The 57,400-nt window shown below is 72.3% G+C and carries 47 protein-coding genes and 1 pseudogene (1 of these 48 cut by a window edge); 26 read left to right on the top strand and 22 right to left on the bottom strand.

Annotated elements, in window-relative coordinates:
* The 7 genes from ACQKQD_RS22075 to ACQKQD_RS22045 form a co-directional block, all read right to left on the bottom strand.
* Window positions 1-374: the 5' portion of an MFS transporter gene (locus tag ACQKQD_RS22075; protein ID WP_427509563.1), read on the bottom strand. It extends 871 nt beyond the left edge of the window; 374 of the gene's 1,245 nt are visible here — the first part of the coding sequence; the start codon lies at window positions 372-374; its stop codon lies off the left edge, out of view.
* 131 nt (window positions 375-505) lie between these two features.
* The gene (locus tag ACQKQD_RS22070; protein WP_427509562.1) at window positions 506-1,432 is read right to left on the bottom strand and encodes a LysR substrate-binding domain-containing protein; all 927 of its coding nucleotides are present in this window, start codon (window positions 1,430-1,432) and stop codon (window positions 506-508) included.
* A 110-nt stretch (window positions 1,433-1,542) separates the two neighbouring features.
* Window positions 1,543-4,518 carry a hypothetical protein gene (locus tag ACQKQD_RS22065; protein ID WP_427509561.1) on the bottom strand — a complete coding sequence of 992 codons (2,976 nt, stop codon included), beginning with the start codon at window positions 4,516-4,518 and terminating at the stop codon, window positions 1,543-1,545.
* Window positions 4,503-6,416, bottom strand: coding sequence for a hypothetical protein (locus tag ACQKQD_RS22060; protein WP_427509560.1), 1,914 nt, complete (start codon window positions 6,414-6,416; stop codon window positions 4,503-4,505). Before ACQKQD_RS22060 ends, ACQKQD_RS22065 begins: the two co-directional genes overlap by 16 nt.
* Window positions 6,413-6,805, bottom strand: coding sequence for a hypothetical protein (locus ACQKQD_RS22055; protein WP_427509559.1), 393 nt, complete (start codon window positions 6,803-6,805; stop codon window positions 6,413-6,415). Before ACQKQD_RS22055 ends, ACQKQD_RS22060 begins: the two co-directional genes overlap by 4 nt.
* A 56-nt stretch (window positions 6,806-6,861) precedes the next feature.
* The gene (locus ACQKQD_RS22050) at window positions 6,862-7,998 is read right to left on the bottom strand and encodes an AAA family ATPase (protein ID WP_427509656.1); all 1,137 of its coding nucleotides are present in this window, start codon (window positions 7,996-7,998) and stop codon (window positions 6,862-6,864) included.
* Window positions 7,999-8,397: 399 nt separating this feature from the next.
* Window positions 8,398-8,802, bottom strand: coding sequence for a DUF983 domain-containing protein (locus ACQKQD_RS22045; RefSeq protein ID WP_085986796.1), 405 nt, complete (start codon window positions 8,800-8,802; stop codon window positions 8,398-8,400).
* 205 nt (window positions 8,803-9,007) lie between these two features.
* Here ACQKQD_RS22045 and ACQKQD_RS22040 point away from each other — a divergent pair, with 205 nt between their 5' ends.
* Both ACQKQD_RS22040 and ACQKQD_RS22035 read left to right on the top strand, forming a co-directional pair.
* Entirely contained in the window at window positions 9,008-10,399 is a 1,392-nt protein-coding gene (locus ACQKQD_RS22040) for a PLP-dependent aminotransferase family protein (RefSeq protein ID WP_427509558.1), read from the top strand.
* 54 nt (window positions 10,400-10,453) lie between these two features.
* Window positions 10,454-10,963 (top strand): c-type cytochrome, encoded by a 510-nt coding sequence (locus ACQKQD_RS22035; protein ID WP_427509557.1) that lies wholly within the window; start codon window positions 10,454-10,456, stop codon window positions 10,961-10,963.
* Between the two features lie 316 nt (window positions 10,964-11,279).
* Here the strand turns inward: ACQKQD_RS22035 and ACQKQD_RS22030 are convergent, their stop codons facing one another.
* Window positions 11,280-13,034 (bottom strand): ATP-binding response regulator, encoded by a 1,755-nt coding sequence (locus ACQKQD_RS22030; protein WP_091680607.1) that lies wholly within the window; start codon window positions 13,032-13,034, stop codon window positions 11,280-11,282.
* 134 nt (window positions 13,035-13,168) lie between these two features.
* Between ACQKQD_RS22030 and ACQKQD_RS22025 the strand changes: the two genes are divergently transcribed.
* The 5 genes from ACQKQD_RS22025 (at window position 13,169) to ACQKQD_RS22005 (ending at window position 18,778) form a co-directional block, all read left to right on the top strand.
* Window positions 13,169-13,930 carry a response regulator gene (locus ACQKQD_RS22025; protein ID WP_427509556.1) on the top strand — a complete coding sequence of 254 codons (762 nt, stop codon included), beginning with the start codon at window positions 13,169-13,171 and terminating at the stop codon, window positions 13,928-13,930.
* Window positions 13,931-14,071: 141 nt separating this feature from the next.
* A complete protein-coding gene (locus ACQKQD_RS22020; RefSeq protein WP_091680610.1) occupies window positions 14,072-14,341 on the top strand; it encodes a hypothetical protein in 270 nt (89 codons plus the stop codon).
* Between the two features lie 15 nt (window positions 14,342-14,356).
* Entirely contained in the window at window positions 14,357-14,572 is a 216-nt protein-coding gene (locus ACQKQD_RS22015) for a hypothetical protein (protein ID WP_056533316.1), read from the top strand.
* A gap of 244 nt (window positions 14,573-14,816) precedes the next feature.
* Window positions 14,817-17,144 carry an ATP-binding protein gene (locus ACQKQD_RS22010; RefSeq protein ID WP_427509555.1) on the top strand — a complete coding sequence of 776 codons (2,328 nt, stop codon included), beginning with the start codon at window positions 14,817-14,819 and terminating at the stop codon, window positions 17,142-17,144.
* Window positions 17,141-18,778 carry an ABC transporter substrate-binding protein gene (locus tag ACQKQD_RS22005; RefSeq protein WP_091680615.1) on the top strand — a complete coding sequence of 546 codons (1,638 nt, stop codon included), beginning with the start codon at window positions 17,141-17,143 and terminating at the stop codon, window positions 18,776-18,778. Before ACQKQD_RS22010 ends, ACQKQD_RS22005 begins: the two co-directional genes overlap by 4 nt.
* 130 nt (window positions 18,779-18,908) lie before the next feature.
* Here the strand turns inward: ACQKQD_RS22005 and ugpB are convergent, their stop codons facing one another.
* Entirely contained in the window at window positions 18,909-20,294 is a 1,386-nt protein-coding gene (gene ugpB / locus ACQKQD_RS22000; RefSeq protein ID WP_091978127.1) for a sn-glycerol-3-phosphate ABC transporter substrate-binding protein UgpB, read from the bottom strand.
* Complete coding sequence (locus ACQKQD_RS21995) at window positions 20,291-22,636, bottom strand: ATP-binding protein (RefSeq protein ID WP_427509554.1); 2,346 nt, start codon at window positions 22,634-22,636, stop codon at window positions 20,291-20,293. The genes ugpB and ACQKQD_RS21995 overlap by 4 nt, the downstream gene beginning before the upstream one ends.
* Before the next feature lie 209 nt (window positions 22,637-22,845).
* Here ACQKQD_RS21995 and ACQKQD_RS21990 point away from each other — a divergent pair, with 209 nt between their 5' ends.
* The 3 genes from ACQKQD_RS21990 (at window position 22,846) to efeB (ending at window position 25,480) form a co-directional block, all read left to right on the top strand.
* On the top strand, window positions 22,846-23,031 hold the full coding sequence (locus ACQKQD_RS21990; protein WP_056533322.1) for a hypothetical protein: 186 nt from the start codon (window positions 22,846-22,848) through the stop codon (window positions 23,029-23,031).
* Window positions 23,032-23,272: 241 nt separating this feature from the next.
* On the top strand, window positions 23,273-24,160 hold the full coding sequence (efeO, locus tag ACQKQD_RS21985) for an iron uptake system protein EfeO (RefSeq protein WP_020093141.1): 888 nt from the start codon (window positions 23,273-23,275) through the stop codon (window positions 24,158-24,160).
* A gap of 78 nt (window positions 24,161-24,238) precedes the next feature.
* Window positions 24,239-25,480 (top strand): iron uptake transporter deferrochelatase/peroxidase subunit, encoded by a 1,242-nt coding sequence (efeB, locus tag ACQKQD_RS21980; RefSeq protein WP_427509553.1) that lies wholly within the window; start codon window positions 24,239-24,241, stop codon window positions 25,478-25,480.
* Between the two features lie 95 nt (window positions 25,481-25,575).
* On the opposite strand, the gene fixJ is transcribed toward efeB, so the two are convergent.
* From fixJ to ACQKQD_RS21965, 3 genes are all read right to left on the bottom strand, one after another.
* A complete protein-coding gene (fixJ, locus tag ACQKQD_RS21975) occupies window positions 25,576-26,193 on the bottom strand; it encodes a response regulator FixJ (RefSeq protein WP_091978125.1) in 618 nt (205 codons plus the stop codon).
* Complete coding sequence (locus ACQKQD_RS21970; protein WP_427509552.1) at window positions 26,183-27,736, bottom strand: PAS domain S-box protein; 1,554 nt, start codon at window positions 27,734-27,736, stop codon at window positions 26,183-26,185. The genes fixJ and ACQKQD_RS21970 overlap by 11 nt, the downstream gene beginning before the upstream one ends.
* 114 nt (window positions 27,737-27,850) lie before the next feature.
* Window positions 27,851-31,189 carry a PAS domain S-box protein gene (locus ACQKQD_RS21965; RefSeq protein ID WP_427509551.1) on the bottom strand — a complete coding sequence of 1,113 codons (3,339 nt, stop codon included), beginning with the start codon at window positions 31,187-31,189 and terminating at the stop codon, window positions 27,851-27,853.
* 218 nt (window positions 31,190-31,407) lie between these two features.
* Here ACQKQD_RS21965 and ACQKQD_RS21960 point away from each other — a divergent pair, with 218 nt between their 5' ends.
* The 3 genes from ACQKQD_RS21960 (at window position 31,408) to glpT (ending at window position 35,369) form a co-directional block, all read left to right on the top strand.
* Window positions 31,408-32,169 carry a DeoR/GlpR family DNA-binding transcription regulator gene (locus tag ACQKQD_RS21960; protein ID WP_427509550.1) on the top strand — a complete coding sequence of 254 codons (762 nt, stop codon included), beginning with the start codon at window positions 31,408-31,410 and terminating at the stop codon, window positions 32,167-32,169.
* 97 nt (window positions 32,170-32,266) lie between these two features.
* Window positions 32,267-33,772, top strand: coding sequence for a glycerol-3-phosphate dehydrogenase (gene glpD / locus ACQKQD_RS21955; protein WP_427509549.1), 1,506 nt, complete (start codon window positions 32,267-32,269; stop codon window positions 33,770-33,772).
* Between the two features lie 256 nt (window positions 33,773-34,028).
* Complete coding sequence (glpT, locus tag ACQKQD_RS21950) at window positions 34,029-35,369, top strand: glycerol-3-phosphate transporter (RefSeq protein ID WP_020093148.1); 1,341 nt, start codon at window positions 34,029-34,031, stop codon at window positions 35,367-35,369.
* A gap of 134 nt (window positions 35,370-35,503) precedes the next feature.
* On the opposite strand, the gene ACQKQD_RS21945 is transcribed toward glpT, so the two are convergent.
* From ACQKQD_RS21945 to ACQKQD_RS21910, 8 genes are all read right to left on the bottom strand, one after another.
* Window positions 35,504-36,787: a TRAP transporter large permease gene (locus tag ACQKQD_RS21945; protein WP_427509548.1), complete on the bottom strand. Its 1,284-nt coding sequence runs from the start codon at window positions 36,785-36,787 to the stop codon at window positions 35,504-35,506.
* Entirely contained in the window at window positions 36,784-37,371 is a 588-nt protein-coding gene (locus tag ACQKQD_RS21940) for a TRAP transporter small permease (RefSeq protein WP_020093150.1), read from the bottom strand. Before ACQKQD_RS21940 ends, ACQKQD_RS21945 begins: the two co-directional genes overlap by 4 nt.
* A gap of 25 nt (window positions 37,372-37,396) precedes the next feature.
* Window positions 37,397-38,398, bottom strand: a complete 1,002-nt coding sequence (locus tag ACQKQD_RS21935) for a TRAP transporter substrate-binding protein (protein ID WP_427509547.1) — start codon at window positions 38,396-38,398, stop codon at window positions 37,397-37,399.
* A gap of 169 nt (window positions 38,399-38,567) precedes the next feature.
* Window positions 38,568-39,371 carry an enoyl-CoA hydratase/isomerase family protein gene (locus ACQKQD_RS21930; protein WP_042675316.1) on the bottom strand — a complete coding sequence of 268 codons (804 nt, stop codon included), beginning with the start codon at window positions 39,369-39,371 and terminating at the stop codon, window positions 38,568-38,570.
* On the bottom strand, window positions 39,368-40,624 hold the full coding sequence (locus ACQKQD_RS21925; protein WP_427509546.1) for a CaiB/BaiF CoA transferase family protein: 1,257 nt from the start codon (window positions 40,622-40,624) through the stop codon (window positions 39,368-39,370). The genes ACQKQD_RS21930 and ACQKQD_RS21925 overlap by 4 nt, the downstream gene beginning before the upstream one ends.
* 14 nt (window positions 40,625-40,638) lie before the next feature.
* Entirely contained in the window at window positions 40,639-41,769 is a 1,131-nt protein-coding gene (locus ACQKQD_RS21920) for an acyl-CoA dehydrogenase family protein (RefSeq protein ID WP_427509545.1), read from the bottom strand.
* A gap of 5 nt (window positions 41,770-41,774) precedes the next feature.
* A complete protein-coding gene (locus tag ACQKQD_RS21915; protein WP_427509544.1) occupies window positions 41,775-42,926 on the bottom strand; it encodes an acyl-CoA dehydrogenase family protein in 1,152 nt (383 codons plus the stop codon).
* Between the two features lie 50 nt (window positions 42,927-42,976).
* Window positions 42,977-43,987: an ABC transporter substrate-binding protein gene (locus ACQKQD_RS21910; protein WP_244526951.1), complete on the bottom strand. Its 1,011-nt coding sequence runs from the start codon at window positions 43,985-43,987 to the stop codon at window positions 42,977-42,979.
* Window positions 43,988-44,394: 407 nt separating this feature from the next.
* Between ACQKQD_RS21910 and ACQKQD_RS21905 the strand changes: the two genes are divergently transcribed.
* The 13 genes from ACQKQD_RS21905 (at window position 44,395) to ACQKQD_RS21845 (ending at window position 57,218) form a co-directional block, all read left to right on the top strand.
* The gene (locus ACQKQD_RS21905; RefSeq protein ID WP_244492290.1) at window positions 44,395-45,147 is read left to right on the top strand and encodes an IclR family transcriptional regulator; all 753 of its coding nucleotides are present in this window, start codon (window positions 44,395-44,397) and stop codon (window positions 45,145-45,147) included.
* A gap of 146 nt (window positions 45,148-45,293) precedes the next feature.
* Window positions 45,294-46,532: an MFS transporter gene (locus ACQKQD_RS21900; RefSeq protein WP_020093158.1), complete on the top strand. Its 1,239-nt coding sequence runs from the start codon at window positions 45,294-45,296 to the stop codon at window positions 46,530-46,532.
* Between the two features lie 127 nt (window positions 46,533-46,659).
* Window positions 46,660-47,469: an N-acyl homoserine lactonase family protein gene (locus tag ACQKQD_RS21895; RefSeq protein WP_020093159.1), complete on the top strand. Its 810-nt coding sequence runs from the start codon at window positions 46,660-46,662 to the stop codon at window positions 47,467-47,469.
* 12 nt (window positions 47,470-47,481) lie between these two features.
* Window positions 47,482-47,808, top strand: a complete 327-nt coding sequence (locus ACQKQD_RS21890) for an NIPSNAP family protein (protein WP_020093160.1) — start codon at window positions 47,482-47,484, stop codon at window positions 47,806-47,808.
* A gap of 55 nt (window positions 47,809-47,863) precedes the next feature.
* Window positions 47,864-48,736 carry an NAD(P)-dependent oxidoreductase gene (locus ACQKQD_RS21885; RefSeq protein ID WP_427509543.1) on the top strand — a complete coding sequence of 291 codons (873 nt, stop codon included), beginning with the start codon at window positions 47,864-47,866 and terminating at the stop codon, window positions 48,734-48,736.
* Between the two features lie 4 nt (window positions 48,737-48,740).
* A complete protein-coding gene (locus ACQKQD_RS21880) occupies window positions 48,741-50,177 on the top strand; it encodes an aldehyde dehydrogenase family protein (protein WP_427509542.1) in 1,437 nt (478 codons plus the stop codon).
* A gap of 58 nt (window positions 50,178-50,235) precedes the next feature.
* A complete protein-coding gene (locus tag ACQKQD_RS21875) occupies window positions 50,236-50,637 on the top strand; it encodes a carboxymuconolactone decarboxylase family protein (protein ID WP_091928057.1) in 402 nt (133 codons plus the stop codon).
* A gap of 70 nt (window positions 50,638-50,707) precedes the next feature.
* On the top strand, window positions 50,708-52,084 hold the full coding sequence (locus ACQKQD_RS21870) for an MFS transporter (protein ID WP_427509541.1): 1,377 nt from the start codon (window positions 50,708-50,710) through the stop codon (window positions 52,082-52,084).
* 26 nt (window positions 52,085-52,110) lie between these two features.
* Window positions 52,111-53,016 carry an NAD(P)-dependent oxidoreductase gene (locus tag ACQKQD_RS21865; protein ID WP_427509540.1) on the top strand — a complete coding sequence of 302 codons (906 nt, stop codon included), beginning with the start codon at window positions 52,111-52,113 and terminating at the stop codon, window positions 53,014-53,016.
* Between the two features lie 9 nt (window positions 53,017-53,025).
* Window positions 53,026-53,415, top strand: coding sequence for a cupin domain-containing protein (locus ACQKQD_RS21860; protein ID WP_020093166.1), 390 nt, complete (start codon window positions 53,026-53,028; stop codon window positions 53,413-53,415).
* Window positions 53,412-54,176, top strand: a complete 765-nt coding sequence (locus ACQKQD_RS21855) for a carboxymuconolactone decarboxylase family protein (protein ID WP_042672624.1) — start codon at window positions 53,412-53,414, stop codon at window positions 54,174-54,176. The genes ACQKQD_RS21860 and ACQKQD_RS21855 overlap by 4 nt, the downstream gene beginning before the upstream one ends.
* An 85-nt stretch (window positions 54,177-54,261) precedes the next feature.
* The gene (locus ACQKQD_RS21850) at window positions 54,262-54,954 is read left to right on the top strand and encodes a GntR family transcriptional regulator (protein ID WP_042672622.1); all 693 of its coding nucleotides are present in this window, start codon (window positions 54,262-54,264) and stop codon (window positions 54,952-54,954) included.
* Window positions 54,955-55,178: 224 nt separating this feature from the next.
* On the top strand, window positions 55,179-57,218 hold the full coding sequence (locus ACQKQD_RS21845) for a molybdopterin-containing oxidoreductase family protein (RefSeq protein ID WP_427509539.1): 2,040 nt from the start codon (window positions 55,179-55,181) through the stop codon (window positions 57,216-57,218).
* Between the two features lie 47 nt (window positions 57,219-57,265).
* On the opposite strand, the pseudogene ACQKQD_RS21840 reads toward ACQKQD_RS21845, so the two are convergent.
* Window positions 57,266-57,400 (bottom strand): annotated as a pseudogene (locus ACQKQD_RS21840) (ferredoxin--NADP reductase); the annotation flags it as partial.

Below are 57,400 nucleotides of genomic sequence, written 5' to 3'. Positions count from 1 at the left end.
GTGCAGCTGATCCCGATCCCGACCAGCAGCCCCAGGCCGAGCAGCAGCGTCGGCGCCGTCGGCGCGAGCGCCGTCAGGACGAGGCCACCCGCGTAGACCAGTGCGCCGAGGGCGACGACCGGCGCGGCCCCGTAGCGGTCCGCCGCCGCGCCCGCGAAGGGCTGCGCGAAGCCCCAGACGAGGTTGTGCAGGGCGATGGCGAGGGCGGTCGTCGCCACCGGGATGCCGGTCTCGAGGGAGAAGGGCCCGAGGAACAGCCCGAAGGTCTGCCGGATGCCCATCGCGCCGCTCAGAACCAGGCCGGCCGCGACCGCCACCGGCACCACCGGCAACCCGCCCCGTCGCCCTGCGCGCGCGCGCGCGATCGTTGCCATCGCGGTCTCCGTTGGCTGTCGCCTTCGCGGAGACGCTCGCAGCCGGCGGCCGGCGCGACAAACGAGAAGATTTCCACGGGCAGTGAACGCCGCTCACGGGCGGGGCGCGCCGTCCCGGTCCGGTCGGGCCCTCAGGCGGTGCCGGTCGGGAAGCGCCGCTTCTGCTCGGCCGCGAACCGGCGCGCCTCTGCCAGCAGCCAGGTCCGGAACAGGTCGGGCTCCGGCCGGTCGTCGTCGCCCTCGGCGCTCACGAGCCAGTGGGAGGTCGCCGCCGGGACGGCGGGGCCGACCCCGACGAGCGTACCCTCCCGCAGCTCCCGGTCCATGAGCGCCCCCCGGCCGAGGGCGATGCCGAGGCTCGCGGCAGCGGCCTGGAGCGCCATCGCGAACGTGTCGACGTGCAGGGTGTCGGCCGAGGCCAGCTCCACCGCCCCCGACGCGTCGCTCCAGGCCTGCCAGTCCTCGGTCGCGGAGGTGACGTGGATCGTCGTCGCGCGCCGGAGGTCGAGGGCGCCGTCCGGACCGGTGACGGCCCCGCGCTGGGCCGGGCTGCAGACGGGGAGCAGCCAATCCTCGAACAGGCGGACGCTGCGGTGGCGCGGAGTCGGAACCCGGCCGAGACGGAGGGCGAAGTCGAAGCCGTCGATCGGGAAGCCGACCTGCCGGTGGGAGGTGTCGATCCGGATCGCGATCTGCGGGTGGCGGCTGCGAAAGGCCGGGAGCCGGGGCAGCAGCCACCGCGTCGCCAGGGTCGGTGCGCAGCTGATGGCCAGGGTCCTGCCCGACCGCGGCGTGGGCAGGCGGCGCGTGCCGATCAGGATGAGGGACAGCGCCTCGGACACGTAGGTCAGGTACTCGGCCCCCTCGCGCGTCAGCGCCAGCCGGCCCGGCTCCCGGACGAACAGCTTGACGCCCAGCGCCTTCTCGAGGCCGACGATCCCGTGGCTCACGGCGCTCGGCGTCAGGTTCAGTTCGGACGCCGCGCGGGCGAAGCTGAGATGGCGGCCGGCCGCTTCGAAGAGCCTGAGCGTGGAGAGGGGAGGCGTGCGGGGCCGCATGGGATCGTCGGGGTGAGCCTGCCGGTCGCCGGGGCAGCGACGTCGTCGTCCGACGGGGAAGCTAGCCCGGATGGTGTCGCGTGCCCAAGGCTGTGCGCGAGTTGGGCCGGTCAGATCAGGCGCAGGGTCACCTGTCCGGTGACGGTCTCGAACACGATCAGGCGACCGCGCTCGTCGAAGACGGCCGCGGCGTCGCCCTCGGGAGCGAAGCGCGCGCGCAGGCTCCCGCTGCCCTGCCACAGGACGGCCGGTCCGCGGATCCGGTTCGCGCCGGGCACGCCGGCCCAGAGCGTCCCCTCCTCGGTGGCGGTCGCGGCCCAGAGGCGGCCGTTCTCCGCCGCGACTAGGCGCGGCGGATCCGTGGGCTCCGCGCGCGCGGCGGCCTCGATCAACGCGCGCTCCTGCTCCCGGGAGGCCGTCGTGAAAGCGTGGGGATGCGCCCGCAGGTGCGGATGCGCGCCGGTCCCCTCGAGGGACCACGCGACGGCCTCGGTCAGGCCGAGCACGCCGACGCCGCGATCGGGCGGCGTCCAGAACCGGCACGTCACCGCCAGGGTGCGGGAGGACAGGCTCCACCACTCGATCAGGCCGTCGTGCCGGGCGTAGATCAGGGCGCTCGCGTCCGCGAAGGCGGCGAGCAGCAGCGGCCGGCCCGGTTCGGTCATGGGCAGGCGCCAATGGTGCGCCAGGGCGCCGTCGGAGCCGGGCGCGCCCCCCGCGCGACCGAGGAGCGAGGCGGTGTCCAGCCGGACGAGCGCCTCCCCGTCGAAGACGAGCCAGCCGGTCTCGTCCGCCTGACCATGCCAGTGCGTGATCGGCAGGGGACCGAGCGGCAGGAGCCGTCCGGTGCCGGCGTCGAAGAGCTGGACGTCGGGGCCGTCGAGCGTCTCGCGCAGAACGAGGGCCCGGTCGCCCGCGCCGAGACGCGCGAAGCCCGTCAGGCCATCCACCTGTCCCCGCCAGCGCTCGCGGCCGGCGCGGCCGAGGAGGCGCACGAGACCGGAACGGTAGCCCAGGAGCAGCCGCCCGCCCGACAGGAGCGCGGCATCGGCGATCTCGGCGAGCGCCGGGCCGTCCGGGACGACGAGCGGGCCGGTCACGCGGGAGGCGGCCGGTGCGGAGCGCGTCCTGAGCTGCCGGAGATGCTGGCGCAGGGCGACCTGTCCGCCGGCTTCCGCGAGGCGCCCGGCGAGCCGGGCGCGCTCCGCGTCGTGGCCGAGGATGCCGTCATCCGCGGCGAGGCGGCGCGCGAGGCCGCGGCAGAGGAGCGCGAAGGCGGGCGTCGGCGGCCGCACCGGACCGCCCTCGAACTGTGCGTCGAGCAGGAGCGCGGCCACCGCGCTCCGGCGCGCCGCCGCCTCGGCCCCGGTCGCGCTCACCAGGTCCGTGAAGGCGGCGTGCAGCCGGTCGCCGTCCCGTCCCTCCCAGGACAGGGCGCGCAGGGCCCGGGCGAGCGGCGCGGCCGGCACCGGCGTCTCGGCGCCGAGGGCTTGCCGGATCCAGCCGCGTCGCCGCTCGGCCAGAGCCGGCAGGCCGAAGGTGACCGCGGCGGCGCGATCCAGGGCGCCGATCCCGACGAGGCGCGCGGCCCAGGCCTCGGCCAGGACCGGTCGGAACGGATCGTCGGCCACGAGTTCCTTCCAGAGCTCCGCGTGGGCCTCGTGGCGGGCGGCGAGTGCCAGGGCCCGCTCGGTCTGTCCCGCCCGGAACCAGAGCGGGACGGTCGTCGCGGGCGGGAGGCGGCGCGCCTCGGCCAGACGGGCGGCGGTCTCCAGGCGCCCGGATTCCGCGAGGAGGCGCACCGCCTCGTGCGGGTTCCCGACCAGGCTGTCGAGCACGAAGGCCGCGCGATCCGTGTCGCCGCGTCCGGCCATCGCCACGGCCTGCGCGCGGTAGAGCGCCGCGAGCCGGATCTCGTCCGCGGGCGCGAGGCTCAGTCCGCTCGCCCGCTGCGGCCCGAGATCGAGGTCGAGGCTCCTGCGCAGCCCGGGCCCGGTCAGCGGCAGGTCGGCGAAGGCGCTCCCGCGCCGCGCCGCGCCGCCGAGACCGATCGCCCGGTACAGGGCCTCGTCGACGCGCCCCGCCGCGAACAGCCGCTCGACCTCGGTGAGCCGCCGGGCATAGAGGCGGCGAAGATGGACCGCGTAGGGCGAGCGCCACGCGAGCCACGCCGCCGCCCGGCGCCAGATGGGCGTGCGTCCGCTGCCGGTTCCGGCGGGCGGGCTGGCCGAGGGCGCGGCGCCCTCACGCGCGGCCCGCGCTCCGCGGCGCCGGAACGCGAACCACGCGAGGACGAGAAGGACCAGCACCGGCAGCGCGAGGCTGCCCCAGTGGGCTGCGGCGGACCCGTGCTCCGCCGTCGTCCGGACGTTCTCGGCGAAGCCGAGCACCATGGCGCCGACCATGATGGAGGCCAGCAGGACGACGTAGGCGGTCCAGAGGAGTCCCAACGCGCCGCCGATCAGGCGCCGGCCGCGGGTGACGAGATCGCCGAGGACGTGCTTCGTCCGGCGCCGCGGCCGCCGGGTCGCGGCGTCGCGGACCGGCGCGAGGGGATCCGCGTCGGCGACGAGGGCGGGGGCGCTGACGAGGCGGCGCGCCGGCGCCGCCGGTCGCAGGACCGGCAGGCGTTCGGCCGGATGTACCGCGATCGCGTCGAGATCCCACCAACCGGCGATGTCGAGACTGGCGAAGGCCGCCAGCGGCTCGGCGGCGAGGCGTCCCCCCGTCATGTGGACGACATGGTCCCGCAGGGCCGCGGCGACGGGCGGCTCCGGCTCGGCGAGGGGTACGGCGGTCAGGATCCCGGCACTGCGCACGACCGGCAGGACCGGTCCGAGGGCCGCGCAGTCCCGCGTGACGGGCGCGGCGAACAGCACGAGCACGCGATCGCCGCGTGCCCGCACCTCCGCGGCGTGCTCGAGCCAGGGAAGAAGCCGGGCGCGCCAGTCCGGCCCCGCGGAGCCGCGCGCCATCAGGATCCCGTCGAGGGGGATCGTGCCGGCATGCACCCAGCCGCGCGGGCGCAGGGCCGCGAGCGGCTCCCGGGCATCGGGGACCGGCGGCGGCCTCAGGCGCCCAGGCACGGGACGGTTTCCGCGAACGCGCCGAGATCTCTCAGGTGGGACCATCCGCGGTCGAGCTGGCCGAAGGCGAGCGCGTCGACGAAGCCCGCTGCGTCGCACCGCGCGGCCGCGATGCACGGGACGGCATCGGCATCGACGGCGACGCGCACCGCCTCGAGGGTCGCGTCCGGAAGCGTCAGGGGATCGCCCGCCGCCGCGCCGCCCGGGGTCCGGAACGTCAGGCGCGCCGATCCCGCCTCGTCGCGGTCGAGATGGAGGGCGAGGGGTCCCTCGACGGCCTGGGCGCGCACGCCGTCGTACGGGGGCACGATGCCGATGATCCGGCCCTGCGGCCCGAGGTGCGCGACCGCTCCGTCCGCGGCGTTCACCACGTGCCAGTACCCGCCCGCCTGCTCGATCCCCAGGGTGGGCTGCCCGCGCACCGCGCAGAGGGCGAGGCCGCCGCCCGGCCGCAGCGATCCGGCCCGGCCGGGGAACCGCGCCACGACCTTCCCGTCGGACGGCCGCCGCGCGATCACCCCGTCCGCGCGATCGCGCATCAGCAGACCGGCGGGCGTGACCGCGAGGGGAAGCTCGCCCGCGAGCGGCGCGTAGTCGATCAGCCGCGTCTCAGAGATCAGGAAGGCCGTGCCGTCGGCCGCCAGGAGCCAGGACCGGTTGCGGCGTTTCAGCATCCCGAGGGGCGGCAGAACCGCCTTCGGCAGGCGCCGGCACACCAGGGGATGGTCCCGCGGGATCCGCCGGTCGAGCGTCGCAGCGGCGCCCGAGCGGTCGAAGGTCCAGCTGCGGAGCGTCAGGCGCGCGTCGTCGGCGTAGACGTTGAGGCACGCGGCCCGGATCCGCGACCGGCCGACGGCGAGCCCCACGAGGCGCTCGTGGGGTGCGACCGGCAGGCGCAGCGCGCCGGAGGTGCCGGTGACGGGGACGATGAGGATGCCGTCGGGCCGCGCCACCAGGAGGTGCTCGCCGCAGGGCGCGAAGGCCAGCCCGCGGGGCGCCCAGTCCGGAGGCGCCGCGCTCCGGTCGGGCGCGGACCGCCGGGGCGGCGGGCGTCCGGGAGCTGGACGGGGCCGGAACGGGTCGCGCAACAGCGCCACCGCCTCGCGCTCCGGCGGGAGGTCGAGGCGCGCGGCGGCGACAGGGCCGGTGGCGTCGAGCACGGTGACGTCGGCGGCCACGGCGAGGCCGTCCGGCCCGAGACGCGGCCGCTCCTCGATGGTGATCCGCCGGCACGGTCGCGCCGCTTCGGGCAGGTCGGACCCGCCGATGAGCCAGAGGCTGGCGCCGGGCCGCCCGGCCGCGCGGGTCGCGACCGGCTCGGCCACGACCCGTTCGAGTTCGACCGCGTCGAGGGATGTGGCGGCACTCTCGCGGAGAAGGATCGCGGCGTCGGACCGCTTCAACGCGCCGAGCCAGCGCCGCTCCGGCGTGGCGGTCGAGGCCCAGAGCAGGCGCGCGCCGCGCCGCCGGGCGAGGCCGGCCAGGCAGAGCAGCGCCGCGAAGGCCACGAGGCGGGGGGCGCCGAGGAGTTCCGGCCCGGCATCGACCACGACCAGCACGGCGCCCGCATCCGCCGCCTGACGGTAGACCGGCTCCAGGGTCAGCAGGTCGCGCTCGGCCGCGCGCTGCAGGAAGGCGTCCGGATCCAGGTCGCGCCAGAGCCACTCCGAGGCGACGAGGCGCTCGATCCCGCCGCGGGTTCCGAGGCCCCCCAGCCCGTCGATCTCGCCCTGCGGTTGCCCGCCCGCGCCGTCGGCCCGCTCGACGAGGGGCCGCAGCGCCTCGACCAGCGCCGCGAGGATCCGCAGATCCGGTTCCGCCATGTCGGAGAAGAGCGTTGTCCACGGTGCCAGCGCCGGCGGAAGGGTCGTCCGCGGACCGGTCGACGCGGCGCTCACGCCGTCTCCCCCAGGCGGCCGGTATCGATGTCCGGCACGGCGCGCGAACCGGCGAGGTCGAGCAGGCGCAGGGTTTCGCCCTCGGGGACGAGCAGGGCCGGACCGCCCAGACCGTGCCGGTCGAGCAGGCGGCGCGCGACCTCGGCGCGCCAGGGCGCCGGCACGGCGAGGCGGCACCCGAAGGGCATGAGCAGCGGCCCGTCGGCCGCCAGCCACCCGAGCGGCGTCGCGCACCAGGGCAGCGCCGGCCGGCCCGAGCCCGTGTCGGGGGCGAACAGGACGGCCTCGCCGCCCGCCAGCGCCAGGCGCAGGGTGGCGTAGCGGCCGATCCGCGGGGCGATCCGCGCCAAGAGACCGGCCGCGTCGCTGCGGGTGAGGCGCAGACCCACCGGCAAGCCGCCGGCCGCCGGCATCAACCGCAGGGGAAGACGCGCCGGATCCGGGATCACGCCGGAGTCGCGCCCGCGACCGGTGCCCGGCAGCGCGTCAGCAGCGCGTCCCGCGCCGCGGCGAGGGCCGGCGGGCGCTCCTCCGCCCCGAAGGCGGCGTCGATCTGCACGAGGAAGGATTCGGCGCGGACCAGCCAGGCCTCGAAGGCGGGGGCGGTGCGGTCGTCCGGGGCGGAGGCGGCCAGAGCCTCCCCCTCCCTGGCGAGGTCCGCGGCCCGTGCGGCCGGACCGTAGCCCGCCGCCTTGGCGGCCGCGGGCAGGACGGGGCTCGCCGCGGCGCCGAGCTCGACGCGCAGCAGGTCGCGGGCCTCGTCCTGCGCGATCCGGTCCTGGACGAGGTGGATCACCGGCCACAGGTCGGCCTCCTCCGCGGCCGTCCGGCCCGCGATGAGCGCCGCCGCCGCGACGAGCGACTGGCCCCGCACCACGCGCCGGTCGCTCAGCCGCACGCCGCGGGCGCGCAGCTTGCGCACCACCTGCGCGTAGGCGGGCCGGACCGGCGCGAGGTCGATCCGCGCGGCGGCCTCGGCGAGGGCGTCGATCTCCGCGAGCGTCAGCGGCGCATCCCCGTCGCCGGGTTCGAGGGACGCGACCGGGTCGCCGGCGAGCAGGGCCTCCAGGTCGGTGTCGGCCAGGGGATCGACGAAGGCCGTGACGAGGAAGCGGTCGGCGAAGGCCGCGAGACCGGGATCCTCCGGCAGGGCGTTGCTGGCGCCGACGCAGCAGCGCAGCGGGACGGCGGTGTCGAAATGCCCCCGGCGGTAGCGGCGCTCGTTCAGCACGCCGAGAAGCGCGTTCAGGATCGCGGTGGAGCCGAGGAAGACCTCATCGAGGAAGGCGAACTCGGCCTCCGGCAGCATGCCGGAGATGTCCGGTCGCAGCTTGCCCGCGCGCAGGGCTTCAAGGTCCAGCGGGCCGAACAGTTCGGCCGGTTCCGTGAAGCGCCCGATCAGGTACTCGAAGCAGCGCGCCCCGGTCCCGGCGGCGCAGGCCCGCACCGCGGCCGACTTGCCGGTGCCGGGCGGTCCGATCAGCAGGAGATGCTCGCGCGCCACCAGCGCGAGGTGCACCAGCTCCACCACGTGGCGACGCCCGACCAGGCCGCGGGCCGCGCGGCCGATGGCGCGCTCCAGGCGTGCGATCGCGGTATCGATACCCCCCTCCCGTCAGGTTCGGCCCGCTCGCCGCGACAGGGCGATCGGTCGCGGTGCCGTCCCGCGCCGCGCCGTCGAGCCGGCGGCGGGCGCCTCACGGAGCCCGTCCCGTGACGTGAAGCGCGGCCGGACCGAAGACTTTCCTGCGCGGCCGCGCGTCCCGATCACCGGCATCCGCCGAGATGCCAAATCTGCCCGTGCACGCGTCCCACTATCGTCGCGCAGCCCCGGCGCCGGGACGATCAGGCGAAACATTCTGACCACGAGACATCCCGGAATACTCTGATTCCGCGAGGCTAGCCCGGCGGTCGACTTCCGGTCAACGTGCCGCGACCGCCGCTTGACCATCGCGGCGGCGCGCACGCACCGGCGACGCGGTCAGTCCCGCGACGTCGGACCGGAGACCGGCGCCTTCGGGACCGCGAGGCGTCCCTCTTCGGCCTTGTTGATGTACTGACTGGCGATGAAGAGCCCCTTCAGCGGCCGGATGATCGGCACGCAGGCCAGGAGGAGCAGCGGCAGCGTCACCACGGCGTGGACCCAGAGCGGCGGATCGTAGGTGAGTTCCAGCCAGATCCCGAAAGCGGTGACGGGGAACGCCATCGTCATCATGATGAAGAAGGCGGGCCCGTCCGCCGGATCGGCGAAGCCGTAGTCCAGCCCGCACGCCTCGCAGCGCGGCCGCAGAGTGATGAAGCCGTCGAACAGGCGTCCTGTCCCGCAGCGCGGGCAGCGGCAGCGCAGGCCGACGGACATCAGCGATTGGTCGGTGGTCCTCTGCATCATCGACGGTCCTGAGCAACAGGCCGGCGCCGATCCCTGATCGACCGGCCTTGCGCCTGCCGATTGTATGGCATATCAAGCCATACAATCGCGGTTGAGACTGAGCCATCCGACGGGTTTCCGGCGGATCGCGGCCAGTTCGGAACACTGAGCGCTCCGGCCGCACGCTCAATGTATGCATACAGTGGTGGGATTACAGGGGTCAATGATGGAATCCTGGAGCCCGACAATCGCCGGCGACACGGGGCCCAAGTACCTCGCCATCGTCCGGGCGTTGGCCGAGGACATCCGGGCCGGCCGGCTCTCGCCGGGAGCGCGCCTTCCGCCGCAGCGCGCCCTGGCGAAGCACCTTAACGTCGATCTCACGACGGTCACGCGCGCTTTCAACGAGGCGCGCCGAACGGGCCTGATCGACGCGACCGCGGGACGGGGCAGCTTCGTCCGGGCGTCCCGATCGCCGGCCGGGGAGATGCGCAGGCCCGATCCGTCCGGCAGCGTCGATTTCAGCATGAACATGCCGCCCCAGCCGGAGGTGGCGCGGCTGGCGGAGCGCCTGGAGGCGGGTCTGTCGCGGTTGGCCGGTTCGTCCACCTTCCTGGCCCGGATGCAGTACCAGGACAGTGCCGGGAACCTCGCCGACCGGGCGGCGGCAGCCCACTGGCTCGGTCAACGGCTCGGGGCGCTCCCGATGCAGCGCGTCCTCGTGGCCGGTGGTGCCCAGGTCGTGCTCGCCGCCGTGCTCGCTGCCGTCCTGAAGCCGGGCGACGCCCTCTGCGTCCCGGCGCTCACCTATCCCGGGCTGCGCATGGCCGCGGAGCGCCGCGGCGTCCGCCTCCTGCCTGTGGCCGGCGACGCGGAGGGGCTCGACCCGGACGCCCTGCTCGAGCGGTGCCGATCCGATCGGCCGCGGGCCCTGTACCTCGTGCCGACCCTCGACAACCCGACCACGGCGACCCTGCCGGCAATCCGGCGTCGGCGGATCGCCGAGATCGCCCGCACGCACGGCGTCGCCATCATCGAGGACGACGCGTACGGCGCCTTGCCCCACGACGCGCCGGCTCCCATCGCGTCCCAGGCGAGCGACATCACGTGGCACATCGCGACGCTGTCCAAATGCGCGAGTCCCGGCCTGCGCATCGCCTACGTCGCGGTCCCGGGGACGAACGAGGCGGTGCGGCTGGCGGCCGAACTGCGCGCCATCAACATGATGGCCTCGCCCCTCACGGCCGCGCTCGCCTCGCACTGGATCGCCGAAGGCGAGCTCGACGGCATCGTCGCGGCGATCCGGCAGGAGAACGAACTCAGGCAGGCGGTCGCGCGCGAGACGCTCCGGGACCTGGACGTCTGGGCGCATCCGTGCGGGCACCATCTGTGGCTCCGGCTGCCCGATCCCTGGCGTCGCGGCGAGTTCGGTGCCCACGCGCGCCAGCTCGGCGTGTCGGTCGTCCCGAGCGACGCCTTCGCGGTCGGGGCCGCCCCGGAAGCGATCCGCGTCTCCCTGGGCGCGGCGCCGGACGCCGAGACGCTCCGGTACGGCCTCAGCCTGCTCGCGACGCTGCTGGCGCACCCGCCCGGCGCGATCTCGACCGTTGTCTGAGCCGGCCGAGGCGGCGCGTGCCGGTCCGACCCCTCTGACCGCGAAGGGAACGCGATGCTCCAGTGTCTCAGGCGGACGCGCCCGCGGATCCCGCGTCGTCCCTCGCGCGTCTCGGCACTGGCGCTGGTACTGCTCGCGTCAGCCTGCTCGGACGACGGACGGGAGCGCCGCCACGCGCTGGGCGAGACCCCGACGTTCGACGACGTCATGCGGGTGGCCGACGCGGAGCGCGGCGGGCGGCTGTTCGGTCAGTGCGCCGCCTGCCACACGATCAGCCCGGAGGCGGGCGATCGGAACGGACCCGAACTCTACGGCGTGCTCGGCAAGCCGGTCGCCAGCAACAGCCGGCGCTACGGCTATACCGGGGCGCTCCGGGCGCTGGGCGGCGTCTGGACACCGGAGCGGATGGACCTCTGGCTCGCCGCCCCGGCGAAGCTGGCGCCCGGCACGCGCATGACCTTCCGCGGCCTTCCCGATCCCCTCGATCGGGGGGATCTCATCGCCTATCTCCGGACCCGGTCACCGGGGGACGGTGACGCAGAGGCGCACCCGTCGCGGCCTTGAGCGGCTCCCCGGCGGCATCGCGCGTCCTTCGCGACGCGATCGGAGCCGGGATCGTCCTGCCGGTCCGACGAAGCGCGCGGGCAGGGCGACGCCGTGCGCGTACTGGATCAGAGCCGGTGCGAGACCCGCGATCATCGACCAAGCGACGAGCCGGTCGGATCCGGACGCGGTTTCGTCATCCTGCGCGTCGCCATCGGCCGTCCCCTCGCGGTCGCGGCCGGTGATCGGCCGCCTCGGAGCGGCGTCGTGGTCAAGCTCCTCTGCCGCCGGATTGCGCGACGTCTCGCGTGGCGGCACGGACTGACCCGGCGATCCCTCAGATCAGCCCGACGGATTCTTCCGGGAAGCGGATCGCGAAGACCGCCCCCAGCCCGGGACCGGCGCTCTCCGCCGTGGCGCGGCCGCCGTGAAGCTCGGCGATCCGACGGACGATCGAGAGCCCGAGACCGGTCGAGTTCTCGCCGCCGGTGGGCTTGGCCGACAGGCGCTGGAACCGCCCGAACACGCGGGCCGAATCCTCCGGCGAGAGGCCGGGCCCGTGGTCGGCGACGGCGCAGATCAGTTCCGCGCCGCGCGGGCCCGGCTCGCGGCTGACCCGGACCGTGATCGCCCCGCCCACCGGGCTGTACTTGATGGCGTTCGAGACGAGGTTGTCGAGGGCCTCGCGCAGGCGCTCGGCGTCGCCGCAGAGGAACAGCTCGTCCGGGCCTTCGCAGACCAGGGTCTGGTCCTTCGCGTCGGCGAGCGGCCGGTCGGCCTCGCAGACCTCCCGGGCGAGGCCCGCGAGGTCGACCGGTTCCCGGCGCAGGCTGATGTCGAGGGCGTCGTTCATCGCGTCGGCCATGAGGCTGTCGATCATGGTCGTCAGCCCCTTGGCGCTGGTGCGCACGTGCTGCACCTGCGCCCGCATCTGCTCCCGGTCACCCTGCATGTCGATCAGGTCGGACAGCATCTCGGCGCGGCCGAGAATGACCGCCAGCGGGTTCTTCAGATCGTGCGCGATCGTGCCTAGGATCTCGGTCTTCAGGCTGTTGGCGCGCCGCAGGTCCGAGCGCTGCAGGTCCAGCCGGCGATTCGCCCGGATCAGCTCGGCGGTCCGCTCGACGACCCGCCGCTCGAGGTCGGCGTTGGTCAGCTGCAGCCGCTCGTAGAGGATGACGTTGTCGAAGGCGATCGACAGCCGGCTCGTGAACAGGGCGATGAGCGACCGGTCGGTCTCGGACAACTGGCGGTCGGCCTCGATCAGCGCGACGATCTCGCTGCCGCTCGCCGTGTGCAGATACAGGGTCGACCAGTGCTCGCCGAAGCTGTGCCGGCGCTCGGCAAAGGCGCGTTCGACGAGGGGTTGCACCCGCTCCTCCAGCGGCCAGCACGGCTCGCGGCCGGCGTAGTGGCCGTAACAGCCGGAGCCGGCCAGAACGCAGAAGCGCTCCTGCGGGGCGGCGGTCTCGCGCAGGACCAAGATGCCGGCGCAGGCGACGTTCAGGAGCGAGGCGACCTGGGTGAGGACACCCTCCGCCAAGCGCTGCATCGACTTGTGATCGAGGAGCATCGGCGCGGCGTCGATGATGATCTCGAGCCCGCGCCGGGTCTCGTCGAGGCGCTTGAGCTGCTGATGGGCGCGCAGGGCCGCGGTGAGGCTGGTGAACAGCTTGTCGGCGGTCAGCTCGGTCTTCGCCTTGTAGTCGTTGATGTCGTAGTCGACGATGATCCGCCGCTCCGGCGCCTGCCCGGGCTGGCCGGTCCTCAGGATGATGCGCACGGTCTCCTGCCGGAGCTCGCGCCGGATGTAGTCCACCAGCTCCAGCCCGGCATTGTCGGTCTCCATCACCACGTCGAGCAGCACCACCGCCACGTCGCGGCGCTCGGCGAGCAGCACCCGCGCCTCCGCGGCCGAACGGGCGGTGAGGATCTCCAGGCCGCGCCCGTCGAGGGTGTAGCTCGCCAGCGCGTAGCGCGTGCCGTCATGCACGGCCGGATCGTCGTCGATCACGGCGATCACCCAGGCTCCCGCGGTCGGCTGCGCCTCGTCGAGGTCGTCAGGGATCAGCGTGAGGGTGTCATCGTCCATGGCTATGACCTGAAATGCTGCTCGCAATCGGACGACTACGCTAGAAATCGTGTTGAAAACTTGTCACGCTACCGTGAGCCGATACGATTCCTGCATTCGTTCAAGAGCGAACCCGGAAAGTGCGCACCGCTGCGATGATCATACCAGACAGCCCCGCCCCCGGCGCCGCCCGCGGCGGTGCGGCGATCCCGTCGATCGCCGTGGTGGACGACGAGGCGGCGACCCGCGAGATGGTCGGGGATTACCTGAAGCTCCACGGGTTCTCGGTGGTCCTGTGCGACGGCGGGCGCTCCTTGCGGGAGCACCTCGCCGGCCACAGCCCGGACCTGATCGTGCTCGACCTGAACATGCCCGAGGAGGACGGGCTCTCCATCGTGCGCGACCTCAAGGCCCGGACCGCGATCCCGATCATCATGCTCACCGCCACGGCGAGCGCGATCGACCGCGTGGTCGGGCTGGAGCTCGGGGCCGACGATTACTTGCCCAAGCCCTGCGAGTTGCGCGAGCTGGTCGCCCGCGTGCGCTCGGTCCTGCGCCGCGTGCAGACGCCGACCGCCGCGCCGGCCCCAGTTCCCGTGAGCGGGCGCCGCATCCGGTTCGGCACGAAATGGCTGGAGCTCGACGCCCTGCGCCTCAGCGACGATGCCGGTTTGGAGCAGGCGCTCACCCGCTCGGAATTCGACCTGCTGAAGGCGTTCGCCGACAATCCGCGGCGGGCGCTCTCGCGCGAGCGCCTGCTCGACCTCGCCGATGCCCGCGACCCGGACGCGTTCGACCGCGCCATCGACGTACGGATCAACCGCATCCGCAAGAAGGTCGAGCCGGACCCCGGCAATCCGCGCTACATCCGCACCGTGCGGGGCCTCGGATACATATTCCGCCCCGAGGGAGACTGATGCGACCCGGATCAATGTTGCGTCGTGATGGGGTGACGCAACAATTCACGCTCCAGATCTGGCTGGAAGCAATATCCGCGGTACGGAGCGTCCCTATCAGCGTGGCAGGACCGAGGGCCGGAGGTGCCCGGAGGACGGGCCATGCGACACGTGATCGGTACCTCGTCGGCCGCGGCTTTCGGCACGCTCTGCGTCCTGGCGCTCGTCGGCTGGACCCAAGCGGCCAGCACGGTGCCGATGCAAGCCAGCGGGGGCGCAAAAGCCTCCGCGGCGGCCCGTGACGGCGCCGCCTGTGGCGGGGCGGCCTGGCCGTACCCGCCCGGCGCCTGCGCGGGTGCCGGCCTGGTCGGCGACCCGGCGGGCCGTCGCGTCCGGCTCATCGCGGTCGACGCCGCGCCCGGCCGTCGGTGAGGGGCGCGAACCGCCATGCCGCACTTCAGCGACGACCCCGGTGCCGACGAAGATCCCGATCTGCTCGGTGCGCTGCGCCGCATGCTGCGCGCCGGAGAACGCGCTCCGCGGCGCCTGCCGACCTGCGCCGAGCGGTTCGGCGTGCCGGCGCCGCGCGATCGCGCGCGTGACGCGCAGGATGCCGTGCTGGCCGGCCCGGACCCGCGGCCGCCCCGATCCCGACATCGCTGAGACCGCCCGTGGCGGATGGCTTCGACGCCGTCTCTGCGCGCGCAGCGAAGCGATCCGGCGGCGCCACATCGGCCGGGCGCGCGCAGCCCTGGGTCGCTCCGCTGCGCGCGCGATGACGGGGCGGGCGGCATCGACCGAAGTCTGCGCGCGGACACCGGGTGATCCGGTCGCCGGAGCGCCGCCCGATTGCACCGCTCTCCGGCACGGCCTTAAGTTGCTGCCGGACCCCTATGTCGGGACGCGGATGCGGGTTGGACCCAAGATCGCCCTGGTCGGTGGCGTGCCGATCCTCGCCGCCGGCGCGATCGCCATGGCCGGCTGGCTCCTCCTGGCGCAGGAGGAGCGCGCCCGGCGCGGCGCGGTCCTGGCCGCCGACGTTTACCACGACATCGCCACCGCCCGCCTGGTCCGCGACCAGTACGCCGCCGCGGATGCGCAGGACCGGCCCGCCTACGCCGAGCGCTTCGCCAGCCTGACGGCACGGGCCGAGGCCGGCCTCGGCCGGCTCGCCGGCTTCGCCCGCATCGACGAGCAGCGCGCGCGGACCGCCTCGGTGGAGCGGGCGCTGGCCCGCTACCGGGGCGAGATGGACGCCTTCGTCCGCCAGACCCGGGAGAATGACGGCCTGATCCGCGAGATGACGCAGCGGGCCAACACCCTGATCGACCTCACCGACCGGGCGCGCCTGCGGCAGCAGGCCTCGAACGCCGACCTCGCGCGCTCGACGGCCGAGAAGGTCGAGGCGCTGCGGGTCGCCCGGGGCCTCGTGGCCCGCCTCAACGCCCTGAGAGCCCGGAGTGCGGAGAGCGCCGTGCTCGCCGCCCAGGCCGCGGCCCGGAGCGAGGCCCCCGCGGCCGGCCCCGCCGGAGCGGCGGTCTCGGAGGGCGACGGCCCGCGCGCGCAGGGCCTCTTCCGCGCCGCCAGCCGCGAACTCGCGGCGGCGCTGCGGGCCGACGGCCGGGACGCCGACGCGGAGGCCCTCGACGCGCTCACCGCCGAGACGGCGGGGTGGAAGCCGGACCTCCGCGCGAGGCTCGACGCCTGGATCGAGCGCACCTTGAAGATCGAGACGTCCGGCCAGGAGAGCCTGCACGACGAGGTGGCGCAGCTGCTGGCCTATTCCGTGGAGGCCAACGAGATCGAGCGCGCCACCCAGAACGTCGCGATCGGCACCCTCAAGCTGGGGCCGCGCACCGCGGGCGCCCTCCTGCACCGGGACGCGGCCCTCGCCGAGCGGATGCGCGACGAGGGCGAGCGCCTCGCCCGGAGCGCCGCCTCGCTGCCGATCTCGCCGCTGATCCAGGCCGAGATGGTCCAGGCCCTCGACGGGTGGCGCGGGCGCCTCACCACCACCATCGGGGGCCTGCGGCAGCAGAACGCCATGATCGTCGCGATGGACGGGCTCGCCGCGACGATGATCGACAGCGCCAAGGCGCTCAACGACGCCTTCGTGGAGGACGCCGACCGGTCCGGCATCGTCATCCAGCGGATCCTGCTCGCCGGCGCCGCCGGGCTCCTGCTGTTCGGCGCGCTGGTCGTGATCCTCGTCGCCCGCTCGATCCTGGTGCCGCTGCGCGCTCTCCAGGGCGACATGGTCATGCTGACCGGTAACCCGGCGGGGGCGGCCGTGCGGGGCACGGCACGCCGGGACGAGCTCGGCGACATCGCCCGCGCCACCGCGGTGTTCGTCTCCGAGATCACCCGCCGGGAAGGCGCGCTGCGCCGGGCCAAGGATCAGGCGGACGTCGCCCTGGTCGAGCTGCGCCGGACCCAGGACAACCTCGTCCGGGCCGAGAAGCTCGCCTCCCTCGGGCAGCTCGTGGCCGGGGTCGCCCACGAGATCAACACGCCGCTGGGCATCGCGCTCACCACCGGGACGCTCATGAGCGACGAGGCGCGGGCCTTCCGCACCGGCCTGTCTGCCGGCACGCTGTCGCGGTCCCGGCTGAACCACTTCGTCGACCGGGTCGAGGAGGGCGCCACCCTGCTCTGCACGAATCTCACCCGGGCCGCCGACCTCGTCCAGGGCTTCAAGCAGGTCGCGGTGGACCGCGTCAGCGACGAGTGCCGCAGCGTCGTGCTGGCGACCTGGCTCGACGATCTGCTGGCGAGCCTCAGGCCGATGCTGCGCAAGGGCGGCCACACGGTGGAGCGCGCCTGCCCCGCGGACCTCGTCATCGACACCAATCCCGGCGTGCTCGCGCAGATCGTGACCAACCTCATCGCGAACGCGGTCGTGCACGGGTTCCGGGCGGGCGAGCCGGGCCGGATCACCGTGCACGTGTCGGAACGGGAGGGCGGCCTCGTGCGGATGGAGGTCCGCGACACCGGTCAGGGCATCCCGCCGGAGCACCTCGACCGGATCTTCGACCCGTTCTTCACGACGGCCCGCAGCGCCGGCAGCACGGGGCTCGGCATGCACATCGTCCACAATCTCGTGACCGCCAAGCTCGGCGGCCGCATCGCGGTCAGCAGCGAGCCCGGCCAGGGGACCGTCGTGCAGGTCGACTTTCCCGCCCAGGGTGCCGGAGCGGCCGCGCGGCCGCGGACCGGCGCGATCCGGACGCCGTGAGGCCGGCCGCGGCATACCGCGCCGGCCAGCGCGCCCTGGCGGTCGCCTTCATCTCGGCGCTGATCCTGGGTCACGGCCCGGCGTCGGCGCGCACCTTCGTGTTCTGCTCGGAAGGCAGCCCGGAAACCTTCGATCCCGCCCGCGCCACGACCACCACCACGATGAACGCCGCGTGGCAGGTCTACAATACGCTCGTGGAGTTCGTGCCCGGCACCACGACGATCCGCCCGGCCCTCGCCGAATCCTGGACGGTCTCGGAAGACGGCCGGACCTACGTCTTCGCTCTGCGGGACGGCGTCCGCTTCCACGCCAACGCGCGCTTCACCCCCACGCGCGCCCTGAACGCCGACGACGTGGTGTTCTCGTTCACCCGGCAGCGGCGCTCCGGGCCCGACGGCGCCGCGCAGGGCTTCACCTACTTCCACGATCTCGGCCTCGCCGACCTGATCGAGACCGTCGACGCCCCGGATCCGCGCCACGTCCGCTTCCGGCTGCGCGAGGCCGACACCACCTTCCTCGCCAACATCGCGCAGGCCTTCGGCGCCATCCTGTCCGCCGAGTACGCGGCCGCCCTCGCGGCCGGCAACGCGTCGGACGACCTCGCCCGGGCGCCCATCGGGACGGGCCCGTTCGTCTTCGAGGGGTACCGGCCGGATCAGGTCCTCCGCTACCGCGCCTTCCCGGATTACTGGCGCCGCGCCGCGGACGGGAACGAGCCGGGCGAGCGCCCCGACGGTCTCGTCTTCGCGATCACGCCGAACGCGGCGGTCCGGCTGAACAAGCTGCGGGCCGGAGAGTGCCACGCCATGGCGTTCCCGGCGACCGGCGACCTCGACGCGATCCGGGCGGAGCCGGGCCTGACGCTGCTCGCGCTGGCCGAGCTGAACGTCGCCTATCTCGCCCTCAACACGACCCGTGCGCCCTTCGGCGACGTCCGGGTGCGGCGCGCGGTCAACCTCGCCATCGACCGGCGGGCGATCGTGGCGGGCGTCTACGGTGACGCCGGGATCCTGGCGCAGGGGCCGCTGCCGCCCGGGATCTGGGCCCACGACGCGGACCTGCCGGACACCCCCTTCGACCGCGGCGAGGCGCTGCGCCTGCTGGCCGAGGCCGGGCTCGCCGACGGCTTCGACGTGGACCTGTGGTATCCGCCAGTCAGCCGACCCTACAACCCGAACGGCCGGCGCGTCGCCGACATGATCCAGGCCGACCTCGCGCAGGTGGGCATCCGTGCGCGCCCGGTCACGCGTCCCTGGAACGCGTACCGCGCCGCCCTGTACGGCGGAGAGCCCACGCTGATGCTCTACGGCTGGACGAGCGACAACGGCGACCCGGACAACTTCCTGAACGTCCTGCTCGGCTGCAAGGCCGCCCAGACCGGCGGCGCCAACCTCGCCCGCTGGTGCGACCCGGCCTACGACCGGCTGGTCGAGGCCGCCCGCCGAACCGGCGACCGGGAGGCGCGCCAGGCTCTGTACCGGCAGGCTCAGGCCATCGCCCGGCGCGCGATGCCCTGGGTGCCCCTGGCCCACACCAAGGTGCATCTGGCGCTCCGCGACGACGTGCTCGGCCTGACGATGGATCCCCTCGGCCGCCACCTGTTCGAGACGGTACGGTTCCGCGACCCGCGCTGACGGCAACGACAGCGCCGTCCTCGCGAGCGGAGCGAAGCAATCCAGCAGCGCCACGTCCACTAACGGCGCGCATCCCTGGGTCGCTTCGCGGCGCTCGCGATGACGGGGTGGGCCGACCGACCGGCCACGCTCACTTCTTGGTCCGCTGCTGGAAGACCCGCAGCACCTGATTGCCCCGCGCCACGGCGTCGTCGAGGGCCTGCTGCGGCGCCTTCGCGCCGTCGAGCGCCGCCTCCAGCTCCTCGGCCCAGATGTCCCGGATCTGCAGCATGTTGCCCAGGCGCAGACCGGCGGTGTTGCGTGTCGGCGGCCGCCGGGTGAGTTCCTGCACGGCGACGTGGAGCTGCGGGTGCCGCTCGAAGAAGCCCTCCGCCACCGCGTCGTCGTAGGCGGCGCGCGTGGTGGGGATGTAGCCGGTGTTCCGGTACATCGCGGCCTGCTGCCGCCCGTCCATCAGGAAGGCCAGGAACCGGGCGACGCCGCGGTACTCGTCCGGCGTCTTGCCCTGCATCACGTAGAGCGAGCCGCCGCCCAGGATCGCGTTCTGCGGCTCCGGCACGACGTCGGGATAGAAGGGCATGGGCACGACCGTCCAGTCGAACCGGGCGGCGGTGGCGACCTTGCCGTACAGGCTGGACGAGGTGAGGAAGATCGCGCAGTCGCCCGAGACGAACCGGCTCTCGCCGCGATTGACGCGGTCGTTGTACTCGAACACGCCCGCGCGCTTCAGGTCGACGAGGTTCTGCAGGTGGCGGACCTGGAGCGGGCCGTTGAAGACGAGTTCGGCATCGTAGCCGTCCAGGCCGTTGGAGCGGGTCGCGAGCGGCCGGTCGTGCCAGACGGACAGCTGCTCGAGATGCACCCAGGTCGGCCAGGCGGAGGACAGGGCGCACCGCTTGCCGTCCGCCGCCTTGAGCCGCCGCGCGGCCTCGAAGACCTCGGGCCAGGTCGCCGGGGGCTGCTTGGCGTCGAGTCCCGCCAGACGGAACCGGTCGCGGTTGATCCACATCACCGTCGAGGAGACGTTGAAGGGGAGCGACAGCATCCCGCCCTCGGCATCCCGATAATTGGTGGCGACGACCGGCAGGAAGTCCTCGGGCGTCACCGAGAGCCCGGCCTCCCGCATCACGGTGGCGACGGACCTGACGGCGCCGACGGCGGCCGCCATGGTGCCGTTGCCGACCTCGAAGACCTGCAGCAGGTGCGGCGCCGCGCCGGTGCGGTAGGCCGTGATGCCGCTGCTGATCGTCTCGGCGTAGGAGCCCTTGTAGACCGGCACGACCCGGTAGTCCGGCTGCGAGGCGTTGAACGTCTCGGCGAGGCGGGTCACCAGCTCGCCGTTCGGCCCGTCCAGGGCGTGCCAGAACTGGATCTCGGTGAGGGCCGCGGCGGGCAGCGGGCGCAGCGCGGCGGGCAGCCCGACGAGTAGCCCGACGAGCAGCGGCATGAGCAGGCCGGTGCTCGGCAGCCTCGAGCGGCCGACGCCGCGCCGGATGGGTTGCGTCGCGCCGCTCATGCCAGCCGCTCCGGTAGCCACAGCCGCAGCACCGTGCCGGCACCCGCGCTGCTCTGCAGTTCGACCCGCCCCTGGAGGCGGTTAACCACGAGGTTGTGGACGATGTGCAGGCCCAGGCCCGTGCCGCCGCGGGCGCGGGCCGTCGTGAAGAACGGGTCGAACACGCGGCCGAGGTCGGCCCCGTCGATGCCGCGCCCGTCATCGGCGATGGAGAGGCCGATGCCGTCCCCGGACCGGATCCCCGTGATGGTGATGCGGCCGCCCTCCCGATCCTGGAAGCCGTGCTCGATCGCGTTCTTGACGGCGTTCGAGACGACCTGCGCCAGGATCCCCGGCAGGGTGTCGACGACGAGATCGGGCGGGCAGTCGACCTCGAACACGTGGCGGCCGGGCCGCGCCAGGGCGCGCAGGCTCTTCAGGAGCTCGTCGATCCACTTCGCGAGGTTCAGCGGGCGGCGGTCCTCGATGGCCTGATCGGCCGCCACCTGCTTGAAGCTGTAGAGGAGATCGGCCGCGCGCATCAGGTTGCTGGTCAGCAGCTGCGCGCCCTCCCGCATCCGCCCGGCATACTGGGTCAGCCGCGACCGGGAGAGCTGGTTGTCCCCGACCATGCGCGCGAACGCGGCCGAGTCGGACTGGACCTGTGTCGCCGTGGTCAGGGCGATGCCGAGCGGGGTGCTGATCTCGTGCGAGACGCCCGCCACGAGCTGCCCGAGCGAGGCGAGCCGCTCGGCGCGGATCAGGTCCTCCTGGGCCTGCCGCAGGGTCGTGAGCGCGTCGTCGGCGCGCTGGGAGGCGTTGCGCCGGTCCGCCTCGCGGCGGCGGATCTGCTCCAGGAACGCGTTGGTCGCCCTGGCGATGTCGCCGAGTTCGTCGCGTCGGGTGAGCAGGTGGCTGTCGCGGCCGATATCCTCGGGGGCGGGCGCGGCGGCGGCGGTGACGATGCTGTGCTGGAGCGCGTGCAGCGGCCGGGTGATCGAGCGCGCCACCGCGGCGGCGGCGCCGATCCCCAGGCACAGGGCGCCGACCGCCCCCACGACCAGCAACTGCCGGATCACGCTGCCGAACTGGTCGGCATCGTCGATGAAGGCCCGGCTCAAGGTCTGCGCGTTGGCGCTCATCGTGGCGGCGCGGCTGTCCATGTCGGCGATGGTCTCGTTCTGCTCGCCGATCTTCTCGATCGTCGCGGCGAGCTGCGTGCGCCACCCGTCGATCGCCTCCGCCATCTCGTCCCGGATGCTCACCGGGATGAGCAGCGTCCGGGACGTGCCCGACAGCTCCGCGCCCGCCTCCAGCACCCGCGACGCTTCCGCAGTATCCCGGCGCGCCAGGGCCGCATCCGTCCGCCGGGCCAGGCGCAGGGCCGTGAGGGCGATGTCCTGGGCGGAGAGCTCGGCCTCGTTCGAGAGGACCGAGTGACGGATCAGGAGCGCGACCTCCTCGTACAGCCGGTTCTGCCGGGTGACGTTCACTTGGACGAGCTGGTCGCACCACTCGACCAGGACGCGGCCGGCCTGGGTCGCGCGGGTCAGCTCGAAGCCCTCGGAGAGCACCCTGTTGAGGCCGTCCTCGGTCCGGCTCCGGTCGCGGTACGCCTTCAGGAGCTCTGTCGCCCGGTCCGCCGCCCCCGCCTCGCCGTCGACCCGCAGGACGCGGCGCAGCCGGTCGCCCACCGCATCGAGCTGCCGCAGGTCGGCGGCGAGCTCATCGAACTCGATCGGGAAGACCGGGCGACCGATGCGCGCCCGGTTCAGCTCCGCGGTGCTGATCGCCTCCCGGAGCTCCCGGAGAGCCGTGACGACGCCCTGGTTCCGCTCCAGCTCGGCATCCTTGACGGCCAGGACGGCCATCAGCTGAGCGTTGTCCTGCTGCTGGCGCCGGCGCGCGACGTCGGTCAGGGCCACCAGGGCGTCCGCCCGCCGGGCCATATCGGCGATCGTCGCGTTCGCGGTCCGCTCGGAGAGCAGGAGCGAGCGCATGCGCGTCACCTGCGAGTTCAGATCGCCCGTGACGGTTGCCACGAGAGCCGACTGGCCGCGCGTGCGCGCGAGACCCTCCAGGCGTTCGAGCTGCCCGGCCGCCGTGGCGGCCCGCTCGTCGAAGCGTCGCTCGGCCTCGTCCCGCCGCGCGGTGCCGCCGCTGACGGCATCCGCCCGCGCCCGGTTCATCGACGTCAGCGTCTGTGCGGTCTCCGTCGCCACCACGGCGCCGGTCCGGGCCCGCTCGGCCTCGTAGAGCAGGATCCAGGCGCCCAGCGCGATGGCGGCCGCGACGAGAATCGGGATCGCGCCGACCACGAGGACGCGGCGCGCGATCCCGGACCTCCCCAACCCGCGGATCATCGCGCCGCGCACCGTGTCCCGCGCCCCGTCACCCGTCCCGCTCCCCGATCCGTCGCTGATTCCTCGACGACACAGTCCGTTATTGTGCCATCGGCGCGATGACTTCCCGAGAGCGCTGAAGCAACACGGGACGCAATATTCCCGCAGCACCGCTTGCGTAGATACCGCCCCGCACAACGGTCCTCGAAGGCCGAATGAGGGGAAACACCATGCTCGACGTCATCGCCCGCCTCCTGCTCTCGGCCGGCATCATGGTCGGCACGACCTACCTGCCGGCGCTCTCGCAGGCCGTCACCGGGCAGCCGGCCGGCACCCGGAGCTACGCCGCGGACGCGCCCGCCTGCCCGGCGAAGCCCGCGATGGCCGGGATCCGCGCCCGATCCTGCCTGGGCTGACCGGTATGGAGACGCTTCCTCTGATCCTGCTCGTCGGCGGGAATGTCCTGCTCGCGATCGTGATCCCGCTCCTCGTCTGAGCGCGCCGCGATCATGCTCCGCGAGGCCGCCGGAAGGCCGGTCGACCAGGGCCCGCCGCGAACCGCCGCCGCGGTCGGCAGTTGCCCGCCGGTGAGGCCTCGATTAGCCGGTCGATGCGGCCAGCTCGGGCCGCGCCCCGTGTCACGATGCGCCGCCGCCCATGCCCGCGTCTCCAAGCCTCGCCCGGGACCGATCCCGCATCGCGGCCCTCGCTCTGGCGACGCTGATCGGCGTCGGCGATCCCCGCCCGGGCTGGTCCCTCGACATGCCGGACAGCCCGCGTCCCGCCCGGCCGTCCCGGCCGGTGCCGCCGGAGCTGGCCGCGGCCCTCGCGGCCTACAGGACCTACGTCGTGGCCCAGGCCGACGCCTTCGTGCGCGAGACCGCGCGCTTCGTCGCGGCGATCCAGGCCGGGCAGCTCGCGGAGGCGCGCCGGCTCTACGCCCCGGCGCGCGCGCCCTACGAGCGTATCGAGCCGGTGGCGGCCCTGTTTCCCGAGCTGATCAAGCGTCTCGACGTGCGCAGCGACGAGTTCGAGCTGCGCGAGCGCGATCCCGCCTTCGTCGGCTTCCATCGGCTGGAGATGGCGCTGTTCACCCTCGGCACCACGGAGGGGCTCGGCGAGGTCGCGGAGCGGCTCACCGCCGAGACCGTGACCCTGCGCGACCGACTCGCGGCGCTCGCCATCCCGCCCGCCCGGGCGGTCGGGGCGGCCTCGGCCCTGATCGAGGGGATCGCCGCCACCAAGATCAGCGGCGAGGAGGAGCGCTACAGCCGCACCGACCTGTGGGACTTCCAGGCCAATATCGAGGGCTCGAAGGTGGTGTTCACGCTCCTGCGGCCGCTGCTGACGGACCGGGACTTCGTGGCCCGGGTCGAGCGCAGCTACAAGCGAGTCGAGGACCTGCTCGCGCGCTACCGCAGTCCGGACGGCGGCTTCCAGAGCTACGACAACCTCACCGCCCGGGACCGCAACGCCCTGAAGGGGCCCATCACCCTTCTGGCTGAAGATCTGTCGACGCTGCGTGGCCGGCTCGGTCTAGACTGATATCATTGCCGAGGTGCCGCGCTGTGGCCTCTCTTCGTGGCTAAAGGCGGCAGCGCGACCAGATTTTGCCGAGCGACGATGCGCTTCCTTTCACCGGTTCCCACCCGCCGCCGGTTTCTCGGCGGCCTCGGCGCGGCCGCGCTCCTCGGGCCCGCCCGAGCCGAGGACGCGACGCCGACCACCGCCACCGAGGGGACGCTCGTCTCTCAGCCCTTCTACGGCCCCCACCAAGCCGGGATCGTCACACCGCAGCCGGCCGCCGCCCTGTACGTCGCCTTCGACGTGCTGGCCGAGCGGCGCGGCGAGCTGCCCCACCTGTTCCGGACGCTCACCGAGCGCCTCGCCTTCCTGACGCGCGGCGGTGCCGTGCCCGATCTTCACCCGCAGCTCCCGCCGCGCAATTCCGGCATCCTCGGGCCGACCATCCTCCCGGACAATCTCACCGCCACCGTCTCGGTCGGCGCGAGCCTGTTCGATTACCGGTTCGGCCTGGGTCGCGCTCGCCCGCGCCATCTCGGGCCGATGGAGCGCTTCCCCAACGACGCGCTCGACCCGGCGCAGTGCCACGGCGACCTGCTGATCCAATTCTGCTCGAACACCGCCGAGACCAACATCCACGCCCTGCGCGACGTCATCAAGGCGACGCCCGGCCTCCTCACGCCGCGCTGGAAGATGGAGGGCTTCCTCCCGCCCCACGTGGTGAAGACCATGGGGGCCGACACCGTGCGCAACATGCTCGGCTTCAAGGACGGCACCGCCAACCTCGACGTGCGGGACCTCCGGATGATGGACCGTTACGTCTGGGTCGGAGCGGGGCAGGACGAGCCGGCCTGGACGACGGGCGGAAGCTACCAGGTCGTGCGGATCATCCGCACCCTCGTCGAGCGCTGGGACCGCACGCCGCTCGGCGAGCAGGAGGCCATCATCGGGCGGCACAAGGGCAGCGGCGCGCCGCTCCGGCAGGGACACGAGCGCGACGTCCCCGACTACGCCGCCGACCCGGACGGCGAGGCGATCTCGCTCGCGGCCCATATCCGTCTCGCCAATCCGCGCCTGCCGGGCACCGAGGGCAGCCTGATCCTGCGCCGCAGCTACAACTATTCCCGCGGGCTGACCGCCGCCGGCCAGCTCGACATGGGCCTGCTGTTCGTCTGCTACCAGGCAGACCTCGCCGCCGGATTCATCACCGTGCAGAACCGTCTGTCCGGCGAGGGGCTCGAAGAGTACATCCGCCCGATCGGCGGCGGCTATTTCTTCGCTCTGCCCGGCGTGCCGGGGCCCGGCTCCTTCCTCGGGGAAGGCATGCTGGCCACGACCTAGAAGGCGTCGACGCGGATCCCGGCTCGGACCACCGCCCCCGGATGCTGCGCCCGGGGCGCCCGAGGGACCGGCCGGCTGCGGGACCGCTCCCGCGCTCAGTCGCCGTCCGTCTGCCCCGCGATCAGGGCCATGCGGACGAGTTCGGAGAGGCTGCCGGCCTGGAGCTTGGACATGACGTTCGCCCGGTAGATCTCCACCGTCCGCGGGCTGATGCCGAGATCGAGGCCGATGACCTTGTTGGCCTTGCCGGCGATCAGTCCCTCCAGCACCTGCCGCTCGCGCTCGGTCAGTTCGGCCAGGCGCGCCCGCACCGCGTCGCGCTCGGACGCGCGCTTGGCCGTCCGGTCCGAGCGCGCCAGGGCCGAGCGGATGCTGGCGAGGAGCACCTCGTCGTCGAACGGCTTCTCGATGAAGTCGACCGCGCCGGCCTTCATGGCCGCGACCGCGAGGGCGACGTCCGCGTGGCCCGTCATGACGATGACCGGCGGCAGGCTGCCCCGCTGACGGAGGCGGTGCAGGAGCTCGACGCCGTCGATGCCGGGCATGCGCACGTCGGTGACGACGCAGCCGACGCGCTCGGGCTCTGCCGCCAGGAAGGCGGTCGCGGAATCGTGGACGCGGACGGTCAGCCCGTCGGTCGCCAGCAGGAAGGCCAGCGCCTGACGCACCGCGAGATCGTCGTCCACGATGTGCACGGGCGCGTCACTCGACATGAGCCATCTCCTCGCGGTCGAAGGTGCGCAGGGTGAAGCGGAAGGTCGTCCCGCCGTCCGGACCGGGGCCTGCCTGGATCTTGCCGCCGTGGGCCTCGACGATGGTCCGGCAGATGGACAGGCCGACGCCCATGCCGTTCGCCTTCGTCGTCACGAAGGGCTGGAAGAGCTGCTCGGCGATCTCGGGCGCGATGCCGGTCCCGGTATCCGACACGCGCACCTCGACCAGGCCCTCGGCGGGCAACGCCCGCGTGGCGACGGTCAGGTCGCGCCGGGCGACGTCCTGCATGGCCTCGATCGCGTTGCGGATGAGGTTGAGCAGGACCTGCTGCACTTGGATCCTGACCGCCATCACGAGAGGCGCGTCCGGGTCGAGATCGAAGCGGACGCGCACGCCCTTCTCCTTGGCGCCGACGAGGGCCAGGGCGCTCGCTTCCTCGATCAGCTTCGGCAATCCCTCGATGTGGCGCTCGCTCTCGCCGCGCGACACGAAATCCCGCAGGTGCCGGATCACCTGCCCGGCTCTCAGGGCTTGGTCGGCCGCCTGGTTCACCGCGTCGGCGAGCAGGGGCACCTCGGGACCCTCCATGCGCCCGAGGAGGCGGCGGCAGCCCTTCAGGTAGCTCGCGATCGCCGTCAGGGGCTGGTTGATCTCGTGGGCCAGGGTCGAGGCCATCTCGCCGAGGGCGGTGAAGCGCGACATGTGCACCAGCTCGGACTGCAGCTCCTGCAGGCGCGTCTCGGTCTCGTTCCGCTCGGTGAGGTCCCGGATGAAGCCGGTGAAGTAGCGCTCGCCGCCCGAGCGCATCTCCCCGACCGACAGCTCCATGGGGAAGGTGGAGCCGTCCTTGCGCTGGCCGACCACGACGCGGCCGATGCCGATGATCCGGCGCTCGCCCGTCCGGAGGTAGCGGGCCATGTAGGCGTCGTGCTGGCTGCGGTACGGCTCCGGCATCAGCACGCTGACGTTCCGCCCGACCATCTCGTCCGAGCCGTAGCCGAACTGGCGCACGGCGGCCGCGCTGAACGACTTGATCTGCGCCTGCTCGTCGATGACGATCATCGCATCGGGCACCGTGTCGAGGATCGAGCGCAGGTGCGCCTCGCGCGCCCGCAACTCCTCGTCGGCCTGCTTCTGCGCGTTGATGCTGAAGACCACGCCCCGGTGCCGGCACGGCCGGCCGCCGGCATCGACCTGCACGCGCCCGCGCGAGCGCAACCAGTGAACGCGTCCATCGGGATGCACGGCGCGGAAGTCGATCTCGTAGCTTCCGCCGTCCGTCAGCGCGCGCCCGATCGCCGCCGCCCGGGCGGCGCGGTCGTCCGGGTGAACGCGCGCTTGGATCTCGTCCAGGGTGGTGAGACGGTCCGGCGGCACGCCGAACAGGCGGATGCAGGACGGGAGGATCGTGACGCGCCCGGTCGGGATGTCGAGGGCCCAGCCGCAGATGCCGGCCTCGTCGAGCGTCAGCCGCAGGCCGTCGGCGTCGAAGGGGCCGCCGTCGCCGGTGGCGGGCGCGTATGGGTGTTCAGGCGTCGTCATGTCAGTCGCGCGCGGGGGGACGGCACCGTCATCCGTCCGGGTCGTCGGCGCCCGTCTTACACCGCCGGTTGCATCAGCAAACAGCCGGGGCGCGCGCGTGCGCGCCGCAGCAGCTCACGGCGTCGCCGTCGCGCCCTGCTTCCGCGCGGTGACTTGCCGGAGCAGGCGTCCGAGCTGCTCGGCCGAGTAGGGTTTGTGCAGGACCGAGAATCCGTGCGCGCCGTCCTGCGCGAGGACGTGGCTGTAGCCTGAGGCCAGAAGCACCGGAAGCCGCGGCATCCGGCGCCTGAGTTCCTGCGCGAGGGCCAGCCCGCCCATCCCCGGCATCACCACGTCCGAGAACACGACGTCGAACTCCGTTCCCTCGGGTCCGAGCCGGTCCAAGGCTTCCTCGGCATTCGCCGCCCAGGTGGTCTCGTAACCGAGATCTTCCAGAATCTGCGTGGCGAAGGTGCCGACCTCGACGTTGTCCTCCACCACCAGAACGCGCTGGCCGGAACCGATGGGGGAGGCCGGCTCCGCGGGGGCGACGGCGGCGTACGGCGCGGACTCGGCCGCGACTTCGGGCAGGTAGAGCGTGAAGGTCGTCCCCGCGCCGAGCACGCTCTCGACCGCGACATCGCCGCCGGACTGCTTCGCGAAGCCGAATACCTGGCTCAGGCCCAGGCCCGTCCCCTTGCCGACCTCCTTGGTGGTGAAGAACGGCTCGAAGATCCGGTCCAGCACGTTCGGGGCGATGCCGGAGCCGGTATCGGTGAGTGCGATCGCCGCGAACGGCCGCGCACTCGCCGCGTGCCCGCGGATCGCCGGCAGAGGGCAGGTGCAGGTCAATCGCAGCGTGAGGGTGCCCTCGCCGTCCATCGCGTCGCGCGCGTTGACGGCGATGTTCACCAGCGCCGTCTCGAACTGGCTCAGGTCGGCGCGCACGGCACAGGAGACTTCCGGGATCGCGGTGACGACCCGGATCCGCGCGCCCGTCACCGTATCGAGCAGCTCGGCCACGGCCCGCAACCGGTCGCCGAGGTCGAAGACCTGCGGGTCCAGGGTCTGGCGGCGGGCGAAGGCGAGAAGCTGGCCGGTCAGCTTGGCGGCGCGATCGACCGTGTCGGACACCGCGTCGAGGTAGCGGGCCTTGCGCGCCTCGGGCAGCTCGGGCCGGCGCAGGAAGTCGACGGACGAGCGGATGATGGTCAGCAGGTTGTTGAAGTCGTGCGCCACGCCGCCGGTGAGCTGGCCCACGGCCTCCATCTTCTGCGACTGGCGCAGCGCCTCCTCGGTCTTGAGCAGCTCTCCTGTGCGCTCGGCGACACGGCTCTCCAGGGTCTCGTTCAGCTCGCGCAGGCCGTCTTCCGCCAGCTTGCGGTCGTGAATGTCGGTCGATGTCCCGAACCAAGCGGTGATGGTCCCCCCGGGATCGCGCAGCGGTTCGGCCCGGGCCATGTACCAGCGATACGCGCCGTCGTGCCGCCGATAGCGCACCTCGATCTCGTAGGTGACGCCCCGCTCGCGCGCGTCCTCCCAGACCGCCGCCGTCCGCGCGCGATCGTCCGGATGCACCGCCTCGATCCAGCCATCGGGCAGCGACGCCTGCGTGTCGAGGCCGGTATACGCGCACCAGCGGTCGTTCAGGTAATGCAGCCGGCCGTCCGGCGAGGCGAACCAGACGAAGGCCGGCACGACGTCGGTCAGCGTGCGCAGCCGCGCCTCGGCCTCGCGGCGCTCGTCGATGTCGATGACCGAGCCGAAATAGCCGAGGAACGCGCCGTCGGAGGCGAACCGCGGCGACGCGGCGTCGAGCGCCCAGCGGTACCGGCCGTCCCCGTCCCGGAGGCGGTATTCGAGGCGGAACGACGCTCGGTCGGCGTTCGCCGCCAGGAACACCTGCTCGGAGTGGGCGCGGTCGTCGGGATGGATCGCGTCCAGCCAGCCGAGGCCGAGCGCCTCGGCCTCCGCCTGCCCGGTGAACTCGTACCAGCGCCGGTTGAGGTAGATGCACGCCCCGGTCTCGTCGGTGATCCAGGTCATCACCGGCGCGTCGTCCGCCATGGCGCGGAAGCGGGCCTCGCTCTCCCTGAGCCGCGCGTCGGCCTCGTGGCGGAACGTGACGTCGCTGGCCATCCCGAACCACTCGGTGACGGTCCCGTGCCGATCGATCAGCGGCACCGCGCGCGACAGCGTCCAGCCGACGCCGCCGTCGGCGCGCCGGACCCGGTGCTCGAGTTCGAACAGGCCCTTGCGGCTGACCGCGTCGTTGACGGCGGCCATGACCTCAGGCCTGTCGGCCGGATCGACGTAGCGGTCGAGCCAGCGCACGCTCGGCTCCGCCATGTCGGACAGGAAGCCGCGGCCGTCGAGCTGGCGCATTTCCTGCCAGTCCGGGCTCATGCGGTAGACCACGTCGGAGGTCGCGTGGACCAGGGCGCGGAGCCGCGCCTCGCTGAGCCGCAGGCTCGCCTCCGCGCCGACACGCTCGATATGCGCCCAGCAGCGCTCGGTCGCTTCGCGGATGAGCGCGAGCTCGGCGCGCGACCAGCGGTGAGGCCGCGCGTGGTGGACGGCCATCAGGGCGGCGAGCCGTCCGTCCTTCACCAGCGGCATGCAAATGGTGGCCGCGATCCCGATCGCCCGGAAGGCCTCGGCCTCGTGCGGGGCGAGCTCGGCGGCGTTGTCGTTGATGATGAGCGGCCGGCCGGCATTGAGTTCCTGGACGGCCAGGGCGCCGAAATCGGCGAGGCTGTAATGCCCGAGGATCGAGGGCGCCGTCGGCACGTGCCAGTTGCCGCGGATGGTGAAGCCGTCGCCGTCCGGATCCATGTCGGCGTAGGCGCAATTCGACAGGTTCAGGTGTGCGCCGACGCAGCGCGTGGTGATCTCCAGGATCGTGCCGGCGTCGCGGGCGTTCGCGGTTGCCTGGCCCAGCTGGTCGAGGAAGCCGAGGCGGCTCTCGTTCTCGGCGATCCGACGCTCGCTGAGGACGCGCTCGGTGATGTCGCGCACCGTGGCGAGCGTGCCGATCGGCGTCCCGTCGTCGTCCAGGATGGGCGTGTAGTCGAGGTCCATCCAGACCGTCTCCGGACGCCCGTGTCGCCAGAGCTCCAGTTCCTGGGCGCGGAAGCTGAGCGGGCGACCGGCCAAGCCGCTGGCGATCACGTGCGCGTTGAAGGCGCGGGCTTCCGGCCAGAGTTCCAGGAGACGCCCGCCGAGGGCCTCCGGATGGCGCGGGCCGCAGACCTCCGCGTAGCCCCGGTTGTAGACCAGGATCCCGTCGCTTCCCCAGATCGCCACCGTCGGGACCGGCGAGAGCAGCAGGGTCTGGACGATGGTCCGGACGGGCGCGGGCCAGGAGGCGATGGCCCCGAGCGGCGTCGCCGCCCAGTCATGACCGCGGATCAGGTCGCCGAGATCCCCGCCTCCGACCGGAGACCAGTTCTGCGGGACGGCCGCGCGCGTCATCGATGCGAATACCGAAACCGTTCCATCGCGGCGCTTGTCGACGCGCGGGCGCGCATCGTCAACATCCGCCGGGCCGGGCCGCGGGGTCCCGAAGTTTCTTCCCGGAGGTGAATCCGCTAGGCGTGAAGGCCGGTTCAGAGCGCGCCTTCGCTTTTCGACATCGTTCGCGCGTTCGCACCGAAACCGGTTTCGTTTTCGCCGCGCGGAGGTCTGAAGGCATGCTCTCGGAGCGTCAGAATGCGATCATGGACGTCGCCCGGATCGAGGGGCGCGTCTCGGTCGATGCCCTGTCCGGCCGGTTCGCGGTCAGCGTGCAGACCATCCGGAAGGACCTGAACGACCTGTGCGACGCGCGCCTCCTCTCGCGCATCCACGGCGGGGCGGTGCTCGGCGCGGGCGCCGAGAACCTCGACTACGAGGCACGCAACGCGATCGCGGCGCCCGAGAAGGCGGCGATCGCGCGTGCGGCCGCCGACCTGATCCCGGACCGCTCCTCGCTGTTCATCAATATCGGCACCACCACCGAGGCCGTCGCCCGGGCGCTCCTGAGCCATTCCGGCCTCATGGTGATCACCAACAACCTCAACGTCGCGCTCGCCCTGCGGCCCAGCCCGGAGATCGAGTGCATCGTGGCGGGTGGCCTGATCCGCCGCTCGGACGGGGGGATCGTCGGGGAGGCGGCGGTGGATTTCATCCGCCAGTTCAAGGTCGATTTCGCGGTGATCGGCGCCTCGGCGATCGACGAGGACGGGGCCCTCCTCGACTTCGACTATCGCGAGGTCCGGGTCGCGCAGGCGATCATCGCCAACGCCCGCCACGTCGTGCTGGTCGCCGATTCCACCAAGTTCGAGCGCAGCGCGCCGGTCCGGCTCGCCCAGCTCAGCCAGGTCGGCACCTTCGTGACCGATCGCTGCCCCAGCGACACGCTGCGCGACCTGTGCCGCGCGTCCGGAGTGCGGCTCGTCGAAACCGGTCGCTGAGCGTATCGGTTTCGATTGACTTTCCTTTGGTTTCGTATTCAATTCTTCTGCTTTCGCAGCCGCGCGTCCGACGCCGCGGCACGAGAGGGGGAGGATCATGCGGACGTTCGACGTTGCCGTCATCGGCGGGGGGATCAACGGCTGCGGCATCGCGCGGGACGCGGCCGGCCGGGGATACTCGGTGTCGCTGACCGAGCAGAACGATCTCGGCAGCGGCACCTCGTCATGGTCGACCAAGTTGATCCACGGCGGCCTGCGCTACCTGGAGCACTACGAGTTCCGCCTCGTGCGGGAGGCGCTGGCCGAGCGCGAGGTGCTCTGGGGGATCGCGCCCCACATCGTGCGCCCGCTGCGCTTCGTCCTGCCGCTCCACGCGGGCCTGCGTCCGGCCTGGCTGCTGCGGATCGGCCTGTTCCTCTACGACCATCTCGGCGGCCGCAAGCGCCTGCCCGGCACGCGCCCCGTGGACCTCTCCGGCCCCATCGGCGCCCCGCTCAAATCCGATTTCCGGCGCGGCTTCGAGTACTCTGACGCGCGCGTCGACGACACGCGCCTGGTGGTGCTCAACGCGCGCGACGCCGAGGCGCGGGGCGCCGAGATCGCGGTGGGGACCCGCGTCGTCTCGGTCCGGCGCGAGGGCGATCTCTGGCGCATCGTCCGGCGCGAGCTTAGGACCGGCCGCGAGGAGGAGATCGCCGCGCGCTTCCTCGTCAACGCGGCCGGCCCCTGGGTCGACCGGGTGATCCAGGGCCCGCTCGGCCGGAGCGAGGCCAAGCACGTGCGCCTCGTGCAGGGCTCGCACATCGTGACGCGCAAGCTCTACGACCACGACCGGGCCTTCATCTTCCAGAACGCGGACGGACGCATCATCTTCGCGATCCCCTACGCGAACGACACGACGCTCGTCGGCACGACGGACCGTGACTTCTCCGGCGATCCCGCCCACGCGGCGATCACCGAGGAGGAAATCGAGTATCTCCTGAGCGCCGCCAGCGAGTACTTCGCGACGCCGCTTCGCAGGGACGACATCGTCTGGACCTTCTCGGGGGTGCGCCCCCTCTACGACGATCACGCCTCCGCGGCGCAGGAGGCGACGCGCGATTACGTGCTGAAGACGGACGGCGCGGCCGGCGAGGCGGCGGTGCTGAACATCTTCGGCGGCAAGATCACCACCTACCGCAAGCTGGCCGAGGATGCCCTGAAGGAGATCGGCCAGCGCCTCGGGGCGCGCGGCCGCTCGTGGACCGGAGCCGCCGCGCTGCCGGGCGGCGACTTCCCGGTGGACGGGGTGGCCGAGCTCGAGGCGCGCCTCGCCCGCACCGCGCCCCGGCTCGGCGCCGCCACGGTCGCCCGCATGGTGGCCGCCTACGGGACGGACGCGCTGCGCATCGCCTCGAACCTCGGGCCCGATCTGGGGCACGGCCTTCACGAGGGCGAGCTGCGCTGGATGATGGACCGGGAATGGGCCCGCACCGCCGAGGACGTTCTCTGGCGCCGGTCGAAGCTCGGTCTCGCCTTCTCGCCCGACGAGGTCGCGGCGCTCCGAGCGCGGATCGCGGCCATGACCGGCCGCACCGACGGCGCGATGGCCGCCGCCGTCTGAGACCGGCAAGGACGCAGCGAGACCGAGAGACGGCGACCCGGCCGAGCCGGAGAGGCGCCGCATCACAGGAGGAAACGATGCCGCGACCGGACCATGCCGTCCAACATCGCCACAGGTCGAGACCGGACGCGCGGATCGCGCGTCGGCGCGCCGATACGGCGCGACGCTGAGCGCTGCACCTCAGCACCCCGTCCAATCCGAGATGCGCCCGGGATGAGCCCGGGTTCATCCGCGGTCTCAAGCACCAAGGCGCGCCATGATCGGCTTTCTCGCTCCCGCGGCCCACAGGCCACCCATTCAGACGGATCGCGTCGATCCGACCTACCGCAAGCTGCGCTGGCAGATCTTCGCGGGCATCTTTCTCGGCTATGCGGGCTATTACCTGCTGCGCAAGAACTTCTCGCTGGCGATGCCCTACCTCGTCGAGCAGGGCTACAGCCGCGGTGAGCTCGGCACCGCGCTCTCCGCCGTCGCGATCGCGTACGGCCTGTCCAAGTTCCTGATGGGCATGGTCTCGGACCGCTCCAACCCGCGCTACTTCCTGCCGATCGGCCTCGTGCTCTCGGCACTGGTGATGTTCCTGTTCGGCTTCGTGCCCTGGGCGACCTCCAGCGTCGGCATCATGTTCGTGCTGCTGTTCCTCAATGGCTGGTTCCAGGGCATGGGTTGGCCGCCGAGCGGCCGCACGATGGTGCACTGGTGGTCCCAGAAGGAGCGCGGCGGCGTCGTCTCGGTCTGGAACGTGGCGCACAATGTCGGCGGTGGCCTAATCGGCCCGCTCTTCCTGCTCGGCTTGGCCTGGTTCAACGACTGGCACGCGGCGTTCTACGTGCCCGCCGCCGTGGCGCTCGGCGTCGCGGTCTTCGCCTTCATCACCATGCGCGACACGCCGCAATCCTGCGGGCTGCCCTCCGTGGAGGCCTGGAAGGACGATTATCCGGACGGCTACGACGCGAACCACGAGCGCGAGTTCTCCACGCGCGAGATCTTCGTCGAGCACGTGCTGAAGAACCGGATGCTCTGGTACATCGCCTTCGCCAACGTCTTCGTCTACCTGCTCCGCTACGGCGTGCTGGACTGGGCGCCGACCTACCTGAAGGAGGCCAAGCACTTCTCGGTCGACAAGACCTCCTGGGCCTACTTCCTCTACGAGTGGGCCGGCATCCCCGGCACGCTGCTCTGCGGCTGGCTGTCCGACAAGCTGTTCCGCGGCAACCGGGGCGCGACGGGCGTGGTGTTCATGTTCGGCGTCATGGCGGCGACGCTGGTCTACTGGCTCAATCCCGAGGGCAATCCGGGCGTCGACCTCGCGGCCCTGATCTGCATCGGCTTCCTGATCTACGGGCCGGTGATGCTGATCGGCCTTCAGGCCCTCGAGCTCGTGCCGAAGAAGGCGGCCGGGACGGCGGCGGGCTTCACGGGCCTGTTCGGGTATCTCGGCGGCTCCGTCGCGGCGAGCGCGCTGGTCGGCTACACGACCGACCATTACGGCTGGAACGGCTGCTTCATTCTCCTGCTGGCGGCCTGCGTCCTCGCGATCGTCTGCCTGTCGCTGACCCTGCGGCACAGCAGCACCGCGGTCGCGCAGCCTGCCTGAGCGGCGGTTCCCGGGGGCGGCAGGGATGCTCAGGCTTCCTGCCGGTCCGTGCCGGTGCGATCGGGACGGGCGCCCGGAGCGGCCGTCCCGGCGCCGAGCGTGACGATCGGATCCTTCCGGCGGTCGTCAGGCCGTCACATCGCCCCGAGCGCCCGCGGGAGCCACAGGGACAGGGCGGGCCAGTAGGTCACCAGGACCAGGAAGGCCAGCATCGTCAGCAGCCAGGGCAGCACCGCGACGGTCAGCTCGGAGATGCCCATATGGGCGATCCCGCTCGCCACGTAGAGGTTGAGCCCGACCGGCGGGTGGCACAGGCCGACCTCCATGTTGACCGCCATGATGATCCCGAAATGGATCGGGTCGATCCCGAGCTTGACCGCGATCGGGAACAGGATCGGCGCCATGATCAGCAGGATCGAGGACGGCTCCATCACGTTGCCGGCGATCAGCAGGATGATGTTGACGACGAGCAGGAAGACCAGCGGGCTGAAGTTCATGGCGATCAGCCACGCCGCCATCGTCTGCGGGATGTTCTCCGACGTCATCAGGAACGAGAACAGCACCGCGTTGGTGATGATGTAGAGCAGCATCGCGCTCATGTTGGCGGACGCGAGGAGCACGCGGGGCACGTCCGACAGCTTCAGGTCCCGGTAGACGAACACCGCGATGACGAAGGCGTAGACGGCCGCCGTCGCGGCCGCCTCGGTCGGGGTGAAGATGCCGGCGTAGATGCCGCCGATCACCATCACCACGAGGAACAGGCCCCAGGCGCTCTCGCGGAAGGCGCGCAGGCGCTCGGCCCAGGACGCCTTCGGCATCCGCGGATAGCCGCGGCGCTTGGCGATGACGAAAGTGACGCTCGCCAGCATGGCCGACAGGACGATGCCGGGCATCACACCGGCGAGGAACAGGTTGCCGATCGAGGAATTCGTCGACACCCCGTAGAGCACGAGGATGATCGAGGGCGGCACGAGGATGCCGAGCGCTCCCGAGGTGGTGATCACCCCGGCGCCGAAGCGGCGCGGATACCCCTCCGCGACCATGGCGGGCAGGATGATCGAGCCGATCGCCACGACCGTCGCCACGCTCGATCCCGACACGGCGGCGAACAGCGCGCAGGCGACCACGCCCGCGAGCCCGAGGCCGCCCGGCCAGTGCCCGACGAGGGAGGTCGTGAAGGCGATCATCCGCCGCGCCACGCCGCCATGGGCCAGGAAGTTGCCGGCGAGGATGAAGAACGGCATCGCCATGATCGAGAAATTCTCGATCCCGGTGAACAGCTTGAGCGCGACGCTCTCGATCGGCACCTGCGTCAGGGTGAACAGGAAGGTCAGCACCGTCAGGCCGAGCGCGATCGAGATCGGCATGCCGGTGAGCATCAGGGCGATGAGAAGCCCGAAGATGATCAGGCCGCTCATGCGGGGCCTCCCTCGCGGCCGAGCTGGATCGGGTCGACGCCCTCGACGGTCGGGACGCCGTCGACATGGGCGTGATCGCGGGCGGGCAGGTGCCCGGTCTTCCAGTAGCTCCACGCGACCTGCAGGAAGCGGAAGCACATCAGGTAGGAGCCGAGCGGGATCGCGAGGTAAACGATCCAGACCGGGATCTCCATGTCGGGCGTCGTCTGGTCGGTGTGGCCGATGCGCCAGACGAAGTTCGTGCCGAGCGTGCCGACGATTCCGGTGAACAGCGCGCCCGCCGCGAGGCTGACCAGGACCATCACCCGGCGCGCGCCCGGCGGCAGGCGGTTGACCAGCACGTCGACGCCGACGTGGATGCCGGTGCGCACGCCGTAGGCCGCGCCGAACTTCGCCACCCAGATGAACATGTAGATGCACAGTTCCTGCGACCAGCCGAAGTCGATCCGGTCGGTGTAGTCCTGCAGCGCCGGGATGCCGGAGAGGAACCGGTGCACCACCGTGGCGAAGGTGATGACGGTCGCGGCCGCCATCAGGGTTCCGATCAGCACCTCTTCGAGCCGATCGAGCAGTTTCAGCAACATGGTCGGTCCGGGCGCGGCGGCGGGATCAGTTGTTCGGCGCCGCCTCGGCTTCCTTGTTCAGCGCCGCGACCAGATCCTTGCCGACGCGGGAGGCCATCTCGCGCTGGACCGGCGCCAGGGCCTTGCGCCACGCGGCGTTCTCGGCCTCTGTCGGCGTGTAGACCTCGGTCTTGCCGGTGGCGCGGATGTCGGCGAGCGCCTTCTCGTTCTGCTTGTCGGCGATCTCGTGCTCGTAGGCGGTCGCATCCTTGATGGCGCCCTCGAGCGTGGTGCGGATGTCGGCCGGCAGCCCGTCCCAGAAGCCCTTGTTCACGATGACCGCGTAGCCGATGTAGCCGTGATAGGTCAGCGTGGCGTGCTTCTGCACCTCGTTGAGCTTCTGGGTCGTCACGTTCGACGGCGGGTTCTCCTGGCCGTCGACCACGCCGGTCTGCAGCGCCTGGTAGAGTTCGGAGAAGGCGAGTACCTGCGGCAGCGCCCCGAGCTGCTTGAACTGCGCCTCCAGAACCTTCGAGGACTGGATCCGGAACTTCAGGCCCTTCACGTCCTCGGGGGCGTGCATCGGCTTGTTGGCGGTGAGGATCTTGAAGCCGTTGTCCCAGTAGCCGAGGCCCTTGATCCCCTTGGTCTCGAGCTTCTTGAACAGGCCCTGGCCGATCGGCCCGTCCTGGACGCGCCGCAGCACCTGCTCGTTGGGGAAGATGTAGGGCAGGTCGAAGGCCTCGAACTCCTTCACGCCGAGGGGCCCGAACTTGCTCGTGGACGGCGCCAGCATCTGCACGGCGCCGAGCTGGAGCATCTCCACCTCCTCCTTGTCCTTGTAGAGCGTGCTGTTGGGGTAGATCTCGATCTTGACCGCCCCCTTGGTGCGCTCCTCGGCGAGCTGCTTGAACCGCTCGGCGCCCTGGCCCTTGGGCGTGTCGGTGGTGGTGACGTGGCTGAACTTGATGACGATGGGGGTCTGCGCCGCGGCCGGCGTGACGAAGGCGAGCGCACACACGAGCGCACCGAGTATCCGAGCCGTCATCGCGTCCTCCCAGACCTGAGCCCGCGTCGTTGCGCGGATTGAATTTTGGATAGACTTGCAGGTGAGCGCGGTGGCGACAAGCGCGAAAGTGCGACGCCGGGGGGAAGATGTCGCCCGCACAAACGTTTCGGTCTTGATGCGGGCGGCAATGGGACCGGGCCCCGACGCTTCAGGTCCTGTCGCGCCCCCCGATGAAAGCCTGCACGGCCTCCCGATGCTCGGGCGTCGCGGTGACGACGGCGTAGTGGGAGGAGATCAGGTCGAGGTTGGTGCGCAGGTCGTTGCGCATGCCCTGGTAGACCGCGCGCTTGATCAGGCTCAGCGTCAGCGGCGGCGCCTTGGCGATTTTCCGCGCCAGCGCCGCCACGGCCGGCATCAGGTCCGCGTCGGCGTGGACGCCGTTGACGAGGCCGATCCGCAGGGCCTCGTCGGCATCGACGAAATCGCCGGTGAAGAACAGCTCCAGCGCCTTCGCGGTCCCGACAAGGCGGGGCAGGAAATGGGCGCCGCCCGCGCCGGGGACGAGGCCGACCCGCACGTAGGTCTCGGCGAAGCGGGCGCTCCTGGCGGCGAAGCGCAGGTCGCACATCAGGGCGAGGTCGAGGCCGGCGCCGGTGGCCACGCCGTTCAGGGCGGCGATCACCGGCTTGTCGAGATCCTCCAGCGTCAGCGGGATGCGCTGGATCCGCCCGTAAAGCTCCTCCTTGCGTCGGGCCGGCGGCTGGTCGAGGCGCTCGCCCATCTCGACGATGTCGCCGCCGCTGCAGAAGGCCGAGCCCGCGCCGGTCACCACCACGACGCGGATCGCCGCGTCGGTGCGGCAGCGCTGCAGGGCCGCCGTCCAGGACTCGATCATCGGGAAGGTGAAGGCGTTCTTCCGCTCGGGCCGGTTCAGCGTGATCGTCGCCACCCCCTCCGCGACGGAGAACAGCAGGTCCTCGCCCGCGTCGCGGACCTCGGATTCAACACTCATCGGGCAGCCTCCAGGGGCGCGGTGTCGGGCTTGTCCGGCGCGTCCATCAGGGCGGCGATCTCGGCCGGTTCGAGCCCGGCCTCGGCCAGGACCTCGGCGGTGTGCTCGCCGAGCCGCGGGGCGTGGCGGTGGATCGCGAAGCGGCTGCCGCTGAACGAGACCGGCCGGCGCATGGTGCGGTAGCGCCCCTCGCTCGGGTGCTCGGCGCTGCCGAAGAAGCCGACCGCCTTCAGGTGCGCGTCCTCCGGCAGGTCCTCCAGGCCGAGGACCGGCATGCACGGGATGCTCACCGAGTCGCAGAACGCCACCCATTCGGCGGTGGTCCGGCGCGCTGCCTCCTCCTCGACCAGGGCGTAGAGGATCTCGATGTTCTCCACCCGCACGGCGAGCGGCGCGAAGCGGGGATCGTCCACGAATTCGAGCCGGCCGGTATGGATGAAGAAGTCGCGCCAGTTCCGGTCGGAATAGGGCAGGATGCAGGCGTGGCCGTCCCGGGTCCGATAGGGCTTGCGCCGCGGGCTCAGGACCCGGTTGAAGCCCGGCGGCCCCAGCGGCGGCTCGAAGGCGTAGCCGACCATGTGCTCGACGAAGTTGAACTCCACCATGGTCTCGAACATCGGCACCTCGACCGCCTGCCCGCCGCCGCCGGCCCGGCGCTCGTAGAGCGCGGCGAGGATCGCGCAGGCGATGGCCTGTCCGGCGATCTTGTCGCACAGCACCGTGGGCAGGTAGCCGGGCTGGCCATAGGCGGCGGTCTGGAGCGCCGCGAGGCCCGAGCCCGCCTGGATCAGGTCGTCGTAGGCCGCCTTGTGGGCGTAGGGACCGTCGGCCCCGAACCCGTAGGCGCCGCAGTAGACGATGTCGGGCTGGAGCGTGCGCACCCGCGCGTAGCCGTAGCCCAGGCGCAGGATCGCGTCGGGCCGCATGGAGTGGACGAAGACGTCGGCCGTGGCGATCAGCCGGTCGAGGGCGGCCCGCGCCGCGGCTCGCTTCAGGTCGAGGCGGACGCTGCGCTTGTTGCGGTTGAGGTGCAGGAAGTTGCCGCCCATCCCGGCGCCCCGGGCCGGCCGGTAATGCCGGAAGGAATCGCCCTCCGGCGTCTCGATCTTGATCACGTCGGCGCCGAGATCGGCCAGGATATGCGTCGCCGACGGCCCCATGATCACGCTGGTCAGGTCGACCACCCGCACGCCCACGAGCGGCCCGGCCGTGTTCGTCTCGGTGGAGTGAGTTTCGGCGGAGTGATCCGGCACGCCTGTCTCCCCTGTCACCCGGCGCCGCCGCGCAGGCGGACCAACATCGGCCAGAGGGCCGCGCCGCCGCCCGCGCAGACCGCGCGCCCGATCCGCTCCTGCCAGAGGGCGTCGGATCCGAACTCGTCGCGCCAGGACCACAGCCGCCGCGTCGCGCGGTGAAGCGGGTGCTCCTGGGTGAAGCCCATGGCCCCGTGGATCTGGTGGCCGATCGCCGCGACGTGGCCCGCCGCCTCGCCGCAGCGCGCCTTGGCGATGGCGGTGGCGAGGACGAAGCGCGTGTCGCCCCAGCAGGCGGCGGCAAGGTCGGCGGCCGCGGTCGCGGCCGCGACGTGGCCCGCGGCCTCGGCCAGCATGTGCTGGATCGCCTGGAACTTGGCGAGCGGCCGGCCGAATTGCTGCCGCTCCTGGGCGTGAGCGAGGGCCGAGCCGAGGCAGGTCTCCAGGGCGCCCACCATCTGCTGCGCCCGGACCCAGGCGCCGACGGCCTCGACGGACGGCACGCCCGCGCCGGTCGCCCAGCCCGGCGCGGCGCGGACATCCTCGGCCGGGACGGTGTGGCCGGTCAGATCGAGCGTGTCGCGCGGCTCGCCCGCGAGATTGTGGTGCGTGTCACGGATCGTCTCGGGGGCGGCGATCCGCACGAGGTGCGGGACGCCGGCCGCGTCGACGGCGTCGAGGAGCAGGGCCGCGACCGAACCGCCCCAGGGCACCTGCGCGACCCGTCCGTCCAGGACGAAGCCCTCCGCGTGCGGCGCGATCCGCACGGGGCCACCGCCCGGGGCCAGCGACAGGGCGCCGTCGCCCGCCTGTCCCCCCGCGGCGACCCAGAGCGCCGCGCCCGCGACGGTCTCCGGCAGGGGCAGGGGGAGGGCGGCCCGGCCGCAGCGCCGGATCAGCCGGGCGGCGGTGGTGGCGGCGAGGCCGATCCCGCCCTCCGCCTCGGGCACCAGCGCCAGCGGCAGGCCGCTCTCGGCGAGCGCCGTCCAGAGATCCGCCGGCCAGAGATCCGCCGCCCTTGCGGCCGCGCCCGCGGCCCCGTCGCAGGCGGCCAGCAGCGCCGGCGTGAGGTGCTGGGCGAGCAGCCGCTCGACCTGATCGAGGACGATCCCGTCGACCGCGTCGCCGGCCTCGGCGTGCTCCATCCGGCTCATCGCAGCCCCAGCCCCCGGGCGATGACGCCGCGCAGGACCTCGCGGGTGCCGCCGCGCAGCGTGAAGGACGGTGCCCGCAGGGTCACGCCGCCCAGAGCCTCGCGGAAGGCGTCGCCCTGCGCGGTGAGGCTCGGCTCGACCGGCACCAGCCGCCGGGCGATCTCCGGCACCGCGCGCTCGAAGCCGTTGCCGACATCCTTGACGAGCGCCGCCTCGACGCCCGGCACGACGCCCTGGTCGAGGAGGCGGGCCACCGAGGCCGACATGCCCAGCAGCGCGGTCAGCTGCGCCACCATCCGCCCGGTCTCGACCGCCTGGAACCGGTCCGGCTCCGGCCCGATCCGGTCGACGAGTTCGACGAGCAGCCGGTAATCCGACAGGAAGCGGTCGGGCCCCGAGCGCTCGAAGGCGAGCTCCTCGGTGACGAGACCCCAGCCCGCGCCCTCGGCGCCGACCCGCATCGCGTCGGGGACGCGGTGATCGGTGAAGAACACCTCGTTGAACTCGTGATGGCCCGACAGGTCGAGGATCGGCCGCACCGTCACCCCGGGGGCCGCCATGTCGACGATGAACTGGGTCAGCCCGCCGTGCCGGTCTGGCCCCGGCTCGCCGGTCCGGACCAGGGCCAGCAGGTAGTCGACCTGATGGGCGTTCGTCGTCCAGATCTTGGAGCCGTTGATCACCCAATCGTCGCCGTCGCGGACCGCGCGGGTCCGGACGGCGGCGAGGTCCGAGCCGGAATTCGGCTCGCTCATGCCGATGCCGAAGGCGCATTCGCCCCGGCAGATCCGCGGCAGGATCGCCCGCTTGGCCGCCTCGGTGCCGTGCCGGTGGATCTGCGGCCCCGACTGGCGGTCGGCGATCCAGTGCGCGCCGCAGGGCGCGCCGGCCGCCAGCATCTCCTCGGTGACGACGAAGCGGACGAGGCCGGAGCGGCCGTGGCCGCCATAGGCCTCCGGCATCGTCAGGCCGATGAGGCCCGCGGCCCCCGCGCGCCGGCTGAAGGCGGCGTCGAAGGTCGTCCACGAGGTCCGGTGCGGGACGAAATGCCCGGCCGCCCGTTCCGCGTCGAGGAAGGCGCGGACGGACGCGCGGGCGGCCTCGGCCTCGGGCGGGAGCGGCTCGGCGCTGAAGCGGAAACTGTGCATCGGGGCTCCCTGAGCGGCGGGACGGGCTGGCGGCGCCGAATCCGCGGCGCTCAGCTGCCGTCGCGGCCCTCGAGGCCGGGGAAGAAGATCTCCTGCCAGTCGCCCGGTACCTTCCGCAGGAAGCCCTGCGTCGCCATCGCCTTGGCGAGGGCGACCATTCCCTTCGGGGCCACGTCGTAGACGATGGAACCGTCGGTCAGGATCGCCTCAACTTGCGCGCGGTCGATCTGAACCTGCTCCGAGGCGAGATAGATCGACGCCGCGCGCTTGGGGTCGCTGCGGATCAGCGCCACCGCATCCTCCATCCCGGCGCGGATCGCCTGCGCGACCTTCGGGTTCGCGTCGACAAACCCCTGCTTCGCGTTCAGGGTCGCGGCGGTGATGTCGCCGCTGCCGATCAGGCCGGTCGAGGTCATGACCGTCCGGATCTTCGGATCCGCCTGCAGCACCTGGGTGAAGGGCGGCGTCGCGAAGTAGCCGGCGATGCCCTGTCCGGCGCGCATCGCCGCGGTGGCGTCCGGATGGGGCAGGCTTACCATCAGCGCGTCGGCCTTGGCTGATCCGCCGAGCTGCTGGGCCGCCGCGACCCGCAGCAGGATCGCCTGAGGCGAGTTGAAGGCCGGGACCGCGATCTTGTCGCCGAAGGTGAAGTCCTTCAGTGCGGTCACGCCGGGCTTGCCGGTGAACAGCGTGTAGACGACCGAGCTCAGGGCGGTGAGGCTCTTGATCTGCTGGCTCCCGCGGGTCTTGTCCCAGGCGATCAGGGCACCGGCCGAGCCGAGGGTGCCAAGCTCGACGCTGTCGGAGAGCAGCGCGTCGTTCATCGCCGTCGAGCCGCTGAAGCGGGTCAGCGTGACCGACAAGCCGTCGAGCCCCGCGGCCTTGGCGCGTTTGTCGAACAGCCCCTCGCTCTGCGCGATCATCACCGGCAGGTAGACGAGGCCGTATTGCAGGCCGATGCGGACGGAGGCCGTCTCGGCCCGCGCCGCCCCGCCGAGGGCCGGGAGCATCAGCGCGGCGGCGAGGAGGCGCGCGGCGACGGCCGCGTGGCGGAGCGACATCGGCATTCCTCCCGAGCAGGGCCGCGCTTGCCGCGCGGTCTCCCGGTGCCGGTCGGTCAGACGAGTCCGACACCGCGCACGAGTAGGGCAGAGCCCGCACCCGGCATCAACCGCCATCGCCCATATGCTGAGGAATATCACATATATGATGGGAGTCGCCGGGCATGCCGGATCTATAGTGCCGGCGAGCGGCGCGGGCTGTTGGGGCGGCGGAGGAGGGAACGTGCCTGCGATGCGCCGCGATCACCACGGATCCGCGCGTGGGCGACCAGGGCCGTTTCGAGCTGTGCGGCCTCCGGGACTGTCGTTTCGCGCGTCGCGTCATGGTTGAGCGCATCGGCGCTCGGGGGGGCGCGTCCACGGACCTTACGGTGGGGGCCGATCCCGCCGGTTCGGATGTGGCCCTGGTGAAGTCCGCCGGACGGGTGCTCCAGATCCTGGAGCTGTTCGACGAGATCCAGCGGGAAGCCAGGGTCTCCGAGATCGCCGAGCGGCTGAGCGTCCCGCAATCCTCGACGTCGGTGCTCCTGAAGAGCCTCGTCCGGCTCGGTTATCTCGACTACGACCCGGCGAGCCGCAGCTTCCTGCCGTCGCCCCGGGTGGCGCTCCTCGGCGCGTGGCTCGACAAGGGACCGGTGCGCGACGGCAGCCTCGTGCGCATGCTCGAGCACCTGTCGGAGCGCACGGGCGGGACGGTGATCCTCGCCGCGCGCAACGCGATCTTCTCGCAGTACGTCCACGTCCTGCAGGCGCGCACCGCCATGCGCTTCCACGTTCCGCCCGGGACGCGCCGCCTCGTCGTCTGGTCGGCGACCGGCACCGCGCTCCTCGCCGACAGCCCGGAGGCCGAGATCGGTCCGCTGGTCCGCCGCACGAACGCGGAGGCGCCGGCCGAGCAGCCGCCGATCGCGGTCGCGGCCGTCCTGGCCAACCTGGCGCGGCTGCGGCGGGACGGGCACTTCCTCTCCCGCGGGCTCGTCACGCCGGGCGCCGGCTCGATCGCGGTCCCGCTGCCCCGGCGCATCGACAGCAAGGGCCGCCCGCTGGCGGTCGCCGTGTCCGGCCTGCTCGACGAGTTCGAGCGTCGGGAAGCGGAGATCGCCGCGACGATCCACGACGCGGTGGCGCGGTTCCTGCCGGAGGATCCGTCGCGGCCCTGAGGCCTGTCGCCGTCGACCCCGCCGTCACCTCCGAACCCCGCGCACGGCTGCAGATCGAGGATTGCGGGGCTGATCGGCCCGGTAGCGCGCTAGTGAGGCTCGAGGCCCTGCAGCCTGGAAGACGACCACTGGGAGACATCATCATCGTGCCCGGCGCCCCAACCGCGCGCGGCTCAGAGCCGCCCGATACGCTGCCGCGTCCGACCATCGCCGGCAACGTCGCCCTCGGCGTCACGCAGATCGTCCTGTGGGGCGGCACGTTCTTCCTCACCGCCGTCGTCTCGGACCCGATCGTCGCCGAGACCGGCTGGCCGCAGGCGATGGTGGTGGGCGCGCTCTCGCTCGCGATCTTCGTGTCGGGCCTGCCCGCGCCGTTCGTCGGCCGCATGATCCGGCGTCACGGCGGGCGGCCGGTCCTCGTAGCCGGCGCCACGATCATCGCGGCGGGCCTCGTGCTGATGGCGGTCGCGCAGTCCCTCCCGGTCTTCCTGCTCGCCTGGATGGTCGCCGGCCTGGGCATGTCGGCCGCGCTCTACGACCCGCTCTTCGCGGCGATCGGCCAAGCCTACGGCGCCGCCGCGCGCGGGGCGATGACCCAGATCGCGATCTCGTCGGGCTTCGCGGTCTCGCTCTGCTGGCCCGCCACGCGGTTCCTGGTCGATCATGTCGGCTGGCGCGGGGCCTGCCTCACCTACGCGATCCTGTCCGTCGCCCTCGTGGTCCCACTCTTCGCCTGGGCGCTGCCGGCCCGGAGCCGGGGCGCGGTCGAGCCCGCCGCGGCGCCCCGGCCCTACGAGCCGACCGGCTCGACCGAAGCGGCGCGCCTGCCGGCGGAGCGTCTGCTCGCCGTGACCTTCACGATGGCGGCGATGATCATGACCGCCACTTCGGTGCAACTGCTCAACCTGCTGCAGACGCTGGGCGTCGGCGCGACCGCCGCGGTGGCCTTGACCGGCCTGATCGGTCCCGCCCAGGTCGGCGTGCGCGTCGTCGAACTGGCCCTCGGCCGCCGCGCCCACCCGGCCTGGTCCCTGCTCCTGTCGAGCGCCAGCGTCGGGCTGGGGCTCCTGCTGCTGGCGACGATCCCGTCCCTGGCGTGGCTCGCGATGGTGCTCTACGGCGCCGGCAACGGCATGCGCACCGTCGTGCGGGGCACGCTGCCGCTGGCGCTCTACGGACAGGGCCAGTACGCGGCGGCGATGGGCCGGCTCGCCCGCCTCCCGCTCCTCGGCCAGGCGATCACGCCCCTGGCCTGCGGCTACGTCGCCGAACGGCTCGGCCTGCTGCCCCTGCTGGAGGTGATGCTGGCCGTGGCGGCGATCAATCTCGGCCTGTCGCTGTGGGTGTTCGGCTTCGCGATGCGTCGCCCGAGGGCGCCGGCCTGACAGGCGGTTGCGGACCAGATTTTGCCAGATTGACAGATTGTCGGACGATATGCTCCATTCGGCCCGCGGATGAGAGGCATCCGCGAGGATGAGCCGGGTCAACCGGCCGCCCGAAGGAAACGCCCGCATGGACGCAGAGATCTACGAGATCTACGCGATCAAGTACGCGCATCATCACCGTATGGCCCGCGAGAACTTCATCGGCGGGGACATCCACGACGGCCCGATGCCGATCGACTACTTCGTCTGGGTCGTCGTCGGCGGTGGCAGGACGATCGTCGTCGATACCGGCTTCGACCGGGCGATGGCGACGAAGCGAGGCCGCAGCATCGTGCGGCCGGTCGAGGAGGGCCTGGCGCGGATCGGCGTCGACCCGCTGCGGGTTGAGGACGTCGTCCTGACCCACCTGCATTACGACCACGCCGGCAACCACGACCTGTTCCCGACGGCCCGCTTCCACGTCCAGGAACGCGAGATGGCGTTCTGCACCGGCCGGTGCATGTGCCATCCGGAGGTCCGCCACCCCTTCGCCGCCGAGGACGTGAAAGCGATGGTGGACCGCCTGTTCGAGGACCGCGTCCGCTTCCGCGAGACGACCGACACGCTGTATCCGGGGATCACCCTCCACCGGGTCGGCGGCCATTCGGACGGCCTGCAGATCGTCCGAGTCCGGACCGCGCGCGGCTGGGTCGTACTGGCCTCCGACGCCGCGCACTTCTACGCCAATATCGGTCGCCGGCTCGCCTATCCCATCGTCTACAATGTCGGCGACATGTTCGAGGGCTACCGGACGGTCCGGCATCTGGCCGAGTCCGAGGATCACATCGTCCCGGGCCACGATCCGCAGGTTCTCGCGATCTACCCGCCGGCGTCCGCGGATGTCGCCGGCTGGATCGCGCGCGTCGACCTGCCTCCGACCGCTTCACCGACCTACTGACCGGAGGATTCCATGATCGTCGAGATGCGCGTCTACTACTGCGCCCCGACCCGATTGCCGGCCCTGCTGGAGCGGTTCCGCTCCACCACGCTCGGCTTCTTCCAGAAATACGGCATCGAGCAGGTCGGCTTCTGGACCACGCTCGTCGGTCCCGACAACCACGCGCTCACCTACCTGCTCAAGTGGGAGGACATGGCCCAGCGCGAGGCGCGCTGGAACGCCTTCCAGGCCGATCCGGACTGGATCGCCGCCCGCGCCGAGACCGAGAAGGACCGGCCGATCGTCGCCCGGATCGAGAACACCTTCCTCGCCCCCACGGACTTCTCCGCCCTGCGCTGACGGGGACACGCGGCGCCGGGCCAGTCCGGCCGTCGCCCAGAGGGATATTCACGGCATGGAACAGAGAACCATCGGCGTCATCGGCCTCGGCATGATGGGCGATCCCATGAGCCGGTGCCTGGCCCGAGCGGGGCACGCGCTCCGCCTGCTGGACGCGGACGCCGGCCGTGCCGACGCGCTCGCCCGGGATCTCGGCGCGGCGACGCTCACGCGGGAGAACGCGTCCGAACTCGACCTGCTGATCACGATGCTGCCGAACTCGGCCATCGTCGAGGCGGTGCTGCTCGACGAGGGCTGGGCCGACGCGCTCCCGGCCGGCGCCACCGTGATCGACATGAGCTCGTCGGAGCCGGTGCGCTCCCGCGCCCTCGGCGAGACGCTCGCCGGGAAGGGGCTCGGCTATCTCGACGCGCCGGTCTCGGGCGGCGTGCGGCGGGCCGTGGACGGCACGCTCGCGATCCTCGTCGGCGGCGAGGCGGATCTCCTCGCCCGCTGGCGGCCGGTGCTGGAGGCGATGGGCTCATCCGTCCTGCATATCGGCCAAGCGGGATCGGGCCACGCCGCCAAGGCGCTGAACAACTTCGTCTCCGCCGCGGGCCTGCTCGCCACCGTCGAGGCGCTGCACGTGGCGCAGCGCTTCGGCATCGCGCCGGAGGCCATGACCGACGTGCTCAACGCCTCGTCCGGGCGCAGCAATACCTCCGAGAACAAGGTCAAGCAGTTCATGCTCAGCGGCAGCTTCGCCTCGGGCTTCTCGCTGAAGCTGATGGACAAGGATCTCGGCATCGCCGGGGCTTTGGCTGACTCAGTCGACTACCCGCTCGGGTTCGGCCGGCACTGCATCGAGACCTGGCACGCCATTGCCGCCGAGGTCGGGCCCGCGGCCGACCACACCGAGATGTACCGCCTGCTGGCCGAGGGAGCCTGAGACCATGGCGCTCCCGGACCTGAGCCGCTTCTACATCGACGGTGCCTGGGTCGAGCCGGTTTCGGCCCGGCCGTTCCCGCTGATCGACCCCGCCACCGAGACGGCGTTCGGCACCCTCGCGCTCGGCGATGCCGCGGATGTCGACCGGGCCGTGCGCGCGGCCCGCGCCGCCTTCCCGGCCTTCTCGGAGACGGCGCCCGCCGAACGCGTCGCGCTCCTCCGCCGGATCCTCGCGCTCTTCGAGGAGCGGTTCGAGATCTTCGCGGAGACGATCCGGCAGGAGATGGGCTCGCCCATCGGCTTCGCGCGCAAGGGGCAGGCGGCGCGGGGCCCGGCGCACCTCAACGCGCTCATCGCGGTGATGGAGCGCTTCGCGTTCGAGGAGGATCGCGGCACCACCCGGATCCGGCGCGAGCCGATCGGCGTCTGCGGCCTGATCACCCCCTGGAACTGGCCGATCAACCAGATCGTCGTGAAGATCGCCCCGGCGCTCGCGGCCGGCTGCACGATGGTGCTGAAGCCCAGCGAGTACTCGGCCGTCAGCGCGATGCTGTTCGCGCAGGTCCTGCACGACGCGGGCGTGCCGCCGGGCGTGTTCAACCTCGTGAACGGGGACGGCCCCGGCGTCGGCGCCGCGATCGCCGCGCATCCCGGGATCGACATGGTCTCGTTCACCGGGTCGACTCGCGCCGGGATCGAGATCGCCCGGGCGGCGGCCCCGACCATCAAGCGCGTCGCGCAGGAACTCGGCGGCAAGTCCGCCAACATCCTGCTGGAGGACGTCGACTTCGATCAGGCGGTCCGGCGCGGCGTCGCGGCCTGCTGCACGAATTCGGGCCAGTCCTGCTCGATCCCGACGCGGATGCTCGTGCCCCGGGCCCGGATGGACGAGGCGGCCGCCATCGCGGCCGAGGCGGCGGCGGGCTTCCGGCTCGGCCCGACCGCCGACCCCGAGACGGATCTCGGCCCGGTGGTCAACCGCACCCAGTACGAGCGCGTCGTCGGGCTGATCCGTACCGGCATCGCGGAGGGCGCGCGGCTCGTCGCCGGCGGCCCGGAGCGGCCGGACCACCTCGACCGCGGCTTCTACGTCCGCCCGACAATCTTCGCCGACGTGACCCCCGACATGACCATCGCGCGGGAGGAGATCTTCGGCCCGGTCCTGTCGATCCTCGCCTACGACAGCGAGGACGAGGCGATCGCGATCGCCAACGGCTCGCGCTACGGGCTCGCCGCCTACGTGCAGGGACGGGACCGCGACCGGGCGCGCGCCGTGGCGCGGCGGCTCATCGGCGGCCAGGTCCACATCAACTACCCGCCCCCGGACGTCCACGCGCCGTTCGGCGGCTACCGCCAGTCCGGCAACGGCCGGGAATGGGGCGAGGCCGGTCTCCAGGAATACCTCGAGACCAAGGCGATGATCGGCTTCGGCCTCGACTGAACTGTCCCGCGCGATGCGGCCGGCGCCCGCGCGCGTCGGCCCCGACCAGGAGAACCAGATGTCCGACGAGAGCGAGCTGTTCGGCCAGGGTTTCGAGAACCGCAAGACCGTCCTCGGCGCCGCCCATGTCGAGAAGTCCTGGGCCAATGCCGACGCGTTCAACCGTCCGGTCCAGAGGCTCGTGACCGAGTACTGCTGGGGCGCGGTCTGGGGCGACGAGACGCTGCCGTTCAAGACCCGCAGCATGCTCAACATCGCGATGCTGACCGCGATGAACCAGCACCACGAGCTCGGCGTCCACGTCAAAGGCGCGCTCAACAACGGCGTAACCCGGGACGAGATCCAGGCGGTGCTGATGCAGGCGCTCGTCTATTGCGGCGCCCCGGCGGCCCTGGCGGCCTTCCGGACCGCCTCCGCGGCGATCGCCGATTGGGACAGAGAGCACGCCAGCGGGCGCTGAGCCCGCACCCGCGCCCAGGTCCGACGCAGTCAGAAAACTCGCGCGGCAGACGAACAGGGAGGGAGACGCCATGTCGGTCACGTCGGCAGCCTTGGCAACGGACACGGCGGGCGCGCGCTCGGCCGCGTCACAGTCGATCGAGGAGAAGCGGAAGAGCGCCATTCGCGGCGCGTTCTTCTCCGAATACATCGACATGTTCGACATCTACCTGCCGGTGGTCGCGCTGGCGCCGGTGATGTTCATGTTCCAGCCGAAGAACCTGTCTCCCCAAATGGAGACGGTGCTGGCCTCGCTGGTGTTCATCACAACCCTGCTCGGCCGCCCGATCGGCGCGCTCATCTTCGGCCTGATCGCCGACAAGGTCGGCCGCCGGGCCGCCTCGATCTACTCGGTGGCGGGCTTCGGGGTGATCACGCTGCTGATCGGCCTGCTGCCCGGCTACGAGACGCTCGGCCTCGCCTCGTACATCCTGCTGGTGCTGCTGCGCTTCCTCGACGGGATCTTCCTCGGGGGCGGCTACACCGGGGCGATGCCGCTCGCCATCGAGTATTCCAAGAAGGACAAGCGCGGCTTCGTCGGCGGCCTGATCATCGCGGGCTTCCCGGCCGCCTACGTCAGCATCAACCTCATCACGATGCTGATGTTCTACCTGTTCCCGCTCGACGGGCCCGGGTCGCCCTACACGGTCTGGGGCTGGCGCATCCCCTTCATCGTCGGCGCGGCGCTCGCCGGCCTGCTCGCCCTCTACTACGTCCACAAGGTCTCGGAATCGGAGGTCTGGAAGAAGGAGGCGGCCGCCGGGGCCGAACAGGCCGAGGCATCGCCCATGGCGGGCCTGTTCTCCGGGAAGGGCGGGCGCGACCTTCTGCAGGTCCTGCTGCTGATGACCGGCTTCTGGACGACGCAGAACATCATCACGATCTACATGCCGACCGGTCTGCTGGTGAAGACCCTGCACCTCAACGGCTTCGCGCTGACCGCGACGCTGATGATCTGCTACACGATCCTGTTCTTCAGCTACATCGGCTCCGGACTGCTCGGGCAGGCCATCGGCCGCCGGCGCTTCTTCGTGATCGTCGGCCCGCTGATCGCGACCGTCGGCGCGTACATCCTCTACACCCTGACCGTCACGCCCGACATGGCGTTCGGCACCCGCGTGCTTCTGGTCAGCCTCCTGGCGGTGATCGTGACCTCGCCCTGGGGCGTCATCGTCACCTACATCAACGAGCGCTTCGCCACCGATGTCCGCGCCACCGGCTTCGGCATCGGCTTCAGCCTCTCGGTGGTGATCCCGTCCTTCTACGCCTTCTACATGGACTGGCTGAGCGCGCTGATGCCGCTCGCGCTGACGCCCGTGGCCCTGCTCATCGTCGGCGGCCTGATCGGCACCGTGGGCGCGCTCATCGGGCCGGAGACCAAGGACGTCGATTTCGGCACCGGCCACTGAGCCGGACGCCGCGCGGAGGACGCAGCATGAACGGGAACCGGATCGGCTTCATCGGGCTCGGCAACATGGGCGGCCGCATGACGCGCCGCCTGACCGGCGCGGGGATCGATGTGGTCGGCTTCGACACCGACCGGGAGGCCGCCGCGCGCTGGGGCGCGACGGACGCGGCCTCGATCGCCGCGGTCGTCGGTGAGACGGACGTGGTCCTGATGTCCCTGCCCGACAGCAAGGTGGTCGAGCGCGTCGTGCTCGGCGCGGGCGGGGTCCTCGCGGGCTGCCGGGACGGGCAGATCGTCGTCGACCTCAGCACGGCCTCGGCCAGCTCGACGCGCCGCATCGCCGCGGCGCTGGCCGAGCGCGGCGTCGCCTACGTCGACGCGGGCATCTCCGGGGGCGCCGCCGCGGCCGAGAAAGGCACGCTGACCCTGATGGTCGGCGGCGATCCCGCCGTCATCGACCGGTTGGGCTGGGTGTTCACGCCGATCGCCCAGAAGGTCGTCGTGATGGGCGGATCGGGGGCCGGCCACACGACCAAGCTGCTCAACAACTTCCTGAACGCGGTCAGCCTCGCCGCCACCGCGGAGGTCATGGTCGCGGGCCGGAAGGCCGGGCTCGACCTGCACCGGCTCCTGGAGGTGCTGAACGCCTCCAGCGGCGTCAACTTCGCGACGCTGAACCGTTTCCCGAAGATCGTCGACGGCGACTACCTGGAAGGCGGCCTGACCGGCAAGCTGATGACCAAGGACGTCGTGCTCTACACCGATCTCCTGCACGAGCTCGGCGTCGCCTCCCTCAACGCGTCCGGCCCGATGGCGAGCTTCGGCCTCGCCACGGCGCTCGGCTACGGCGACGTCATCTCCAACCGCGTCGTCGACGCCATCGGCGACGTCTCCGGCGGTGTCCGGCTCCACGGCAACCGACACGAGAACTGAGAGGATACGATGCAGATCTTCCACGGCCGCGAGAACAGCGCGAAGTCCGAGAGCCGCGGGCCGACCTTCACCGGGCAGGTCTGGGCCGACCCGGTGATGCCGTCGACGGGCGGCGTGATGATCAACAACGTCTTCTTCACGCCCGGCGCGCGGACCTTCTGGCACGCGCACGCGCAGGGCCAGATCCTGCAGGTCACCGCCGGCAAGGGCTGGATCTGCGTCGCGGGCCAGCAGGCGCAGCCGATCCGGGCGGGCGACACCGTCTGGATCCCCGCGGACGAGCGGCACTGGCACGGCGCGGCCGCCGACAGCTACCTGCTCCACACGGCGATCTCGCTCGGCAAGACCGACTGGCAGGACGAGGTGGTCGAGGCCGACTACGCCGGAGCCACGGCATGACCGGGCCCGCGCCGAGCCCGGAGAGCCTCCGGCACACCGTGCAGGGCGAGCTCGGTTACTGGGACGCGGAGCAGGCGGCCCTCGCCGAGTTGGCCCCGGGCTTCCTCGACGCCTGGGCCCGGCTGGCGATGGTCCCCGTGCGCAAGAACCATCTCGGCGCCAAGGACCGCGCCCTGATCGCGCTCTCGGCCGCGACGGCCGCGACCCACCTCTACGCGCCCGGGACGCGCCGCCAGATCCGCAATGCCCTCGATGCGGGCGCGACGGCCGAGGAGATCACGGAGGTGCTCGCGCTCACGGCGACCCTCGGCATCCACGCCTGCAACATCGGCGTGCCGCTGCTGCTGGAGGTGCTGGAGGAGGCCGGTCAGCGGAGCGGCCCCGCGCCGCTGACGCCGCGGCAGGAGCAGCTGAAATCCGACTTCACCCGCGACCGGGGCTACTGGCACGCGTTCTGGGACGGTCTCCTCGAACTCGATCCCGACCTGTTCGAGGGCTACCTCGACTTCTCGGCCTGGCCCTGGCGCCACGGCGTGCTCACGCCGAAGATGAAGGAGTTCGTCTACTGCGCCTTCGACGCGGCGGCGACGCACCTCTACGTGCCGGGCCTGAAGATGCACATGAAGAACGCCCTCGGTTACGGGGCGACCAAGGAGGAGCTGATGGAAGTCCTCGAGATCGTCAGCCTGATCGGCATGCACGGCGCGGAACTGGCCGCGCCGATCCTGCGCGACGAACTGGCCGTGCGGGGCCGGGGCTGACCGACGCGCGCCGGGGCACGCCTTGCCACTCGAGGCTGCGCCATGCCACCGCTTCGGCTCGCCAGCGATCCCCGAATCCCCAGCGATGAACAAGATCAGGGCCATCCAGCCGGACACGCTCCGGCAAAAGGTCGAGGACGCCGTCCGCGAGGCGATCACGTCGGGCGTCTACGCCCCCGGCGAGCGGCTGATCGAGCGCGAGTTGTGCGAGGGGCTCGGCGTCAGCCGCGCCTCCGTGCGCGAGGCCCTGCGCCGGCTCGAGGCCGAGAAGCTCGTCCACACGGTGCCGCATCGCGGCCCGGTCGTGGCCTCGATCTCGGTGGAGGAGGCGCGTCAGCTCTACGCGCTGCGGGCCGTGCTGGAAGGCTACGCGGCGCACGAATTCGCCACCCAGGCCACGGACGCGGCGATCGCCGAGTTCGGACGCGCTGCCGGTGATCTGCGCGAGGCCGCCGGCAGCGGCGACACGGACCGCGTCCTGCGCGCCAAGGGCGTCCTGTACGACGTGATGCTCAGCCATTGCGGGAACGATCTGGTCCGCGAGACCCTTCGCGGCTTCTACTCGCGGATCAACCTGCTGCGCGCGACATCGCTGATGCATCCCGAGCGGCTGCCGCACAGCCTCGCCGAGATCGACGCCCTCGTCGCGGCCTTCCGGGCCCGGGACGCCGCGAAGGCCGAGCAGCTGGCCCGCCTCCACGTCACCAACGCGTGCGCGGTCGCCCTCAAGCAGCTCGCGTTCCGCATCGCGCAGACGTCCCTCGACGCGGTGAGCTGAGCGCGCGGTCCGCGGGCGCGCAGACCCTGCGCGGGGGAGGGCGGCGAGGTCGCCTCCGCGGCGACGCCCGTGGCCGAGGCGGTCCAGATGATCGATGCCCTGTCGGTGATGTCGCGCGCCCTGCGCCGAGCGACCGGCGGCGACACGCCTTGCGGTCCCCCGGCGGAAGGCCCAGAACCGCACGGTCCTTGCTTCCCCTTGCTGGCGCCACGGGAGTTCGTCGCTTGGTCCGGACCGTCTGCCCGCACGATTGCCCCTCCGCCTGCAGCCTCGACGTTGAAGTCGCGGACGGGCGCGTCGTCTCGGTCCGGGGCGGCGACAACCCCTACACGGCCGGGGTGATCTGCGCGAAGGTCAGCCGCTACGGCGAGCGCGTCCACCACCCGGACCGGATCCTCCACCCCATGGAGCGCGTCGGGCCGAAGGGCGGCGGGGCGTGGCGCCGGATCTCCTGGGACGCGGCGCTCGACCGGCTGGCCGCGGCCTTCTCCGAGACGGCGGACCGTTGGGGGCCGGAGGCGGTCTGGCCGTACAACTCGGGCGGGACCATGGGGCTCGTCCAGCGCGACGGCATCCACCGGCTGACCCACGTGATGGGCTACTCGCGGCGCAAGCGCACCATCTGCACGGCGGTGGCGATCGCGGGCTGGAGCGCCGGGGTCGGCCGGATCGCCGGGCCGGATCCCCGCGAGATGGCGCTGTCCGACCTGATCGTGGTCTGGGGCGGCAACCCGGTCAGCACGCAGGTCAACGCGATGACCCACATCAGCCGCGCCCGCAAGACGCGCGGCGCCAAGCTGGTGGTGATCGATCCGTACCGCACCGGGACCGCGGCGGCGGCCGACCTCCACCTCGCGCCCCGGCCCGGGACCGACGGGGCGCTGGCCTGCGCGGTGCTCCACGTCCTGTTCCGCGACGGCCACGCGGACCGGGCCTATCTCGCCGCGCACGCGCAGGACACGGCCGCGCTGGAGGCGCATCTGGCGTCGCGCACGCCCGAATGGGCGGCGGCGATCACCGGCCTGGAGCCCGCCGCGATCGAGGCCTTCGCGGCCCTCTACGGCAACACGCCGCGCAGCTACATCCGCTGCGGTTTCGGCTTCACCCGGAGCCGCAACGGCGCGGTGAACCTGCACGCGGTGACCTGCCTGCCGACCGTCACGGGCGCGTGGCAGCACCCGGGCGGCGGCGCCCTCTGGCAGCACGCCGCGATCTTCAACTGGGACAAGACCCTGACGGAGGGTCTCGACGCCAGGGCGCCGGGCGTGCGCGAGCTCGACATGAGCCGGATCGGCGCCGTGCTCGCCGACGATCCCGACGCCCTGCAGGACGGGCCCCCGGTCCGCGCCATGCTGATCCAGTCGGCCAATCCCGCGGTCTCCGCGCCCGACAGCGCCCTGGTGCGCGCCGGGCTCGCGCGGCCGGACGTGTTCGTGGCCGTGCACGAGCAGTTCCTGACCGAGACGGCCGCGCTCGCCGACCTCGTGCTGCCGGCCACCACCTTCCTTGAGCACGACGACATCTACGGGGCCGGCGGCCACAGCCACATCCAGGCCGGCCCGGCGATCCTGGAGCCGCCCGGCGCGTGCCGCTCGAACCACGCGCTCCTGTCGGCGCTCGCCGCCCGGCTCGGGGCGGACCACGCGGGCTTCCGCCTGAGCGCCCGGGACCTCGCCGACGCGACCCTCGCGCGCTCCGGCTGGGGCGGGCTCGGCAGTCTGGAGGCGGAGGGCTGGATCGACGCGCAGCCGGATTTCGCCGAGAGCCACTTCCTGAGCGGGTTCGGCCATCCCGACGGCCGCTTCCGCTTCGCCCCCGACTGGGCGTCACTGGGCCCGCGCGCGGCCGGGATGCCGTCCCTGCCGGATCACTGGCCGGAGGCCGAGCCCGCCGACGCGGAGCACCCGTTCCGCATGATCGCCCCGCCGGCCCGCCAGTTCCTCAACGCGACCTTCACCAACGTGCCCGAGTCGCTCCGCCGCGAGGGGCGGCCAACCTGCCTGATCCACCCCGCGGACGGCGACCGGCTCGGGATCGGCACGGGGGACGCCGTCGAGGTCGGCAACGCCCGCGGCCGGGTCCGGCTGCACGCGCGGCTCGCCGAGGGGCAGCAGCCGGGCGTCGTCGTGGTCGAGAGCCTGTGGCCGAGCGCGGCCTTCATCGGCGGGGGCAGCGGGATCAACGCGCTAATCGGGTCCGCGCCGGCCGCGCCCAACGACGGCGCCGCCTTCCACGACACCGCGGTCTGGGTCCGCGCGGCCTGAATTCCGGACCGCACCGGGCTGAGGCCGCACCGGCCTGCGCGGGTGCGCTATTTCTCGACGAAGGCCTTCTCGATGACGTAGTGGGCAGCCTCGCCGTGGTTGCCCTCCTCGTAGCCGCGGGACGTCAGGAGCTCGCGGGTGTCGCGGATCATGTCGGGGCTGCCGCAGAGCATGAAGCGGTC

This window comes from Methylobacterium sp. NPDC080182, from assembly GCF_050281105.1.
In the GTDB taxonomy this organism is placed as follows: Bacteria; Pseudomonadota; Alphaproteobacteria; order Rhizobiales; family Beijerinckiaceae; genus Methylobacterium.
The sequence above is the reverse complement of the archived record's forward strand: the minus strand, read 5'-3'. Positions and strand labels throughout refer to the sequence as shown.

Bases quoted from the DNA above. Each gene is read 5' to 3' on its own strand.
- ACQKQD_RS22070 (WP_427509562.1), bottom strand. From the start codon at position 1,432: ATGCGGCCCCGCACGCCTCCCCTCTCCACGCTCAGGCTCTTCGAAGCG.
- ACQKQD_RS22045 (WP_085986796.1), bottom strand. From the start codon at position 8,802: ATGCAGAGGACCACCGACCAATCGCTGATGTCCGTCGGCCTGCGCTGC.
- ACQKQD_RS22040 (WP_427509558.1), top strand. From the start codon at position 9,008: ATGATGGAATCCTGGAGCCCGACAATCGCCGGCGACACGGGGCCCAAG.
- ACQKQD_RS22035 (WP_427509557.1), top strand. From the start codon at position 10,454: ATGCTCCAGTGTCTCAGGCGGACGCGCCCGCGGATCCCGCGTCGTCCC.
- ACQKQD_RS22030 (WP_091680607.1), bottom strand. From the start codon at position 13,034: ATGGACGATGACACCCTCACGCTGATCCCTGACGACCTCGACGAGGCG.
- ACQKQD_RS22025 (WP_427509556.1), top strand. From the start codon at position 13,169: ATGATCATACCAGACAGCCCCGCCCCCGGCGCCGCCCGCGGCGGTGCG.
- ACQKQD_RS22020 (WP_091680610.1), top strand. From the start codon at position 14,072: ATGCGACACGTGATCGGTACCTCGTCGGCCGCGGCTTTCGGCACGCTC.
- ACQKQD_RS22015 (WP_056533316.1), top strand. From the start codon at position 14,357: ATGCCGCACTTCAGCGACGACCCCGGTGCCGACGAAGATCCCGATCTG.
- ACQKQD_RS22010 (WP_427509555.1), top strand. From the start codon at position 14,817: ATGCGGGTTGGACCCAAGATCGCCCTGGTCGGTGGCGTGCCGATCCTC.
- ugpB (WP_091978127.1), bottom strand. From the start codon at position 20,294: ATGAGCGGCGCGACGCAACCCATCCGGCGCGGCGTCGGCCGCTCGAGG.
- ACQKQD_RS21995 (WP_427509554.1), bottom strand. From the start codon at position 22,636: ATGATCCGCGGGTTGGGGAGGTCCGGGATCGCGCGCCGCGTCCTCGTG.
- ACQKQD_RS21990 (WP_056533322.1), top strand. From the start codon at position 22,846: ATGCTCGACGTCATCGCCCGCCTCCTGCTCTCGGCCGGCATCATGGTC.
- efeO (WP_020093141.1), top strand. From the start codon at position 23,273: ATGCCCGCGTCTCCAAGCCTCGCCCGGGACCGATCCCGCATCGCGGCC.
- efeB (WP_427509553.1), top strand. From the start codon at position 24,239: ATGCGCTTCCTTTCACCGGTTCCCACCCGCCGCCGGTTTCTCGGCGGC.
- fixJ (WP_091978125.1), bottom strand. From the start codon at position 26,193: ATGTCGAGTGACGCGCCCGTGCACATCGTGGACGACGATCTCGCGGTG.
- ACQKQD_RS21970 (WP_427509552.1), bottom strand. From the start codon at position 27,736: ATGACGACGCCTGAACACCCATACGCGCCCGCCACCGGCGACGGCGGC.
- ACQKQD_RS21965 (WP_427509551.1), bottom strand. From the start codon at position 31,189: ATGACGCGCGCGGCCGTCCCGCAGAACTGGTCTCCGGTCGGAGGCGGG.
- ACQKQD_RS21960 (WP_427509550.1), top strand. From the start codon at position 31,408: ATGCTCTCGGAGCGTCAGAATGCGATCATGGACGTCGCCCGGATCGAG.
- glpD (WP_427509549.1), top strand. From the start codon at position 32,267: ATGCGGACGTTCGACGTTGCCGTCATCGGCGGGGGGATCAACGGCTGC.
- glpT (WP_020093148.1), top strand. From the start codon at position 34,029: ATGATCGGCTTTCTCGCTCCCGCGGCCCACAGGCCACCCATTCAGACG.
- ACQKQD_RS21945 (WP_427509548.1), bottom strand. From the start codon at position 36,787: ATGAGCGGCCTGATCATCTTCGGGCTTCTCATCGCCCTGATGCTCACC.
- ACQKQD_RS21940 (WP_020093150.1), bottom strand. From the start codon at position 37,371: ATGTTGCTGAAACTGCTCGATCGGCTCGAAGAGGTGCTGATCGGAACC.
- ACQKQD_RS21935 (WP_427509547.1), bottom strand. From the start codon at position 38,398: ATGACGGCTCGGATACTCGGTGCGCTCGTGTGTGCGCTCGCCTTCGTC.
- ACQKQD_RS21930 (WP_042675316.1), bottom strand. From the start codon at position 39,371: ATGAGTGTTGAATCCGAGGTCCGCGACGCGGGCGAGGACCTGCTGTTC.
- ACQKQD_RS21920 (WP_427509545.1), bottom strand. From the start codon at position 41,769: ATGGAGCACGCCGAGGCCGGCGACGCGGTCGACGGGATCGTCCTCGAT.
- ACQKQD_RS21915 (WP_427509544.1), bottom strand. From the start codon at position 42,926: ATGCACAGTTTCCGCTTCAGCGCCGAGCCGCTCCCGCCCGAGGCCGAG.
- ACQKQD_RS21910 (WP_244526951.1), bottom strand. From the start codon at position 43,987: ATGTCGCTCCGCCACGCGGCCGTCGCCGCGCGCCTCCTCGCCGCCGCG.
- ACQKQD_RS21895 (WP_020093159.1), top strand. From the start codon at position 46,660: ATGGACGCAGAGATCTACGAGATCTACGCGATCAAGTACGCGCATCAT.
- ACQKQD_RS21890 (WP_020093160.1), top strand. From the start codon at position 47,482: ATGATCGTCGAGATGCGCGTCTACTACTGCGCCCCGACCCGATTGCCG.
- ACQKQD_RS21885 (WP_427509543.1), top strand. From the start codon at position 47,864: ATGGAACAGAGAACCATCGGCGTCATCGGCCTCGGCATGATGGGCGAT.
- ACQKQD_RS21880 (WP_427509542.1), top strand. From the start codon at position 48,741: ATGGCGCTCCCGGACCTGAGCCGCTTCTACATCGACGGTGCCTGGGTC.
- ACQKQD_RS21875 (WP_091928057.1), top strand. From the start codon at position 50,236: ATGTCCGACGAGAGCGAGCTGTTCGGCCAGGGTTTCGAGAACCGCAAG.
- ACQKQD_RS21870 (WP_427509541.1), top strand. From the start codon at position 50,708: ATGTCGGTCACGTCGGCAGCCTTGGCAACGGACACGGCGGGCGCGCGC.
- ACQKQD_RS21865 (WP_427509540.1), top strand. From the start codon at position 52,111: ATGAACGGGAACCGGATCGGCTTCATCGGGCTCGGCAACATGGGCGGC.
- ACQKQD_RS21860 (WP_020093166.1), top strand. From the start codon at position 53,026: ATGCAGATCTTCCACGGCCGCGAGAACAGCGCGAAGTCCGAGAGCCGC.
- ACQKQD_RS21855 (WP_042672624.1), top strand. From the start codon at position 53,412: ATGACCGGGCCCGCGCCGAGCCCGGAGAGCCTCCGGCACACCGTGCAG.
- ACQKQD_RS21850 (WP_042672622.1), top strand. From the start codon at position 54,262: ATGAACAAGATCAGGGCCATCCAGCCGGACACGCTCCGGCAAAAGGTC.